The sequence below is a fragment of the Pedococcus sp. P2_D7 genome (assembly GCF_056404295.1).
Map to the genome: position 1 here is coordinate 1 of NZ_JBFUEH010000001.1, position 55,990 is coordinate 55,990.

Genomic DNA, 55,990 nt, shown 5'->3' on the forward strand with positions numbered 1-55,990 from the left:
ACCGCCACCACCAGCAGGACCCCAGCACGACCACCCCAGCACCACCACCCAGCAGGACCCGAGCACGACCACCCAGCACGACAGCACCCACCCGAGGGAGAGCCGTGACCACCACCACGCCCGAGAAGGTCGCCGGCGCAGCACCGCCGACGACCGGCTGGCGGCACCGGCTCCGGCGAGCCGACACCCGCCTGTCGCCCTACGCGATGGTCTCGCCGTTCTTCATCCTGTTCGGGGTCTTCGGCCTGTTCCCGCTGGTCTACACGGCCTGGGTCTCGACCCACGACTGGAGCCTGCTCGCGGGTGACCAGGGCTGGCTCGGCCTCGGCAACTACAGCGAGCTGATGCAGGACAAGGACTTCTGGAACGCGATGCTCAACACCTTCGGGATGTTCGTCGTCGCCACCGTCCCGCAGCTGGTCCTCGCGATGGTGCTGGCCCAGATGCTCAACTCGCGGCTGCGGGGAGCGACCTGGTGGCGGATGGGGATCCTGCTCCCGAACGTCACGTCGGTCGCCGCGGTCGGGATCATCTTCACGATGATGTTCAGCCGGGACTTCGGGCTGTTCAACTGGATCCTCGGCCACGTCGGCGTCGACCCGATCGCGTGGCAGGACCACCGCTGGTCGTCCTGGCTCGCGATCTCGACCATGGTCGACTGGCGCTGGACCGGCTACAACGCGCTGATCCTGTTGGCCGCGCTGCAGTCGGTGCCGACCGAGATCTACGAGGCGGCGCGCATCGACGGGGCCAACGGCTGGCGCACCTTCTGGTCGATCACGGTGCCGATGCTGCGCCCCACGCTCATCTTCGTGTCGGTCGTCGCCACGATCGGCGGCACCCAGCTGTTCACCGAGCCCCTGCTGTTCAACCCAGGTGCGAACTCCATCGGCGGCGGCACGACGGGCCAGTTCCAGACGGCCGCGATGTACCTCATCCAGCAGGCCTTCACCGGTCAGCGGTTCGGCTACGCGGCCACCATCGCGTGGGTGCTGTTCCTGTTCATCGCGGTCTTCTCGGCCATCAACGTCCTGCTGCTGCGACGCATCCGGTCGGCGGAGTGAGGCGACGATGACCCAGATCCAGCTCCCTGCCGCCGTGCCCCAGGTCGCCGTCCCGGTCGTCGAGGCACCCAGCTCCCGCCGTCGTCGGTCACTGGCCAGGCTGGCCGCCCAGAGCACCGGCGCCACTCCCGCGAGCAAGCTCGTCTACCTCTGCCTGGCGGTCTCCGTCCTGCTCTCCGCCGGGCCGCTCTACTACATGGTCGTGATGGCCTCGCGGCCCAACAGCGACATCACCTCGGTGCCGCCACCGCTCACCCCGGGCGACCAGCTGGGGAGCAACATCTCCCGCGTCTTCGCCAACCAGGACGTCATGTTCGGGCAGGCGATGGTGAACTCGGTGCTGGTCGCCGGTGTCGCGACCCTCTCGGTCGTTGTGCTCTCCGCGCTGGCCGGGTTCGCATTCGCGAAGCTCCGCTTCCGAGGGCGAAGTGCGTTGCTGCTCCTCGTGATCGGCACCATGATGGTCCCAGTCCAGCTGGGTCTCGTGCCGCTCTACATGCTGATGGGCAAGCTGGGCCTGGCGGGCACCCTACCGTCGGCGCTGCTGCCGTTCCTCGTGAGCGGGTTCGGGGTGTTCATGATGCGGCAGTACGCCGCGCAGGCGATCCCCAACGAGCTCATCGAGGCAGCCAGGGTCGACGGGGCGTCAACCTTCCGGATCTTCTTCTCGGTGGTCTTCCCGATCCTGCGGCCGGCCGCAGCGGTGCTCGGGCTGCTCACGTTCATGGAGCGCTGGAACGACTTCCTGTGGCCCTACCTGACGCTCGACGCCGAGCACCCGACGGTGCAGGTCGCGCTGTCCAGGCTCTCAGGCGGCTACTACACCGACCAGGCGCTGGTCATGGCAGGGACCCTGCTCGGCACCCTGCCGCTCGTCATCGTGTTCATCGTGTTCGGCCGCCAGATCATCGGCGGCATCATGCAGGGCGGAGTCAAGGGATGACCATGCCGATCCGGAACCACCTGTCTCGCAGCGACTTCCACGTGTCGCGCAGCGACTTCCCCGACGACTTCGCCTGGGGCGTGGCCACCTCGAGCTACCAGATCGAGGGCGCCACGGCCGAGGACGGCCGGGGGCCCTCGATCTGGGACACCTTCTCGGCCACGCCGGGTCGGGTGGTCGACGGCGACAACGGCGACGTGGCGGTCGAGCACTACCACCGCTACCCACAGGACGCCGACCTGATGGCGAGCCTGGGCGTCGACGCCTACCGCTTCTCGATCGCCTGGCCACGCGTGCAGCCGACCGGCTCGGGCCCGGTCAACCGGGCCGGAGTCGACTTCTACGGCCGCCTCGTCGACAGCCTGCTCGAGCGCGGCATCACGCCTTGGGCGACGCTCTACCACTGGGACCTGCCGCAACCCCTCGAAGACCTGGGCGGCTGGCCGGCCCGAGACACGGCATACCGGTTCGCGGAGTATGCCGCGCACGTCGCCGACGCCCTCGGCGACCGGGTCAAGCACTTCATCACGCTCAACGAGCCGTGGTGCTCGGCCTTCCTCGGCTACGGCAGCGGGAGGCACGCGCCCGGTCGGGCGGACGGTGCCGATGCGCTGGCCGCGTCGCACCACCTCATGCTCGGGCACGGGCTGGCGGTGCAGGCGATCCGCGAACGGGTCACTGACGCGCAGGTCGGGATCACCCTCAACCTGTACCCGGTCGCCGGTGCCCACGACGGGCACGGCGTGGACGACGCGGTGCGCCGCATCGACGGCCTGTCGAACCGGTGGTTCCTCGACCCGGTGCTGCGCGGCGCCTACCCCAAGGACGTCGTCGAGGACGTGGCGCACGTCAGCGACCTCGCGTTCGTCGCCGACGGCGACCTCGAGACGATCAGTGCCCCGCTCGACTTCCTGGGCGTGAACTACTACACCCGCCACGTGGTGGCGCCCGGAGCGTTCCCCGGGTCGGGGGTCGTCGACTTCACCGACCGCGGCCTGCCGACCACCGCGATGGGCTGGGAGGTGGACGCCGACGGCCTGTACGACATCCTGACTCGCGTGAGCAGGGACTACGGCGACCTCCCGCTGGTGATGACCGAGAACGGCGCAGCCTTCGACGACGAGGTGGGCCCGGACGGCACCATCCACGACCCGCGCCGGATCGACTTCCTCGCGACCCACCTGGAGGCGGCGTCGCGAGCCGTGGCCGCCGGGGTCCCGCTCACCGGCTACTTCGCGTGGTCACTGATGGACAACTTCGAGTGGGCCGAGGGCTATGCCAAGCGGTTCGGCATCGTGCACGTCGACTTCGAGACCCAGCAGCGGACGGTCAAGGACAGCGGACGCTGGTATGCCGCGTTCCTCGCCGGTGACCGCACGCAATACTGACCCCATGAGGCACAGCTCGTGAGCAGCGGCACCGGCGGCCAGCCGACCCTCGAGGAGGTGGCGGCCCGCGCAGGCGTGGGACGCGGCACGGTGTCGCGCGTGGTCAACGGGTCGCCGCAGGTCTCCGAGCGCACCCGCGTCAGGGTGCTGCGGGCCGTCGACGAGCTCGGCTACGTGCCCAACATGGCGGCCCGTGCCCTCGTGACCCGCCGGACCGGGGCCATCGCCCTGGTGATCAGCGAGCCCGAGGAGCGGATCTTCGGGGAGCCGTTCTTCGCCGGGGTCGTGCGCGGCATCACCACCGTGGTGGGGGAGGCGTCTCGACAGCTCGTGCTCGCCCTCGTGCAGACCCGCGAACAGGTCGACCGCCTCGACACCTACCTCACGCCCCAGCACGTCGACGGGGTGCTGATGCTCTCGGCCCACGACGCCGACACGCTCCCGAGCCGGATCCAGGGCCGCGGGCTGCCCGTCGTCTTCTGTGGCCGCCCCGGACAGGCCGGGGAGATGAGCTACGTCGACGTCGACAACACCGGAGGCGCGCGTGGCGCGGTGACGCACCTGGTGTCGAGCGGTCGCGGCGTGGTCGCGCTCATCGCCGGACCCCAGGACATGATCGCCGGTCGCGACCGTCTCGACGGCTACCGCCAGGCGCTGACCGCCGCGGGTCGGGAGGTCGACGAGACGTTGGTCGAGGTCGGCGACTTCAGCGAGGCCAGTGGGGCCTCAGCGATGACCGCGCTGCTGGAGCGGCGTCCCGACATCGACGCGGTGTTCGCGGCGAGCGACCTGATGGCGCTGGGCGCCCTGCGGGTGTTGCGCGAGGCAGGTCGCAGCGTGCCGGGGGACGTGGCGCTGGTCGGGTTCGACGACGGACCGCTGGCAGCGGTCGCGAACCCACCCCTGACGACGGTGCACCAGCCGATGGAGCAGCTCGGCCGCGAGATGGCGACGATGCTGCTCGCGCAGATCAGCGCCGGGGGAGTGTCCGCCCCCGAGCAGCTGGTCCTCGAGACGTCACTGGTCGAGCGCGCCTCCGGCTGAGGCGCCGGCTCAGCGGCCGCGCATCGCCTTGCGGTCGACGCGGGCCTTGTTCGGGTCCATGCCGGCCGGGATCGGCGGGCGCAGGCCACCCAGCGACTTGAGGCGCTTGTTGACGGCCGACACCTCCTCCTTGGTGAGGACCGGCTTCATGCGGGTGATCTTGCTGCCCAGCTTGCGGATCGGCACCTGGTCGGCGCCGTCGCCGACGACCACCGAGATCACGGGCACGCCGGGGGCGACCCGCTCGACCTTCTTGCGCTCCTGGGTGAGCAGCTTGGTGCGGCGGGCGTCAGGGCCCTCGCCGATGAGCACGATGCCGGGACGTCCCAGCGCGCGGTAGACGAAGGCAGCCCCGGCGACGTCCTCGGGGCGGGTGCCGCGGGCGCCGTCGACGGCCACCGGCTGCTGGTCGTAGAACCAGCCGCGACGCAAGGCACCGAGAGCCGCACCGGCTGCTCCCGGCTGGCCCTCGAGCGAGCGGTAGGCCGCCCGCTCCGCCATCCGGGACAACACGAGTGTGGCGGCGAGCAGGCCCATCGGCACCGAGAGGACCAGGGCGTAGACCCAGTGGCCCAGCAGGGCACCGATGCCCACGCCGACGGCGATCACGGCGAGGAACGCCAGCAGCATCCACCACGGGATCGTGGGGTCGGCCTTGCGCGAGGCTGTGAAGACCTGACGGATCTGGGCGAACCGGCCCGGCTTCTTGGGCGTGTCTGACTGCTGCGTTTCCTTGCGGGCCATGAGGGTCAGGATACGGGTGTCAGGCGGGGGCGCCCAACACGCCCGGCTGGCGTGCGGCGAGGAGGGACGACGCCTCCTGGCGGGCGGGGTCACCGGCGGCCTCGGCGAGGTGCTGGAGGTGCTCCGGGATGTCGCGACCCCACTTGCGCATGGCGGTCGCCCACAGGCGTCCGGCGCGGTAGGACGACCGCACCAGGGGTCCGGCCATGACGCCCTTGAAGCCCATCTCCTGGGCGACGTCGCTCCAGTGCACGAACTCCTCGGGCTTGACCCACCGGTCGATCGGGTGATGCAGCTTGGAGGGCCGGAGGTACTGCGTGATGGTGAGGATGTCGCAGCCGGCGTCGTGCAGGTCGCGGATCGCCTGCTCCACCTCGTGGTCCTCCTCGCCCATGCCCAGGATGAGGTTGGACTTGGTGACGAGCTCGGCCTCGCGCGCCATCGACAGGACCTTGAGCGACTTGTCGTAGGTGAAGGCCGGCCGGATCTGCTTGAAGATGCGGGGCACGGTCTCGAGGTTGTGCGCGAAGACCTCGGGCCGCGCGTCGAAGACCTGGCCCACGAGCTCGGGCTTGGCGCCGAAGTCGGGCGGCAGGATCTCGACGCCGGTGTGGGGGTTCGTGGCATGGATCTGGCGGATCGTCTCGGCGTAGAGCCAGGCGGCACCGTCGGGCTGGTCGTCGCGGGCGACACCGGTCACGGTGGAGTAGCGCAGGCCCATCTGGGCGACCGACTCGGCGACCCGGCGCGGCTCGTCACGGTCGAGGGCCTCGGGGCGACCGGTGGCGATGTCGCAGAAGTCGCAGCGGCGGGTGCAGACGTCACCGCCGATGAGGAAGGTGGCCTCACGGTCCTCCCAGCACTCGAAGATGTTGGGGCAGCCGGCCTCCTGGCACACCGTGTGCAGCCCCTCGGTCTTCACCATCGAGTGGAGCTTGGTGTACTCCGGACCCATCTTCGCGGTCGTCCGGATCCACTCGGGCTTGCGCTCGATCGGCGTCTCGGCGTTGCGCGCCTCGACGCGCAGCAGTCGACGGCCCTCGGGTGCGATGGTCACGAAGACTCCCTTGCCTTCCGTTCGGTGCGCCGCCGGCAGCCGGTATGCCGCGGGGCGCGAGTGCGCCCGGAGGTCACCGGGCGTCCATCAAGACTACGCCTGCCGGCGCGACGGTATTCCGCGCCCTCAGGCCGAGACCTTGCGACTGTGGAACAGGACCCGGGTGAGCAGGTCGACAGTGGGGCCCACGAAGAGCGACACGATGAGGGTCCCGGGGCCGACGGCGGCGCCGAGGGCCCAGCCGCCCAGCGCGCTCACGGCCTGCAGCACCGTGTAGCTCCACTTGAACGGCAGCGGGGGGTCGAACGAGATCGCGGCGCCCTCGGCCGGGCCGGCCCCGGTGTGCGAGGCGAGGTAGCCGGCCACCCCCAACGCCAGCAGGACGAACGCGACGGCGAGCTCGAGGAACCTCGGCCCCAGGGAGTCGGGAGTGGGCAGCAGCGGCGAGACGGCGCTCACCGTGCCACCCACGACGACCGTCTGCACGATGGTGCCGACTCCCGGCCGGGTGCCTCGGCTCCAGGCCAGCGCGATGAGCAGGATCCCGACCCCGAGGTTGACGACCACGAAGGGCAGCCCCGAGGTCGAGGTGAGACCCGAGATGAGCGTGGAGTAGCCATCGGAGCCCAGGGCGGCATCGAGGAGGACGGCCACGCCGACACCGAGGACCACACAGGACACCACGAGCTGGACGAGGCGTCGGGTGAGGGACGCGCGCGGGGCCGGGTCCGCGGCCTCGGCCGGGGACCGGGAAGCGGCCCGGCTCCCGACGGCTCCGGCGTCCGCGGGCTGGTCAGGCACCGGAGGCGAGGACGTCGCCCAGGTGCTTCTCGGCATACGGGAGCACGTCCTGGACGGTGACCACCCGGCCGGCCTCGCGGGTGATCGAGCTGACCCCGGCGTCGTCGATCCCGCACGCGATGATGTTGTCGGCCCACGACAGGTCGGCGTCGCAGTTGAGCGCGAACCCGTGCATGGTGACCTGACGGCTGACCCGCACTCCAATGGCGCCGAGCTTGCGGTCGGGACCACGGTCGTCCGCGAGCACCCACACCCCGCTGCGGCCGTCGACCCGGGTCACCTCCACGTCGAACTCGCGACAGGTGCGGATCATCACCTCCTCGAGGCGACGCACGTGGGCCACCACGTCGATCGGCACGCCGTGCAGGCGGACGATCGGGTAGCCCACGAGCTGCCCGGGCCCGTGCCACGTGATGAGGCCGCCCCGGTCCACGTCGATGACGGGTGTGCCGTCGAAGGGACGCTGGTGGGGCTCGGTACGCTTGCCGGCGGTGTAGACCGCGGCGTGCTCGAGCAGCAGGACGGTGTCTTCCGCGCCCTCGACCACGGCCGCGTGCACCTCACGCTGGTGCGCCCAGGCCGCCTCGTAGTCGACGAGCTCGGGGGCGAATCCCACGTGTTCGAAGCGCATGGGAGCCAGCGTACGCCGAGCGCTCAGGGGGTTCGGAGGCGGCGCGGTTCGATCCGCTCCTCGACGGCCTGGTCGCCCTCGCGCGAGACGATGAACGCCCCCTTGCCGTCCTGCTCGCTGACCGCCTCGACGAGCTCGGTCCCGCGGTAGACGAGACCCACCCCGTCGTCGGTGCAGTGAGTGGTCGGGAGCGCGCCGTCCGCCACCAGCTGGTGCACCAAGGGGCGTCGTCGCGCCTCGGAGTCGTAGTGCACGCCGTTGCCGTAGGGCAGGAAGCCCAAGCCGTTGGTCACCGCGCGCAGCTCGGGGCCGAACGAGTCGGTCGTGCCGCCGGCATACCAACAGATCGACCCGGCCGAGACGCCGGCGAGCACCACGCCGGCCTCCCAGACCCGGCGGAAGACGCCCTCGAGCTCGTGCACCTTCCAGACCGCGAGCAGGTTGGCGACCGAGCCGCCGTTCACCCACACGACGTCCTGCTCGAGGAGATGACCCTCGATGTCGGCGAGGTTGGGCATGGGGAAGAGGTAGAGGTTGGTGAAGTCGAAGCCGGCCACCCGGGCCGCCTCGCCCATGTCGTCGCCGAGCCAGCGCTGGTCACCGCTGGCCGTGGGCAGGTGGGTCACCCGCGGGCGCCCCGTCGCCCTAGAGAGCTCCACGGCGTGGTGCACGAGCGAGTTGAACTCGAACGACGTGCGCTGGGCGCGGCGGTAGCCGCCGGAGGTGGCCAGGATCGTGGGCTGGTCTGCAGGCATGACCCGACTCTAGGAGGGACCCTGTGGACAACGCGCAGGGCGGTCCGTCGCTGCTGGGCAGACTGGCGCGGTGAACCTGGACTCCCTCGCCCCGGACGCGGACGCGGACGTGCCGACCGCGCCCACGGTGCCCACGGTGCCCGGCTACGCGCTGGGGGAGCTGATCGGGCGAGGTGGCCTGGGCACGGTCTGGGCGGGCACTCGGCTCACCGACGGGCGCCGGGTCGCCGTCAAGCTCGTCCCGGTGGCGCAGCCGGAGGAGGCGCACTCTCTCGCCCGCGAGCTCGCTGTGCTGGGCCGCGTAGAGGTCGAGGGGCTGGTGGGGTTCCACGAGGCCGTGGGGCTGGACGCGGAGCCCCCTGCGGTGGCGCTCGTGCTCGACCACCTCGGCGGAGGCTCCCTCGAATGTGCCGTGCGTGCGCGCGGCCACCTGAGCGTCGGGGAGTCGGTCACGGTGCTGGCCCCGGTGGCGCGGACCCTGGCCGGGCTCCACGCGCTCGGGGTGGTGCACGGCGACGTGACTCCGGCCAACGTCGTCCTCGAGCTGTCCGGGCGACCCTTCCTCACCGACCTCGGGGTCGCGCGACTGGCGGGTGAGGTGCCCGGACATCAGTCTGGATATCTATGGGGCACAGAGGGTTTCGTTGCTCCTGAGGTGTTCGAGGAAGGTGTCCGCACCACGGCCACAGACGTGTATGCCGTGGGCGCGCTGGCCTGGTGGTGCGTCACCGGCAGCGCCCCGGCCCCCGGGGCGCTGCGCCCTCCTCTGGCCGAGGTCGCGCCCGGCTTGCCGACGGCGTGGTCAGAGGTGACCACGCAGGCGTTGCTCGGTGACCCGGCCCTGCGGCCGACTGCTGCTGAGCTGGCGCTGGCCTACTACGACTCCGCGCCCTGCGAGCCGCTGCGGCTGGTCGTCGGGAAGGACGAGACCTCGTTGCTCACGCAGCGGCTACGGCGCCCGACGGTGACCCCCGCCGAGCCCGTGGCGCGGAGGCGACGAGAGGTGGCGTCGCGGCTCCTTCGGGGGCGGGTGAGGGCCCTGGCCACGCTCGCCGCGCTCGTGGTGGTGCTGGGCTTGGGGGGGCTCGTCGCCGCCGGTGTCCTGGGCCGGCCAGCCTGGCTCGGCCCCGACCGCTCGGACCCGCCCGCCACGGGGACGGGTGCACCGACGAGCCAGGCCACGGTCACCTCGGCGGCGACCCCGACGAGCAAACCGGCGCGGACGACTGCGACGAGAGCCGCTGCGACGCGACCCGCTGCGACGGCCGCCACCGCGCCGGCTCCGGCGGCCACGGGTCCGGCGGCCATGGGTCCGGCGGCCATGGATCCGGTGGCCGATCGCACGGCACCGGCACACGACCCGCTCGCGTTGATGGTGGCCCTGGCTGCGCTGCGTGCGGACGCGATGAACAGCCGGTCGACCACCATCGTGGCGCAGCTCGACGCGCCGGGGTCCGGGGCGCTGGCGCAGGACACCGCGCTCCTCGCCGACCTCCGTGCCTCCGGCACGTCATGGCAGGGGGTGCGCTTCGAGGTGACGAGCGCCCGCACGATCACCCACGAGGCGACCGTCGCGACGCTCGACGCGGTCGTGGGCACGGCGGCATACCAGGTCGTGGAGGCGACCGGGGAGGTGCGGACCCGGGCGGCGGTGCCGGGCACCCCGATGCGGTTGGTGCTGGTCTGGTCCGGCCGGCGCTGGCAGGTGGAGGAGGTGTCGGAGGCCGACGGCTAGGACGGCTGCGCGAGCACCCAGCGCAGCGCGGACTCGACGGTCTGGTCCTGGTGGACGAACCCCGACTCGAGCAACCGCGTCGGGAGGGCGCGCTTGCTGGTCAGCACCTCGTCAGAGAACCCACCCAGCACCAGCTTGATGCCGAAGGCCGGAGCAGGCAGGAGCGCTGGGCGGTGGACCTGCCGGCCCAGCTCGCGGGCGATGTCGACCTGGTGGTCGGGGTGCGGGCCCACGAGGTTGACCGGTCCCGCGAGCTCGGGGTGGTCGACGAGGTGGGCGAGCCCGGCGACGGTGTCGCGCAACGAGATCCAGGGCCACCACTGGCGACCGCTGCCGAGTGGGCCGTTGATCCCGAGCTTGGCCAGGGGGAGCATGCGCGCCATCGCACCACCGTCGGGGGCGAACACGAGGCCGGTGCGCGGGTGTGCGACGGACAGCCCCGCCTCGCGAGCCGGGGCTGCCGCGGCCTCCCAGGCCCGCACCACCTCGCTCAGGAACCCGGTGCCCGGAGCCGACTCCTCCGTGAGCACCTCGTCGCCCCGGTCGCCGTAGACGCCGACGGCGGCGCCGCTGACCAGCCGCACCGACTGGCCCCCGGCGGCGAGCGTCGCCAGGGCGGTCGCCACGGTCGCGGTGCCGTCGACGCGGGAGGCGAGGATCTCCTGCTGGTAGGAGGGCGTCCAGCGCTGGTCGCCGACCCCCGCTCCGGCCAGGTGGACCACGGCGGTGACCCCTTCGAGGTCAGCCGGGTCGAGCCGGCGAGCCGCCGGGTCCCACTGCACCTCGTCCGGGGCGGTGGGGGTCCGCCGGACCAGCCGGACGACCTCGTCACCGCGGTCGCGCAGGAACGCCGACAGCGCGCCGCCGATCAGTCCGGAGGCACCGGTGATGGCAACGCGCTGTGGCACGAGCTGTTCCTGCCTGGCCCGGCTCCTCAGAGACCGAGGTCGGAGTCGAAGTTGCCGTCCTCGAGACGGGTCTTCATCGTCGTGAGGAAGCGGGCCGCATCGGCTCCGTCGACGACTCGGTGGTCGTACGACAGGGCCAGGTAGACCATCGAGCGGACCGCGATGGTCTCGCCCCCGTCGCCGTCGGAGACCACGACGGGGCGCTTGACGACCGCGCCGGTGCCGAGGATCGCGACGTTGGGCTGGTTGATGATCGGGGTGTCGAAGAGAGCGCCGCGGCTGCCGGTGTTGGTCAGCGTGAACGTGCCACCGCCGAGCTCGTCGGGCCCGATCTTGTTGGTGCGGGTGCGCTCGGCGAGGTCGGCGATCTTGCGGGCCAGCCCGGCGATGTTGAGGTCGCCGGCGTCCTTGATGACGGGCACCAGCAGGCCGCGCTCGGTGTCGACCGCGACGCCGAGGTTCTCGGTGCCGTGGTAGGTCACCTCGGTGCCCTCGACGCTGGAGTTGACCGACGGGTGGACCTTGAGGGCCTCGACGGCGGCCAGCGCGAAGAACGGCAGGAAGCTGAGCTTGGTGCCCTCACGCTGCTCGAACTCGGACTTGGCCTTGGCGCGCAGGCGGGCGATCTTGGTGACGTCGACCTCGACCACCGTGGTGAGCTGGGCGGAGACCTGGAGCGACTCGACCATCCGCTTGGCGATGGTCTGACGCAGCCGCGACATCTTCTCGGTCGTCCCACGCTTCGGCGAGACGGGCGAGGGGCCGCCGCCGGCGGAGGACGACGCCGCTGCCGCGGGAGCGGCCGGAGCCGCGGCGGCGGGTGAGGCTGCCGGGGCGGCCGCGGCCTCCTGCGCTGCCTTGGCGGCGTCGAGGACGTCCTGCTTGCGGATTCGTCCACCGACACCGGTGCCCTTGAGCGACCCGAGGTCGACCTTGTTGTCGGCGGCCAGCTTGCGCACGAGCGGCGTGACGTAGGCCGAGGCGTCGGTCTCGTCCGAGGACGCGGCGGGGGCGGGGGCCGGGGCCTCCGCCGGAGCGGGTGCCGCCTGGGGGGCCGGCGCTTCCTGCTGGGCCGGCGCTTCCTGCTGGGCGGGTGCCTCCTGGGCGGGGGCCTCCTCGGCAGGTGCTTCCTGCGGGGGTGCCTGCTGGGCGGGGGCTTCCTGGGCGGGGGCTTCCTGGGCGGGGGCTTCCTGGGCGGGAGCCTCCTCGGCAGGGGCCGAGCCCCCACCGGAGCCACCGATCACGGCCAGGTCGCCACCGACGGGGACGGTGTCGTCCTCCTGCACGAGGATCTTGGTCAGCGTGCCGGCGACGGGCGACGGGATCTCGGTGTCGACCTTGTCGGTCGAGACCTCGAGGAGCGGCTCGTCGACGTCGACGTGGTCACCCTCGGCCTTGAGCCAGCGGGTGACGGTGCCCTCGGTGACGGACTCACCCAGGGCCGGCATCTTCACGGTCTCGCCGCCGGACGCGCCGGAGTCGGCACCCGAGTCGGAACCGGCGGGCGCGGACTGGCCCTGGTCGTCCGAGGCCTGGGCCTGCTCGGGCTCGGACGTCGCGGCCTGCGGCTCCTGGTCGGTCGACGGGGCCTCCGCGGCAGGGGCCTCCTGCTGCTGGTCCTGCTGGCCCTGGCCGTCGTCCTGCTGGGCCTGCTCGTCCTGGCCGCTGTCCTGCTCAGCGGGCTGGTCGCCGCCGCCGGAGCCCTCGGCGCCGTCGCCGATGACGGCGAGGTCGGCGCCCACGGGGACGGTGTCGTCCTCCTGGGCGAGGATCTCCTGCAGCACACCGGCCACGGGGGAGGGGATCTCGGTGTCGACCTTGTCGGTCGAGACCTCGAGGAGCGGCTCGTCAACCGCCACGGTGTCGCCGACGTTCTTCAGCCAGCGCGTCACGGTGCCTTCGGTGACGGACTCACCCAGGGCTGGCATGGTCACGCGTTCAGACATGTGCCTGTCTCTCCTTGTACTCGTGTTCGCTGGCGGTGCTGCTGCGGTGCGGGTGCTGCTGCGGTGCGGATGGTGCGGCAGTGCGGTGGTGCGGCGCGCTCGGGTCAGTGGTGCGCGTGGAGCGGCTTGCCGGCCAGGGCCAGGTGGGCCTCGCCGAGGGACTCGTTCTGGGTCGGGTGGGCGTGGATCAGGCTCGCCACGTCGGACGGCAGCGCCTCCCAGTTGTAGATGAGCTGGGCCTCACCGATCTGCTCACCCATCCGGGCGCCGATCATGTGGACCCCGACGACCGGGCCGTCCTTCTCGCGGACCAGCTTGACGAAGCCCTGGGTCTGCAGGATCTGCGACTTGCCGTTGCCGCCGAGGTTGTACTCGTAGGTCTCGACCTCGCCGTACTTCTCGCCGGCCTGCGCCTCGGTGAGGCCCACGGAGGCGATCTCGGGGTCGCAGTAGGTGACCCGCGGGATGCCCGTCTCGTCGATCACGGCCGGGGTCAGGCCGGCGATCTCCTCGGCCACGAAGATGCCCTGCGCGAAGCCCCGGTGCGCCAGCTGGAGGCCCGGCACGATGTCTCCCACGGCATACACACCCTCGACGCCGGTGCGCAGGCGCTCGTCGGTGGTCACGAAGCCCCGGTCGAGGGTGACACCGACCTCGGCGTAGCCGAGACCCTCGGTGACCGGACCGCGGCCGACGGCGACGAGCAGGAGGTCGGCCTCGATGGTGCTGCCGTCCTCGAGGTTCACCGTGACGGTGTCGCCCGACTGGGTCGCGCCGGTGAACTTCACCCCGGTCTTGAACGCGATCTTGCGCTTGCGGAACGAGCGCTCGAGGGTCTTGGAGATGGCCTCGTCCTCGGCCGCGACCAGCCGCGGCAGGGCCTCGACGATGGTCACCTCCGAGCCGAACGACTTGAAGACGGAGGCGAACTCGACGCCGATGACGCCGCCGCCGAGGACCACGACGCGCGGTGGGACGAAGTCGAGCTCCAGGGCCTGTTCGGACGTCATCACCCGGCCGCCGATCTCGAGGCCGGGCAGCGACTTGGGGTAGGAGCCCGTGGCGAGGACGACGTTGCGGCCGCGGACCAGCCGACCGCCGACCTCGACGGTGGAGCGGTCGACCAGGCGTCCGGCCCCCTCGACCAGCTCGACCTTGTGTGCCTTGGCCAGACCCTGCAGTCCCTTGTAGAGGCGGGCGATCACGCCGTCCTTGTAGGCGTTGACGCCAGACATGTCGACGGACTCGAAGGTGGTCTTCACGCCGAACTGCGCGCCCTCGCGGGCGGTGTCGGCGACCTCGGCGGCGTGCAGCAGCGCCTTGGTCGGGATGCACCCGACGTGCAGGCAGGTGCCCCCGAGCTTGTCCTTCTCCACCAGGGCCACGGTGAGTCCGAGCTCCGCAGCACGGAACGCACATGCGTAGCCGCCACTTCCTCCTCCGAGGATCACCACGTCATACGTGGTCTCTTCGGTGGTCTCGGCGTCAGCCGACATGCTCGCTCCCTTGCGTCGTGTGCATCGGACATGCGCGTCACCCAGAGGTCGCGGTCAGGTCATGGCCGGTCCGGGATCGACACAGAGCATCTTGTCACTGTTTGCACAGCGAGGCGCAAGCAGGTCGGCCGTTGGTCCGCACGGAGGAAGCCGGCGCGCGAGCCGCCGCCACCCCGGTGGCCGCGATGGTGCCGGATCACGGCTTCGGTCCCCGTATCGTTGGCCCATGGCGTGGTGGAAGCGGGGCGGCAAGCGCTCCCTCAAGGGTCCCTCCGACGGACCGAACATGGCGGTGGACCAGCAGGCGGTGCGCAAGCACCTGACGGAGTTCGCGAGGAGCCGTCGCGGGGTCGAGGCCTATGTCGAGCCGCCCACCAACGTCACGGCGACCACCGTCATCCTGATCGCCCACGACGGCGAGTGGACCCGTCGCGCGGCCGGCTCGCGCGACTACGCGTTCGACCTCGCGCGCAGCCTCGAGGTGCCCGTCTACGACGTGCTCCAGACCGGTTACCCCAACCGGATGCGCGAGTGGAACTCGCGCCAGCGCAAGAAGCCCTGACGGTATGCCGCGTGCCGACCCGCCGCTTGATGCGGTGGTGCCCGGCGGTGCGGGGTGCGAGGGTGGAGACACAGACCTGCGGGCCGAACGGCTCGTCCACAGCGAGGAGCAGGAGGCACCATGGCCAAGTCCGGTGACGCACCGAAGTCTGGGAAACCGACGCCGGGGGGACAGGGACCCAGCGAGGAGATGAAGCGCAAGTTCCGCGAAGCCCTCGAGCGCAAGCAGTCGCATGCTGGTCGCGACGTGTCGGACGACTCGGAGCACGGCAAGGTCGACCACGCCCAGGGCGCTGCGACGAACGCGACGCAGCAGATGTTCCGTCGCAAGAGCGGTGGCTGAGCGGTTCAGCAGACCCACGAGATATATCTGACAGAGGGGCCCGTCCGATCCGGACGGGCCCCTCTGTCAGGTCTGGGTCACGCACTTCTGGCCACTGAGGGCGCACGAACCCGGCGATCCGGCCTCGTGGTGCCGCACCTGTGGCCAGAGGTGCGGGAGGGTCAGCCCGCGTAGTCCTCGACGAGGGCCAGCAGGGTGCCCACGCCGTAGCCGGTGGCGCCCTTCGGGGTGTAACCCCAGGCCGCCCCGTCGTTGAACGACGGACCGGCGATGTCGACGTGGGCCCACGGGGTGCCCTCGGTGACGAACTCCTTCAGGAACAGGCCGGCGGTCAGCATCCCGCCCCAGCGCTCGCCCTTGTGGGCGAGGTCGGCGACCCCCGAGTCGAGCTGGCCGCGCAGGTCGGTGGGCAGCGGCATCGGCCACGCGGCCTCACCGGCGACGTCCGCGGCCGCGCGAACCCGGTCACGGAACCCGTCCTCGTTGGCCATGATGCCGGCGACGCGAGCACCCAGGGCGACCATCTGCGCGCCCGTGAGGGTGGCGATGTCGACGATCGCGTCGGGCTTGCCCTCACCGGCGAGGCAGATGCCGTCGCCGAGGACCATCCGCCCCTCGGCATCGGTGTCGAGGATCTCGACGGTCGTGCCGTTGCGCATCGTCACGACGTCGCTCGGGCGCTGCGCCGTGCCGCTCGGCATGTTCTCGGCGAGGCAGAGGTAGCCGGTGACCTTGACCGGCAGCCCGAGCTCGGCGGCGGCGAACACGGTCGCGGCGACGGCAGCGGCGCCGGCCATGTCGGACTTCATCGTGAGCATGCCGGTGGCCGGCTTGATGTTGAGGCCGCCGGAGTCGAAGGTGATGCCCTTGCCGACGAGGGCCACCGAACCCTTGGCCTTCGGCGGGTTCCACGTGAGGGTGACCATGCGCGGCGGGTTCACCGAACCCTGGCCGACGCCGACGATGCCGCCGAAGCCGCCCTTCTCGAGGGCCACCTCGTCGAGCACCTTGATGGTGACCTTCGCGCTCGCCGCGGCGTTGCGCGCCTTGACCGAGTCGGCGAACGACTGGGGGAAGAGCTTGTTCGGGGGAGTGTTGACCAGGTCGCGGGCGTAGGCCTTCGCGTCGGCGAGGACGGCGGCGCGGGTGGCGGCGGCCTTGACCGGCTTGAGCCGCGCGTCGGAGGTGACCACCGTGACGGTGCTGACGCCCTTGCCGGCCTTCGCGCTGGGACCGCGCACACCGGCATACCGGTAGGCGCCGAGGGCGGCACCCTCGGCCACGGCGGCCACGGACTCGGTGCCGTGGGTGGGGAGGGCGAGCGCGACGCGGGCGGCGTTCTTGAGCGAGCGGACCGCGGCGCCGGCAGCGCGGCGGAGCACCTCGGGCTCGAAGGAGGTGGTGCGTGTCGTGCCCTTGCCGAGGCCGGTCAGGACCACGCGTGCGGCGGCCACGCCGGGCACGCCGGCGATGGTCAGGACCTCCTCGGCGGAGCCGGTCGCCTGCAGTGCGGCGAGCTGGGCGGCGACGTGGGTCGCGGCCCCCCGCGGCAGTCCGTGGCCGGCGGCCAGGGCGGCCTTGCCATCGGTCTCGACCGTGGCGAGGACGAGGGCGTCCGTCTTGAGGTCGTGGGCGGGGCGGTCGGACACGTTGACGGTGGTCACGTAGTCATCCTTCGGGGTGGGGGCGGTGGCACCTGCACAGCGCAGGATAGCCGTGCTGGTGGAGGCGGCGGCCCGGGGCGGTAGCGTTCGACGCATGAGCGACGCACCCCTCAAGACCTCGCCCCTGCACGACCGGCACGTGGCCCTCGGCGCCAAGATGGCCGACTTCGGCGGGTGGGAGATGCCCATCGAGTACCCCGGTGGCGGCGTGGTCCGTGAGCACACGGCGGTGCGCTCGTCCGTCGGCATCTTCGACGTGTCCCACCTCGGCAAGGCGCGGGTCTCCGGTCCCGGCGCGCGCGAGTTCGTCAACTCCTGCCTGGCCAACGACCTCGGCCGCATCCACGAGGGCAAGGCGCAGTACACCTTGTGCTGCACCGAGTCAGGTGGCGTGGTCGACGACCTGATCGCCTACCTGCGCAGCGACGAGGACGTCTTCCTCATCCCCAACGCGGCCAACACCGCCCAGGTCGTCGAGCTGCTCGCCGCCGCCGCACCCGAGGGCCTGACGGTCGAGAACCTGCACGAGGGCTACGGCGTCATCGCCGTCCAGGGCACGAAGAGCGACGAGGTCCTCGAGGCGCTGGGCCTGCCCACCGGGCACGAGTACATGTCCTTCGTCGAGACCGACTGGAACGGCCACCCGGTCATCGTCTGCCGCACCGGCTACACCGGGGAGCGCGGCTACGAATTGGTGCCGGCCTGGGAGGTGTCGGCCCAGCTGTGGGACGCCCTCCTCGAGGCCGCCGCGCCGTTCGACGGGCTGCCCTGCGGTCTGGGCGCGCGCGACACCCTGCGCACCGAGATGGGCTACGCCCTGCACGGCAACGAGCTGTCCGTCGACATCACGCCGGTGCAGGCCCGGGTCGGCTGGGCGGTCGGCTGGAAGAAGGAGTCGTTCTGGGGCAAGGACGCGCTCGTCGCCGAGAAGGCCGCCGGCCCCGCCCGGGTCGCCTGGGGCCTGCTGGCCACGGGTCGGGGCATCCCCCGCGCCCACTGCGCGGTGAAGGTCGGCGACGAGGTCGTCGGCGAGGTCACCTCCGGCACGTTCAGCCCGACCCTCAAGAACGGCATCGCCCTCGCGCTCCTGGCGCCGTCGGTCGCCGCGGGTGACGAGGTCGTCATCGACGTGCGTGGACGAGAGGTCCCCGCGACGGTCGTGAAGCCGCCGTTCGTCGAGGTCGACGTCCGCGAGGCCTGAGGCCCCCGAAGGCGCCGCGACGCGAGCGCCGCACTACAGGAGGAGCGGGTATGCCGGGTGCCGACTTCCGCGGGCACACCTACCTCGCGCGGGTGGAGTGGAGCGGCTCGACCGGCGTGGGCTACCGCGCCTACCCGCGGGCGCACACCGCCTGGACGCCACCGGCGACCGAGGGTTTCGACCTCAGTGCCGACCCGCACTTTCGCGGTGACCCCGACCTGCCCAACCCCGAGCAGCTGCTGGTGCTGGCGGCCTCGTCGTGCCAGCTGTTGTCGTTCCTCGCCGTGGCCGCCAGAGGCGGCGTCGACGTCGTCTCCTACGAGGACGACGCGACGGGCGAGATGCCCGACCACCTGGTGCCACCACGGATCACCCGCATCGTGCTCAGTCCGCGGGTCCGGGTCACGCCCCATGCCGGTGGCCCGGACGCCGGACCGGTCGACGTCGCGACCGTCGAGCGGATGCTGCACGAGGCCCACGAGCAGTGCTACATCGCCAACTCGCTGACCACCGAGGTCGTGGTGCGGCCGAGCATCGAGCTCGCACCCGGCTGACCACCGGCTGTCGGTGGGCCCCCTTACCTTCGGAGCATGAAGTACGGCTTCGTGGTCCCGTTCGCAGATCCGCGCGAGTTCGCCGAGGTGGCGGTCCTGGGGGAGCAGCACGGCTGGGACGCCATCTTCACCTGGGAGAGCCTCTACGGCGAGCACGCCTGGGTCACCCTGGCTGCCGCGGCGGTGCAGACCTCCCGCATCCGACTCGGCACGTTGCTGACCCCGGCCTCGCGACACCGACCCTGGGACCTCGCCTCGATGGTGGGCTCGGTCGACCGGCTCAGCGGCGGACGGGTCGTCATGTCGGTCGGGCTCGGCGCCCTGCACTCGGGCTGGACCCGGTTCGAGCCCGACGAGGGCCGCGCCGTGCGAGCCCGCAAGCTCGACGAGTCGCTGACGGTCTACCGCGGGCTGCTCTCAGGTGAGCCGTTCACGTTCGAGGGCACCTACTACCCGGTCGGGCCCGAGCGCGGCGACGCCCCACCGACGCCGGCGCCCCCTCCCCAGCGCCCCCACCCGCCGGTGTGGGTCGTCGGAGCCTACCTGCCGGGCCAGGAGCGGCAGCGCTCGCTGGAGCGCGCCGCCCGGTGGCAGGGAGTCCTGCCGACGGTCGCGGTGCCCGAGGCGAAGCCAGGCAGCCCGCACCTCACCCTCGAGTCGGTCGCCGAGGCGCTGGGTGTCGTGCGTGGCCTGCGCGAGGGGCTGGGTCCGTGGGACGGCTACGACGTCGTCATCGAGGGCGACAGCACCGGCGAGTTCGTGAAGTCGGCGGGCACCCCGGCACAGTGGGAGGGCATCGGCGCGACCTGGTGGGTGGAGAGCTGGTGGAGCGTGGCGCCGGGTGCCGATGGGCTGGCCGAGATCCGGCGCAGGGTCGAGGCGGGCCCACCGGTCTAGGAGGGCGGTCACGCGGAGGTGTGCGCCTCGACGGCGGTCAGCACGTCCGCAACCCGCAGGAAGGGCAACGGGTGCATCACCTTGGCCACCTGCGGTGCGAACGCGGGGGAGTCGGCCAGCACCTGCGTCGCCGGCCCATCCGCGATGACCTCGCCCTCGGCGAGGAGCACGACCCGGGTGGCGACCTCGGCCGTGAGCTCGACGTCGTGGGTGGCGACCAGCACCGCGCAGCCCGCCGCGGCCCGCTCGGCGAGGATCGTCGTGAGGCGGTCCTTGGCGGTGTAGTCGAGACCACGGGTGGGCTCGTCGAGCAGGAGCAGCGCGGTCCCGCGGGCCAGGACCAGGCTCAGGGCCACGCACATCCGCTGCCCCTCGGACAGGTCTGCCGCCGTGTGTTGGCGAGGATCCTCGAGGTCGGGCAGGTCGAGGTCGGGCAGGTCGGGGTCGGGCAGGTCGAGGTCCGGCGCGAGCCGACCGAGCACGGCCCGGCTCGTGCCGGCGGCCAGGCCGTGGGTGGCGTCGTGCGCCGCCAGCTGCACGGACACGGGCGCGTCGGTCAGGAGGTCGCCCGGGTCCTGAGGGGCCAGGGCAGGGGGCTCGGTGACGACCACTCGACCCGACGTGGGTGACAACGATCCGTCGAGGGTGGCGAGGAGGGTGGACTTGCCTGAGCCGTTGCGACCCATCAGGGCGACGACCTCGCCCGGCTCGACGCCGAGGTCCACCGTGCGCAGCGCGATGACGGTGTCGCGCACGACGCTCAGCCGCCGCAGGTCGACGACCGGTGCGGGGACGGATCCGGTGCTGGTGGCGTGGGGCGAGCCGGTGTCGGGGGCCGGTGTCGTAGCCACGGGGTTGAGGGTCGTCCGGAGGGTGCGAGCCGACCGTCGGGCCTCGCGGACCGACAGTGCGACGCGGTCCCAGCCCAGGCGGAGCCCGAGCTCGACCACCGGCGGGTGGAGAGCGGAGACGGCCATGGCCGCCGCCGGGTCGAGCGGGCCGCGGACCCGTCCCGACTCCACCAGCAGCACCGCGTCGGCGTGGTGCACGACCCGTTCGAGCCGGTGCTCGGCCACCACCACGGTGGTGCCGACGTCGTGCACGAGGCGGTGCAGGATCGCCAGCACGTCCTCGGCGGCGACCGGGTCCAGTGCCGACGTGGGCTCGTCGAGCACCAGCACCCGCGGCCCCGCGACGACGGCCACTGCGATCGCCACCCGTTGCTGCTGGCCCCCCGACAGCTCGGTGACCGGCCGTGACCGCAGGTCGTTGATCCCGAGCAGGTCGAGGGTCTCCTCCACCTGGCGCTGACCGGCGTGGGAGTCGGCGTGGCGGGCGAGCACCGCGCCCGCGATGACGGACTCCACCGTGCCAGCGGCCAGGGCCCTGGCCGGGTCCTGGCGCACCACACCGATGAGTGGCCGCGGGTCGGCCGGGTCTGCCTTGTGCACGTCGACGCCGTCGACCAGCACCCGCCCCGTGAGGCGGGCGGAGGTGTTCGCGGGGTCCCGGGTCAGGCCGGCGTCGAGGCAGCGCAGGAGGGACGACTTGCCCGAACCGGTCGGGCCGACGACGAGCAGGAGCTCACCCTCGGGGACCCCGAAGGTGACGTCGCGCAGGACCGGCTGCGCGGCGTACGCGAGCGTCACGCCCTCGAACTCGATCACGGTGCGAACCCTAGAGTGGGGGGATGAGCGATGCGTGGACGTGGACCTACCTCGACGCCGACGGGGCGGAGCTGAGCGGCGAAGGGCTGGTGACGACGGCCTTCCCGTCGCAGTCCGACGCCGAGAACTGGTTCGGCGAGTCGTGGCACGAGCTGACCGACCTCGGGGTGGACGCCGTCACGCTGTTCCACGAGGGACGCCAGGTCTACGGACCGATGAGCCTGCGGGCCGCGGAGTAGCTGGCCGCGGAGTAGCGGGCCGCGGAGTAGCGGGCCGCGGAGTAGCGGGCCGGGCCGAGGCCGTCAGGAGGGGAAGTCGCCGCGCTTGATGAGCGCCCGCGGCATCCGCGAGCGGCGGAGCTGGAAGCCGCGCATCACCGCGTACATGGCGAGCCCGCGGCCCACCTTGTCCTCGCCGAACTTGGCGATGAGCTTGGCCTTGAGCCGGCGCCACATGAGGAAGCCGTCGACCGCGGCGGCCAGCAGGAGGCCGTAGACGCCGATCGACACGGCCGCGAACACGGCCGGGATGCGGATGAACGACAGCGCCAGGACGACGATCATCACCGGCAGCATGAACTCGCCGAAGTTCCAGCGGGCATCCACGTAGTCGCGGATGTAGCGGCGCACTGGACCCTTGTCCCGAGCGGGCAGGTGGGCGTCGTCGCCGGTGACCATGGCCGCGCGCTGCTTCAGCTGTGCCTCGCGACGCTTGTCGCGGTCGACGCTGCGAGCCGCCTTGCGGTCGGTCACGACCAACGGGCGCCGGTTCGCGGCCTCCTGGTCCTTGCGCTTGGGCGTGGGCCGGTTCTTGGCGCCCTCGCGGGGCGCAGTCGCGACCGTCTCGGCCTGCTGCTCGTTCAGGGTCTTGTTGCGTCCAAACACAGGCTCACTGTATGCCGTCGGAGCAGCTACCCCTGAATCCGTGCCAGCGGGGGCTCAGCGCAGCCAGGGCAAGGTCGCGCCGTCGGCCAGGTCGTCCCACCAGGTCGCCGTGGGCAGGATGTGGGCGAAGGCGCCACCGAGCGCTCCGGACCACGCCCGAGGAGCCGGCAGTCGCACCCGTTAGGCTCCCGACCGTGACTGACGACGTGCTGACCGACGACCAGATCTCCGCCCTTCGCGACACCGTGGCGGACCTCATGCCGGGCCTGCGCCAGGACCTCGAGGACCTCACCCGCATCCCGAGCGTGAGCCTCGATGCGTTCGACCAGGCCCACGTCGAGGCGAGCGCCGAGGCGACCGCCGCGCTCCTGCGCGCCGAGGGGCTCGACGTCGAGATCGTCCGCGAAGGGGGCCGCCCGGCCGTCATCGGGCACATCGACGGACCAGAGGGTGCGCCCACGGTGATGCTCTACGCCCACCACGACGTGCAGCCGCCCGGCGACGAGAAGGACTGGGACAGTGCGCCTTTCGAGCCGACCGAGCGTGACGGCCGGCTCTACGGCCGGGGCGCCGCAGACGACAAGGCCGGGATCATGGCGCACCTTGCAGCGCTTCGAGCCCACGCGGGTGCCCTTCCGGTCGGCGTGACCGTCTTCGTCGAGGGGGAGGAGGAGATCGGCTCCGACTCGCTGCCGACCCTGCTGGAGAAGCACGGCGAGAAGCTGCGCGCCGATGCGATCGTGCTGGCCGACTCGACCAACTGGGCCATCGGCGAGCCCGCGCTCACGACCACCCTGCGTGGCCTGATCCGCGTCGTCGTGACCGTGACGACCCTCGACCACGGAGTGCACTCGGGCATGTTCGGCGGTGCCGTCCCCGACGCCCTGACCCCCCTGGTCCGGATCCTGGCCAGCCTCCACGACGACGCCGGCGACGTCGCGGTCGCCGGCCTGAAGTCGGGCAAGGCGAGCGACCTCGAGTTCGACGAGGCCCGCCTGCGTGAGGAGTCCGGACTGCTCGACGGTGTCGAGGTCATCGGCACGGGCAGCCTCCTCGACCGGATCTGGGCCAAGCCGACCGTCACCGTCATCGGCATCGACGCGCCCTCCGTGGCCAAGTCGTCGAACACGCTCGTGCCGAGTGCGAGCGCCAAGGTCTCGATCCGGCTCGCCCCCGACGAGGTCCCCCTGGAGGCATATGCCGCGGTGCAGCGCCACATCGCCGCACACACCCCGTGGGGCGCCAGGGTCGAGGTGCACCTCGACGACCAGGGTGCCGGGTTCGACGCCCACGCCGACGGCCCGGTCTACGACCAGGCGCGGGCAGCCTTCACCGATGCGTGGGGCGTCGTGCCGGTCGACATCGGCGTGGGCGGGTCGATCCCGTTCGTCGCGTCGTTCGCGAAGAAGTTCCCCGACGCCGCGATCCTCGTGACCGGTGTCGAGGACCCTGACACCCGGGCCCATGGCGCCAACGAGTCGCTGCACCTCGGCGAGTTCGAGAAGGTCTGTGTGGCCGAGGCCGTCCTCCTGGCGCGGCTGGGGGCCATGCCCCGCTGACCCCGAAGTCCAGCCCACCACCGCAAGCCCGAGGAGAGTCCGGTGACCGAGTTCCCGCTTCTGCCACAGGATTTCACCTTCGGCGTGGCGTCCGCGGCCTACCAGGTCGAGGGCGCCGTCAACGAGGACGGCCGCGGTCGGTCGGTGTGGGACACCTTCTGCGACAAGCCGGGAGCGATCGCGGGTGACGCCAGCGGAGCCGTCGCCTGCGACCACTACCACCGCTACCGCGAGGACGTGGAGCTGCTCAAGGTCCTCGGCGTCGACAGCTACCGGTTCTCGATCTCGTGGCCACGGATCCTGCCCACGGGGGCGGGCGAGGTGAACGCCGCCGGCCTCGACTTCTACGACCGCCTGGTCGACGAGCTGCTCGACGCCGGCATCGAGCCCACCGCCACGCTCTTCCACTGGGACACCCCGCAGTCCCTGGAGGACCGCGGGGGATGGACCGGTCGCGAGATCACCGAGCACTTCGCGGCATACGCGGGGATCGTCGGCGAGCGGCTCGGTGACCGGGTGGCGCGCTGGATGCCGCTCAACGAGCCCAACGTCGTCACCATGCTCGGCTACGCGATCGGCAACCACGCACCCGGCCGCTCGCTGGGGTTCGAGGCGCTGCCCGTCGTCCACCACCTGCTCCTCGGGCACGGGCTCGCGACGCAGGCGCTGCGCGCGGCCGGCTGCCGCGAGATCGGCATCGCGAGCAACCACGCGCCGGTGTGGCCGGCCTCGCAGGAGCCACCGGACGTCGAGGCGTCCCAGTTCTACGACAACCTCTGGAACTGGATGTTCGCCGACCCGGTCCTGCTCGGCCGTTACCCGGTCGTGGGCACCGAGCACGGCTTCCCGACCTACCGCGACGGCGACCTCGCCACCATCGCCGAGCCGCTCGACTGGTTCGGCATCAACTACTACAACCCGGCGCGCATCGGTGCGCCCGGCCTGGCGCCCGACAGCTCCCAGCTCGACGGCGCCGAGCTCCCGTCGGGACTCCCGTTCGAGGCCCGTCGGATCGAGGGCTATGAACGCACCGACTTCGACTGGCCGATCGTCCCGGAGGGCCTGGCGCAGATCGTGCGCACCTTCCGCGACCGGTATGCCGAGAAGCTGCCGCCGCTCTACGTGACCGAGAGCGGCTGCTCGTTCCATGACGACGACCCCGTCGACGGCCGGGTACCCGATCCGCGACGGATCGCCTACCACGACGCCCACCTGCGGGCCCTGGCCGACGAGATCCGCGACGGCGCTGACGTGCGCGGCTACTTCGCGTGGTCGGCGACCGACAACTTCGAGTGGGCGGCCGGCTATGCCGAGCGGTTCGGGCTGGTGCACGTCGACTACCAGACCCAGGTCCGCACTCCCAAGGACTCCTACCACTGGTACCGCGACCTCATCGCGCACACCCGAGCGAATGGAACGCCGTCATGACCCCCGCCACCTCCACCCGCACCCACGACGTCGTGCTCTTCGGGGCCACCGGCTTCGTCGGCCGGCTCGTCGCCGCCTACCTCGCCGAGCACGCGCCGGCAGGCACCCGCGTCGCCTTGGCCGGACGCTCCGAGCGCCGGCTCGAGGAGGTGCGGTCGGAGCTGCCAGCCGCGGCCCGCGACTGGCCCCTGGTGGTCGCCGACTCCGCCGACCCCGCCTCGCTGCGTGCCATGGCGGAGTCGACGACGGCTGTCGCGTCGACCGTCGGCCCCTACCTGCGCTACGGCCTGCCCCTCGTCGAGGCCTGTGCCGAGGCCGGCACCCACTACGCCGACCTCACCGGTGAGGTGCTGTTCGTCCGCCGGGCGATCGACGCCGTCGACGCCCGCGCCAAGGAGACCGGGGCGCGCATCGTGACGGCCTGTGGGTACGACTCGATCCCGTCCGACCTCGGGGTGCACCTGCTGCACGAGCGCGCCGTCGCCGATGTAGCCGGCTCCCTGCTCGACACGACCCTGCACGCCAAGTCGAAGGGCGGCCTCAGCGGCGGCACGATCGACTCCTCACGGGCGCAGCTCGAGGCGGTGGCAGCCGACACGTCGCTGCGCACGGTGATCTTCGACGCCTACGCCCTCAGCCCCGACCGAGCCACCGAGCCCGACCTGGGCAAGGAGCGCGACGCGAGCTCGGTCTTCGTCGACGCCCAGACGGGCGACTGGGTCGGGCCGTTCATCATGGCCGGCTTCAACACCCGGATCGTGCGTCGTAGCAACGCACTGCGCGAACACGCCTACGGTCGCCGGTTCCGCTACCGCGAGGTGAGCGCCTACGGCAAGGGTGTGCGGGGCCGCCGTCGTGCCACCGTGTTCACGGGGCTGCTGGGCCTGGCCTACGCCGGCATGGCCAACCCCCGCACCCGGCCGATCGTCGACCGCCTGGCCCCCTCGCCCGGCGAGGGACCGAGCGAGCAGGCCCGCCGGTCGGGGTGGTTCTCGATGAAGATCCGGACCACCACCGAGACCGGCCGCCGCTACCTCGCCACGGTGGCCGCACAGGGCGACCCCGGGTATGCCGCCACGGCCGTCATGCTGGGTGAGTCGGCCCTGTGCCTCGCGCTGGACGGACCGTCGCTGCCTGCTGCCGCAGGCGTGCTCACCCCGTCGACCGCGATGGGTGACGCCCTGGTCGGCCGGCTGCGCGCGCGGGACTTCACGATGACCGTGGACGAGCTGCCCGACCGCCCCTGAACTCGGTCGGGTCAGCCCGCCCACGGCGGGTGCAGCGGTCTACAGCGAGACTCGCCACCCCCTCCGCTGCTCGGCCGGACCGAGCACGTCGGGATGCAGGCATCGCGACCGCGGATCGCCACACCATACGGTGCGATGACGTCGCCGGCGACCATCCTGGCTGCTCGCCTGCGTGACATCGTGGCCATGGGGTGACCCTCCTGCGTGGGGCGCGAATCCTTGCGGATCACCCAGTATGGGCAGGGTCGCCCGCGTTTGGACTCCCTCAGGAGGACTAGTCCGCCCCGGTCGACGGGGAGCAGCGTGGACCCCGGTCCGGGCGGCCACGGCGATGGCCTGATCTCTGTCGGCTGAGCTAGTCCCGGTGGGTCTCGCCCGGGAGGGCGAGCATCTGGTCGAGCGCGACGCGCGCGTGGTGGGCCACCTCGGGGTCGACCCGGATCGGGTTGACGACGCGGCCCGCCACAAGAGACTCGAGGGTCCACACGAGGTGGGGCAGGTCGATGCGGTTCATCGTCGAGCAGTAGCAGACGTTCTTCTCGAGGAACGAGACCTGCTGCTCGGGGAACTGCGCGGCGAGCCGGCGCACGAGGTTGAGCTCGGTGCCCACGACCCACTTGGTGCCGGCCGGCGCGGCCGCGATGGTCTGGATGATCTTCTCGGTCGAGCCGACCTCGTCGGCCGCCTCGACGACCTCGTGCTGGCACTCGGGGTGGACGATCACCTTGACGTCGGGGATCTCGCGCCGGGCCTGCTCGACCGCGGCGAGGCTGAACCGGCCGTGCACCGAACAGTGGCCGCGCCACAGGATCATCGTGGCGTCCTCGAGCTCCTGGCGGGTCAGGCCACCCATCGGCTTGTGCGGGTCGAAGACCACGCACCCGTCGAGGTCGCCACCGAGGTCGCGGACGTAGGTGTTGCGCCCGAGGTGCTGGTCGGGCAGGAAGAGCACCTTGCCACCCTCGCCCGCCTGGTCCAGCGCCCAGGTGAGGGCGGTGCGGGCGTTGGACGAGGTGCAGATCGTGCCGCCGTGACGGCCGGTGAAGGCCTTGATCGCCGCGGAGGAGTTCATGTAGGTGACCGGGATGGTCCGGTCCGCGACCCCGGCCTCGACCAGGTCGTCCCAGGCGTCCTCGACCTGGCGGATCGCGGCCATGTCGGCCATCGAGCACCCAGCGGCCAGGTCGGGCAGGATCACGGTCTGCTCGTCGCTGGTGAGGATGTCGGCCGACTCGGCCATGAAGTGGACCCCGCAGAACACGATGTACGGCGCATCCGGTCGCGCGGCTGCGTCCTTGGCCAGCTTGAAGGAGTCGCCCGTGACGTCGGCGAACTCGATGACCTCGTCGCGCTGGTAGTGGTGCCCGAGCACGAACACCTGGTCGCCGAGGGCGGCCTTGGCCGCGCGGGCCCGCTCGACGAGCCCCGGGTCCGAGGCGGCAGGCAGGTCGCCAGGGCACTCGACGCCCCGCTCCGTGTGCAGGTCGGTGCCCCGACCGAGGACCAGCAGCGGAAGGGGGGAGGGACGGGAGTCCGACTGCGTCACAGGGGTGCTCACGCCCCGATCGTATGCCGTGCGGTCACGTGCCCAGCGCCGGCTGCCGGGCTAGGGTCGCGCCCATGGACGACGACCACGCGCTGGCCGCCCTCGGGACGGCGACCTCGGCGATGCTCGCCACGGTGCGCACCACCGACCCCGCAGCAGCGGTGCCCGCCTGTCCCGGCTGGTCGGTGAGCGACCTCGTCGACCACCTCGGCCGGGTGCACCTCTGGGCCGCCCACAGCGCGCGGGAGGGCGCACCGCCCGACCCCTACCCGCGGCGCGACCGCGACCAGCCCCTCGCCGACTGGTATGCCGCGTGCGCCGACTCGATCGTGGCCACCCTGTCCGAGCTGCCCCCGGACCACCCCTCCTGGAGCTTCTCGGCCGACCCGGCCCACGGGACCGCGGGGTTCTGGCGCCGCCGTCAGTTCCACGAGACCACGGTCCACCACGTCGACGCGTTGCAGGCCGCTGCCCGCCTGCCGGTGTCCGGTCCGGTGGAGGCGGTTCCCGGCCTCACGCCACAGGACGCGGCCGACGGCGTGGCCGAGGTGTTCGAGGTGATGGCTCCTCGCAGCCTGGTCCGTCATGCGGACCGCGCGGCGCTGAACGTGATCCCAGCGCCCGAGCCGATCGCCTTGTGTTGCACCGACGTCGAGGCGTCCTGGACCGTTCGGCTGGTCGACGGAGCCGTCGTGCTGGTCGACGGGGTGGCGGAGGGAGCGGTCGCGCGGGTCAGTGGACCCGCGACCCAGCTCTACCTCGCACTGTGGCACCGAGCCGATCCTGCCGACCTCTCGGTGGACGGCGACGAAGGAGCCGCCCGCCGGCTGCTCGCTGCCGCCCTGGTGCCCTAGGTGGGCCGACTCAGAGCGGGTGGATCTTGCTGCTGGACATCGCCACGCTGACGGTGTTCTCACCGAAACGCACGTGGATCCGGTCGCCGGTGACCCGGACGACCGATCCCAGGCCGTGCCGGTCGTGGGTGACCCTGTCGTCGACGGCGAAGTCCGGGATCTCGGGGACCTCTGCGGCGCGGAAGGGGCTGTTGGGCAGGTGCGGCTTCTTGGCGGGCTGACGGGGGCGCATGTGTCTAGTGTGGACCTGTTTGCCGCCACCCGCCTCCACCGCGCCACGCATTTTCCGCCCATTCGTGCTCAACCGGGTCGAATTAAGCCCACCGCTGACACTCGCACGTGGACTGGAAGGATGGGACCGTGCACGTCGTCATCGCCCCGGACTGCTTCACCGGCACCCTCACCGCCCAGCAGGCCGCGCAGGCCATGGCCCAGGGGTGGGCCGCCAGCGCACCGCACGACCTGCTGACCCTGCGACCGCTGTCCGACGGGGGACCGGGTTTCCTCGACGTCCTCGCCGGGGCACTGCCCGACGCCCAGACCCTGGCGGTGACCGTCACCGACCCGCTCGGTCGTGAGGTGCCCGCAGCGCTCCTGGTGGTCGACGACGGTGGACGCCGCACGGCATACCTCGAGTCGGCGCAGGCGGCCGGCCTCCACCTGCTCGCGGCCGACGAGCGCAACCCCGCCCTCACCAGCACCTGGGGCGTGGGACGGCTGCTCGAGGCGGCCCTCGACGAGGGCGTGAGCCGCATCGTCGTCGGCCTGGGTGGGAGCGCCACCAACGACGCGGGGGCTGGTCTGCTGGCGGCCCTGGGCGCCGGTGCCGCCCACGACCTGGCGCGGGGTGGACTGGCGCTCGCGGAGATCTCCGATGCGGCCCTGCCGGGGCTGGTCGAGGCGCGCGACCGGTTCCGCGACGTCGAGCTCGTGCTCGCCACCGACGTCGAGTCGCCGCTCCTCGGACTCCAGGGGGCCAGTGCCGTGTTCAGCCCCCAGAAGGGAGCCTCGCCGGAGCTGGCGCAGGCGCTGGAGGGCGCCCTGGGACGGTTTGTCGAGGTCGTGCGCCGCACGGTGCCGGAGCAGACCGACCTGCTGACCGGGTCGGCGAGACGGCTGGACAAGACGCCTGGCGCCGGGGCCGCGGGAGGGCTGGGCTACGCGCTGCTGCTGCTCGGCGGCACCCGCGTGAGCGGCGTGGGCGAGGTCCTCGAGGCGGTGGGGCTGCGCGAGCTGCTGCGGGCAGCCGACCTCGTGGTCACGGGGGAGGGCTCGTTCGACTGGCAGAGCCTGCAGGGCAAGGTCGTGGCGGGGGTCGCAGGTCTGGCGCTGGAGACGGCCACCCCCAGCGTCGTGATCGCCGGGCAGGCCCTCGTCGGGCGACGGGAGGCCATGACCCTGGGGTTGTCGGGCAGCTATGCGGTGGCTGAGACGCCCGCGCAGGTCGAGGCCGCCATGACCGATCCCGTCGGCACCCTCGCGGCGCGAACCGCCCGGGTGGCGGCCACCTGGTCCCCTCGCGCCTGAGCACGTCGTACAGTGGAGTGGCGCGGGGAACATTTCGCGCGAACCGTGGGTTGGCACCAGTGGCCGACCTCCACCGACATGAAGGACGCATCACCATGAGTGTTCAGGACCAGACCGCTGCGGCGACCACCGTCGACGCCACCGAGGCGCCCGCCGAGGCCACGCACGGCGTGCTCCTCTCTGATGTCGCTGCTGCCAAGGTGAAGTCCCTGCTCGAGCAGGAAGGTCGCGACGACCTGCGCCTGCGCGTCGGAGTCCAGCCCGGCGGCTGCTCCGGCCTCATCTACCAGCTCTACTTCGACGAGCGCACCCTCGACGGTGACCTCGTCCGCGACTTCGACGGTGTCGAGGTCGTCGTCGACCGGATGAGCGCGCCCTACCTCGAGAACGCGAGCATCGACTTCGCCGACACGATCGAGAAGCAGGGCTTCACCATCGACAACCCGAACGCCGGCAGCTCCTGCGCCTGCGGCGACTCGTTCAGCTGATCGAACACAGCAGCTGACAACCCGGCAGCTGACAACCCGGCAGCTGCCAACCCGGCAGCTGCCAACCCAGTAGCTGAGCACCGCCGAAGGGCCCGTCACCAGTGGTGACGGGCCCTTCGCTGGTCTGTCCTCACCCGGTACACCCAGCTAGCGGTACTCGGGGTTCGGGTAGTCGAACCGGGCGCCGGCGTCCCACTCGGTGCGCTGGTTGCCCCCGACCGGGAAGCCACCTGCGGCCTTCAGCAGCGCCGCGAGGTGCATGAGGTTCCATGTCATGAACGTGGTGTTGCGCTGGGTGAACTCGTTCTCGGGCCCGCCGCTGCCCGGGTCGAGGTACGACGGACCGGGTCCCGCCTCGCCGATCCACCCGGCGTCCGCAGCCGGCGGGATCGAGTAACCGATGTGCTGGAGGCTGTAGAGGATGTTGGACGAGCAGTGCTTGATGCCGTCCTCGTTGCCGGTGATGATCGCGCCCCCGACCTTCCCGTAGTAGACGTACTGCCCAGCCGCGTTGGTCATCGACGAGCCGGCGTAGAGGCGCTCGATCACCTGCTTGGTGATGCTCGAGTTGTCGCCCAGCCAGATCGGCCCGGCGACCACGAGGATGTCGGAGTCGAGGATCCGGGCGAACAACGTCGGCCACTCGTCGCGGTCCCAGCCGTGCTCGGTCATGTCGACGTAGACGCCCGTGGCGATGTCGTGGTCGACGGCCCGGATCAGCTCGACGTCGACCCCGTGCTTGCGCATGATGGCGGCGCTGAGGTCGACCAGGGCCTGGGTGTTGCTGGGCTCGGGGGAGCGCTTGAGGGTGCAGTTGACGAAGGTGGCGCGCAGGCCGCTGAAGTCGAACGCGGCGATCTCGGGTTCGGTCATGGCTCGACTGTGCCCCCTGCATCCGGTCGCGGCAATGGCCAGAGGGAGCTGCGCGCGCTGAACCTCCACAACAGGTAGGTTTTCGTCCCGTGCAGATAGCCATCACGGGTTCCATCGCCACCGACCACCTGATGACCTTCAAGGGCAGGTTCCGCGACAGCCTCGTCGTCGAGCAGCTCGACAAGGTCTCGCTGTCGTTCCTCGCGGACGACCTCGAGGTCCGCCGGGGCGGGGTGGCCGCCAACATCGCGTTCGGCATGGCCAACCTCGGCCAGCGGCCGATCCTCGTCGGGGCGGTGGGTGAGGACTTCGCCGACTACCGCAGCTGGCTCGAGCGACACGGGGTCGACTGCCACTCGGTGCACGTGTCCGAGTCCAAGCACACGGCCCGCTTCGTCTGCACGACCGACGAGGACATGGCCCAGATCGCCACCTTCTACGCCGGCGCGATGAGCGAGGCACGGGGCATCGAGCTCGACCCCATCGCCCACCGCGTGGGCGGGCTCGACCTGGTCCTGGTCGGCGCCAACGACCCCGAGGCGATGCTGCGCCACACGCGCGAGTGCCGGTCCCGCGGCATACCGTTCGCTGCCGACCCGAGCCAGCAGCTCGCGTTCGCCGACGGCGAGACCATCCGCCAGCTCATCGACGGCGCCGACTTCCTGCTCACCAACGAGTACGAAGCGGCGTTGACCGAGCAGAAGACCGGCTGGGACGCCGACGAGATCGCCGACCGGGTGCACACCCGGGTCATCACCCGGGGCAAGGAGGGCGTCTCCATCGAGCGCAAGGGCGAGGAGACCATCGAGGTCTCGGTCGCCCGCGAGGTGCGCCGGGCCGACCCGACCGGTGTCGGTGACGCGTTCCGGGCCGGCTTCCTCACCGGGCTGGCGGCCGACCTCGGCCTGCGCCACTCCGCGGAGCTCGGCTCGATGCTCGCGACCTACGTCATCGAGACCGTGGGCACGCAGGAGTACACGCTGGGCAAGGCGAGCTTCCTCCAGCGGCTGGCCGATGCCTACGGCCAGGAGTCGGCGGACGCCATCGAACCCCACATCAGCTGCATCGCACCGTAGGCGAGCGGTGCACCGGTGGTGACCGCCGAGCCGGTCGAACCCCTCCCCACCAGCTGGGTCTTCGACCTGAGCGAGGTGGAGGACGGCGAGGACATGGTCGCCGTCGGGGGTGACCTGCGGGCGGGGACGCTGATCGAGGCCTACCGCAGCGGCGTGTTCCCGATGGGGCTCGGTGAGCTCGGCACGAGGCCGCTGGGCTGGTGGTCGCCGGACCCGCGTGGGGTCCTGCTGCCCGGGGGAGTGCACGCCAGCCGTTCGCTCCAGAAGTCGCTGCGGCATTTCGAGATGCGGGTCGACACGGCCTTTCGCGACGTGGTCGAGGCGTGTGCCGACCCCGGTCGCGACGGCCGCTGGATCACCGAGGAGATCATCGACGCCTACACCGAGCTGCACGCCCTCGGCTGGGCGCACAGCATCGAGACCTGGCAGGACGGCCAGCTCGTCGGGGGGCTCTACGGCATCAACGTCGGCGGGCTCTTCGCGGGGGAGTCGATGTTCCACCGGGTCACCGATGCGTCCAAGGCCGCCGTCGTGGCCACGGCCGGCTACGTCTTCGCCGACGGCGACCCTCGTCGCCTCATCGACGTGCAGTGGGCGACCGACCACCTGCGCAGCCTCGGCGTGGTCACGGTGTCGCGTCGCGACTACCTCGCGCGGCTCGGCGAGGCCGTCGGCCTCGAGCCACCGACCTTCTCCCCCTAGCCGACCCGGGGCTCACCCCACCGTGCGCACCCGGTATGCCGCGTGCTCGCCGTCCGTGGCGACCTCGCCGAGGTAGTCCTGGGCGCGCATCCGGCACCACGCCGGGATGTCGGCGCGGGCCGCCGGGTCGGTCGCCCACACCTCGACCACGGTGCCGGCCGGCGAGTCCTGGGCGGCCCGCGCGAGCCTGATGACCGGGATTGGGCAGCGCAGGCCGCGGGCGTCCACGACGACGAGCTCGGATGCCGGGGTGGGCTCCAGCTCGTCCGGCGATCGCGGGGGTCGCGGGGTGCCGGTCACAGGCGCCGGGCCCCGAGCTCGGTCCGCACCGACTCGACCACCTCGGCGATGACGGCGCAGAAGGCGTCGACCTGGGCGGCCCGGTCAGGTGCCACGGCAGCCAGGGGCAGGGTGATGCGCACGTTGCCGTGGGTCAGCGCGCCCATCGCCGCCAGGACATGGCTCGGCTCGAGGGTGCTGGCCGTGCACGCCGAGCCCGAGCCCACGGCGAAGCCCCTGCGGTCGAACTCGTGCACCAACGCCTCGCCGTCGGCGTAGAGCGCCGAGAAGGTGACGACGTGGGGGAGGCGGCCCACCGGGTCACCCACGACGTCGACGTCCGGGACCGCGGCAGCGGCGGTGCGGATGAGGTCGACGAGCGCGAACGCCTCCTCGCGCTCCCGCGCGGCCCCTGCCGCGGACTGCTGCCAGGCTTCGGCCGCCGCCAGCGCCAAGGGGACCCACGGCGTGTGCCGAGACGGCCCGCTGAGGGCGGCGTCCGGGTCGGCGGGGCCCGGGAGCAGCCACCGCGTGCGCTCCGGGACGAGCAGGATGCCGAGGCCCCCCGGTCCACCCCAGGACGCGGCGTCGCCGGCCAGGACGTCGTAGGTGTCCGGTGGCGAGGTCCGCCCGAGTGAGGCCTGGGCGTCGACCCCGAGCGGCACCCCGGCGGCGAGGCAGGCCTCGTGAGCCGCCTCGAGGGGCTGGATGGTGCCCACCTCGCCGTTGGCGTGCTGGAGGACGGCGGCCACCGTCCCCGGTGTGGCCACGGCCCGGTGCCACGCGCCGAGGTCCACGCGCCCGGCGCCGTCGACGGCGACCGCCTCGAAGGCCGCCGGGTCGGCTGCCGCGTCGGCTGCGTGGCGGCCGGGGACGAGGACCGCAGAGTGCTCGACGGCCGAGGCGACCAGGCGCGCTCCGCGACGCCGCGCGGCATACCGGAGGCCGTCGGTCATCCAGCGGACCGCGGTCGGGCCGTCGGGCGCGAAGGCGACTTCCGAAGGGCTGACCGAGAGCCCGGTCGCGAGCACCTCACGGGCCTGGTCGAGGAGCCGTCGCGCCGTCCGTCCTTCCCGGTGCAGGCGGCGCGGGTCGGCCCAGCCGGCGTCGACCGCCGCGAGCATCGTCTCCCTGGCTCGCGGGTGCATCGGCCCGGGCGCCGCGTCGAGGACGGCACGCTCGGGGAGACGGTCGGATTCGCCGCCGGGAGCGTCGTCCGGGGAGGGGTTCGCCACACCCTGACGTTAGCCGCACCCTGACCGGACGGGACGCACTGGCTGGAGTAGGGTTTGGCGCGATGGCCCATCACTGTCTCGAAGAAGGTGCACCGTTGCGTCAGCACGACGTCTCTGCGCCGCGCCCACAGCGGCGGCGGACTGCTCAGAGGAGAACGACCACGGCTCTCGGGCTGTCGCTCGTCGCCCTCGCCCTCTCCGGCTGCGCCGGGCGCGTCCAGGACGGCTTCCTGCCCCGCGCCGTGACCGAGGGCGGCGAACGCGTCACCTCGCTCTGGAACGGTGCCTGGATCGCCGCGCTCATCGTCGGGGTCATCGTCTGGGGCCTGATCGGCTGGTGCGTGGTGGCCTACCGCCGCAAGAAGGACGACACCGCCCTGCCGGTGCAGCTGCGCTACAACGTGCCGATGGAGATCCTCTACACGATCGTCCCGGTGTTCATGATCGCGGTGCTCTTCTACTACACCGCTCGTGACGAGGCCGCCCTGCTCGACACCTCCAAGCACCCCGACGTCGTCGTCAACGTGGTGGGCAAGAAGTGGAGCTGGGACTTCAACTACGTCAACGAGCAGACCTACGAGAGCGGCACCCAGGCCGAGCTCACGGGGGAGCCCGGCACCGAGCAGAACCTCCCGACCCTCTACTTGCCGGTCAACAAGCGCACCGAGTTCGTGCTGACCTCGCGCGACGTCATCCACTCGTTCTGGGTGCCGGCGTTCCTGCAGAAGCTCGACATGATCCCCGGGCGGGTCAACAAGTTCCAGGTCGTGCCCACCGAGACCGGTGACTTCAAGGGGAAGTGCGCCGAGCTCTGCGGCGCCTACCACTCGCAGATGCTGTTCAACGTCAAGGTCGTCGACCAGGCCGCCTACGACGCGCACATCGCCGAGCTCAAGGGGAAGGGCAACACCGGCCAGCTCGACAACAGCCTGAACCCCGAGAAGGTCATGAACGAGGACAAAGACCTCATCCCGAGTGCAGGGAGCAACTGATGGCAGCGGCAACCGAGTCGAGCGCGGGGACCTACTACCGGTCCACCGAGGCCACCGCGACCCGCCGGCTCACCAAGGGCCAGACCGTCGTGAAGTGGGCGTCGACCACTGACCACAAGGTGATCGGCAACCTCTACTTCATCACCTCGTTCATCTTCTTCATGTTCGGTGGCGTGCTCGCGCTCCTGATCCGGGCCGAGCTGTTCCAGCCGGGCCTGCAGATCGTGGACAACCCCGACCAGTTCAACCAGCTGTTCACCATGCACGGCACGATCATGCTGCTGCTGTTCGCGACCCCGCTGTTCGCCGGGTTCGCCAACGCGCTCATGCCGATCCAGATCGGCGCACCCGATGTCGCCTTCCCGCGGCTCAACATGTTCGCCTACTGGCTCTACCTGTTCGGTGGCTTGATCGCCTCCGCCGGCTTCCTCACCCCGTCGGGTGCGGCGTCCTTCGGCTGGTTCGCCTACTCGCCGCTGTCCGACGCGTCGAACAGCCCCGGACTCGGTGGCGACCTGTGGGTCTTCGGCCTCGCGCTCGCCGGCTTCGGCACCATCCTCGGCGCCGTCAACTTCATCACCACGATCATCTGCATGCGCGCGCCCGGCATGACGATGTTCCGGATGCCGATCTTCACCTGGACGATCCTCGTCACCAGCCTGCTCGTGCTGATGGCGTTCCCAGTGCTGGCCTCCGCGCTGCTGGCCCTCGGTGCCGACCGGAAGTTCGGGGCCCACGTCTTCGACCCCGACAACGGTGGTCCGATGCTGTGGCAGCACCTGTTCTGGTTCTTCGGCCACCCCGAGGTCTACATCATCGCGCTGCCGTTCTTCGGCATCATCTCCGAGATCCTCCCGGTGTTCTCGCGCAAGCCGATCTTCGGCTACAAGACCCTGGTCTTCGCGACCATCGGCATCGCGGCCCTCTCGGTCACCGTGTGGGCCCACCACATGTACGCCACGGGCCAGGTCCTCCTCCCGTTCTTCGCGGTCATGACGATGCTCATCGCCGTGCCCACGGGCGTGAAGTTCTTCAACTGGATCGGCACGATGTGGGGCGGCAAGCTGTCCTTCGAGACGCCGATGCTCTGGGCGATCGGCTTCCTCGTCACGTTCCTCTTCGGCGGCCTGACCGGCATCATCCTGTCCAGCCCGGCCCTCGACTTCCACCTGTCCGACAGCTACTTCGTGGTGGCGCACTTCCACTACGTGGTCTTCGGCACCGTGGTCTTCGCGATGTTCGCCGGCTTCTACTTCTGGTGGCCGAAGTTCACCGGTCGGATGCTCGACGAGACGCTGGGCAAGGTGCACTTCTGGATGCTGTTCATCGGCTTCCACACGACCTTCCTCATCCAGCACGTGCTGGGCGTCGACGGCATGCCCCGTCGCTACGCCGACTACCTGCCCGAGGACGGCTTCACCTGGGAGAACCAGGTGTCCACCTTCGGCGCCTTCCTGCTGGCCGCGTCGACGCTCCCGTTCCTCTACAACGTCTGGAAGACCTGGCGCACCGCGCCGCTGGTCGAGACCGACGACCCGTGGGGCTACGGCGCGTCGCTCGAGTGGGCCACCTCGTGCCCGCCGCCGCGCCACAACTTCGACACCATCCCGCGGATCCGCTCCGAGCGCCCGGCCTTCGACCTGCACCACCCCGAGGCGGCTCCGCTGTCCGGCGTGCACGCCGACCCCGACACGCTGACCCGCATCATGGCCGAGACCGGTTCCGGCGAGGAGCACGTCACGGGCGAGTTCGACCACGACAAGCACCCGCGGTTCCATGAGGAGCGTGACTGACCCGTGAAGATCGAGTACAAGCTCTTCATCATCCTGGCGGCCTTCTTCGCCCCCGTCGGCCTCGTCTACGGCATCTTCACGGAGTGGAAGGAGCCGGTCGGTCCGGCGGGCCTGTTCCTCTCCGCAGGGCTGGGCGCGATGGTCGCGTTCTACCTGTGGGCCACCGCGCGCCGGCTGCCCGAGCGCCCGGAGGACAACCCCGGTGGGGAGATCGCCGAGCACGAGGGCGAGTACGGCTTCTTCAGCCCGCACTCCTGGTGGCCCCTGCCGCTCGCCGGTGCGGCTGCGCTGTGCTTCCTCGGCCTGGCGGTCGGCTGGTGGCTGTTCATCATCGGTGCCACGTTCGGCGTGGTCGCCCTGGTGGGCTGGACCTTCGAGTACTTCAAGGGGCCGCACGCCGTCTGAGCTGCGCGTGGTCGATCGGCCGGGTGTGACCCTTGCGGGGTTGCCCCGGCCGTTCGCGTTGCTCGGTGCGAACCCGGCCAGTCGCCCGACCTCCCGGCCCACAGCGTGGCGGTGCTGGCGTTTGCGCCCTGGTGTGTCGTTTCGGGGGCATCGTCGTGGTGTCAGGGGCATCGCCGTCGAGCAGGTAGACTTACCTCCGGTCCGCGCAGGGGCGGGCCGCCGGGTTCTTCAGGGGCTCGGGCTCAGGGGGCCTGGCGCGAAATAGTGATCGCCCGGCCAGACACAGTTGCATAGCCAACCATTCGGGCCGGTCGGGCGTCTGTCGGGATGACGGCCGTCGTCGGACGGGTCCTGCGACTGTGGCCGAGGACGCGACACGCACACGCTGTTCAGAGGCACACGCTTTTGACCAGCACCGAACGCACAGGGCGCCACGACGGCGCAGAGCACAGGAGTACACGTGGTGGGTAGGACTCAAGGGGCACGACTGGCCGTGGCCGCGACCATGGTTGCGGGACTGGCCCTGGTGGCCGGCTGTTCGGGCGGCGTCGACAGCCCGGCGACCGACAACGTGGCCGGCTCCAGCTCCTCGTCCTCCTCCTCGTCCTCGGCGACCCCCACGCCCGCCGAGCTGACCATCACGCCGGCCGAGGGAGCCACGGGCGTGCTGCCGACCGATCCCGTGGTGGTCTCGGCCACCAGCGGCACCCTCGGCGAGGTCACCGTCGCCGACGCCAAGGGCCGCAAGGTCGCCGGCAAGCTGGGCGACGACGGCGCGTGGACCTCCAGCGGGCTGCTGGCTCCCAGCGCGGCATACACGGTCAGCGCGACCGCCACCGGCGAGGACGGCACGCCGTCCACGACCACCTCGACGTTCGCCACCCTGAAGCCCAAGGTCACCGCGACCTACGGCATCCTCAACTCCGGCGAGACCGTAGGCGTCGGTATGCCGGCCAGCATCCAGTTCGACTCCGCCGTCACCAGCGCGAAGCTTCGCGCCGAGGTAGAGAAGCGGGTCACGATCACCACCTCACCCACGCAGAACGGGTCGTGGGGCTGGCTCGACAACCGCCAGCTCATGTGGCGCCCCACCAACTACTGGAAGCCCGGCACCACGGTCACCATCAGCGCGCCCCTGACCGGCGTCCAGACCGGTGAGGGCAAGTGGGTCGGCAACGACGACAGCGCGAGCTTCACGGTGGGTTCGTCGATGATCTCCACGGTCGACATCAAGCGTCACCAGATGACGGTCCGTCGTGGCGGCCAGGTCATCAAGGTGATCCCTGTCAGCACCGGTCGCCCCGGCGCCACCACGGAGACCCGGTCCGGGACCAAGGTGATCATCCGCAAGGAGGGTCACGTCACGATGGACTCGACGACCATCGGCATCCCCAAGGGCAAGCCCGGCTACTACAAAGAGGAGACGGACTGGAACCTGCGGGTCACCTGGACCGGCGAGTACCTCCACTCCGCTCCGTGGTCGGTGGGTGCCCAGGGCAACGCCAACGTCAGCCACGGCTGCGTGAACATGTCACCGGCCAACGCCAAGTGGATGTTCGAGAACTCCAAGGTCGGCGACGTGGTGACCTTCATCGGCTCCAACCGTCCGTTCCTGCCGGCCGAGGGCATCGGTGTCTGGCAGTACTCGTTCGCGAAGTGGAAGGCGCAGAGCGCGCTGGCCTGAGCCGAGCCGACTGCCGTCCTAGGGGCGCGGTGCCGCTGGGTCGTCGCCCCGTGGGTCGTCACCCGGTGAGTCGTCACCCGGTGAGTCGTCACCCCGCGAGTCTCGAACGGTGCGTCGCCGCCGGGGTGTGTCATCGTGCAAGGGTGCACCGGACCAGCCTGCTCGTCGCCAGCTCGGTTCTCGCTGTGCTCGGCCTCGCCGGGTGCGCGGACTCGTCGGGCGGTGACGCGGTCGGCAGCACCGCCACGACCACCAGCAGCGCGACCGGCGACAGCCCGGCGACCACCACGACGACCACCACGACGACCACCACCACCACGGGGTCGGCGGCCGCGTCCGCGTCCGCGGTGGTCCCGGTCAGCAAGCTGATCGTCTTCGTCGTGGAGAACCACTCGCTCGCCCAGATGCGCGCGCAGATGCCGTACACCTACCGCCTCGCGAAGACCTACGGCTACGCGACCAGCTACTTCGGGGTGCGCCATCCGTCCCTCCCCAACTACATCGCCATCGCGGCGGGGAGCACCCGACTGGTCACCACGAACAAGTCGCCGGCCGACAACGTGCCGGTGCATGGCCCCTCGGTCTTCGGCCGGGCGATCTCCGCCGGACGCACCGCGGCGGTCTACGTGGACGCGATGCCGGGCAGCTGCGCCCTGCTACCGAGCGGGCGGTATGCGGTCAAGCACAACCCGTGGCCCTACTTCGCCGACGAGCGGGCACTGTGCCGCAGGTACGACCTGCCGGTCACCGCGTTGGGACCGGCGGTCGACGCGGGCCACCTGCCGAACGCTGCGATGGTCGTGCCCGACCTGTGCCACGACGCCCATGACTGCAGCCTCGCGACGGCAGACCGGTGGTTCCAGGGGTGGATGACCAGGATCGAGGCGGGCCCGGACTGGAAGGCTGGTCGGCTCGCCGTCGTGCTCACGGCCGACGAGGACGACAAGAGCGCCGGCAACCGCGTGCTCACGGTGGTGGCGCACCCCAGCCAGCGACACCGGGTGGTGACGGCCCGGCTCGACCACTACTCCTTGGCCCGGCTCTACGCGGAGGTCACCGGCACCGAGCCGCTCGGACGCGCGAAGACCGCCACGTCGATGGCCGCGGCGTTCCACCTGCCGCTGCCCTGACGGGACCACGCTGTTGGGGACCGGCTCAGACCGGCTCAGACTGGCTCAGATCGGCTCAGGCCCAGCCGAGGGCGTGGAGTCGCTCGTCGTCGATGCCGAAGTGGTGGGCGATCTCGTGCACCACGGTCACGGCGATCTCGTCGAGCAGGTCCTCGCGGTCCTTGCACATCCTGGTCAGTGGCCCGCGGAAGATCGTGATCCGGTCGGGGAGGGCGCCTGCCCACGCGTCACCGCGCTCGGTCAGGGGCGTCCCGTCGTAGACCCCCAGCAGGTCGGGGTCGTCGGCCGGTGGCTCGTCCTCGACGAAGAAGACGACGTTGTCGAGCAGCCGCATCAGCTCCGGCGGCACCGCGTCCAGGGCATCGCCGACCGCCTGCTCGAACTCCGCCGCGTCCATCTCGACCACGGGTCCAGCCTGCCATGGGCGGACCGGGCTCTGGGTCGCCTGGGCGGCCCTGTGACCTGCTGGGGTGCCCCCCCGTGGGCACCGGCGGGCCTCAGGGGCGCTTGGGGGGCTCCCTGCGGGCGCTCTCGAGGGCGGGCCGGGTCTCGTCGCTACCCGCCTCGATGGCGCCGATCGACTCGCGCCCGAGCCCGTCGTGGTGGGCGGCGGCGAGCTCGGCCGGCGTGACCGGGTTGATCGAGTCGCTGAAGTAGAACCGGGACAGCGCCGAGCGGGCCTGGTCCTTGCGCGCGGTGGGGGAGGCCACCCCGTGCTCGTCGGTCGCCTTCTCGAGGGTGAGCACGTGGTGGGGCTCGTGCTGCACGAGGTTCCAGCGGGTGAACTCGTCGAGCGGCTCGTGCTGCTCGAAGAACTTCCCGTCGGCGGTCCGGATGATGCGACCGGTCTCCCGGCCGTGGAGCACCAGGTCGCGGTCCTTGCGCTGCAGCGACAGGCAGATCCGCTTGGTCACCCAGAACACCAGCGGGGGAGCGATGAAGAACGCCGCCCGCAGGATGTGGGTGATGTCGTTGATCGACAGGTGCAGCTTGATCGCCATGAGGTCGTTGCCGGCGGCGAACATGAGCACGCCGTAGGCCGTCAGCGCTGCCATCCCCAGACCCGTGCGGGTGGGGTTGTTGCGTGGCCGGTCGAGCAGGTGGTGCTCGCGGTTGTCGCCGGTCACCCACCTCTCGAGGAACGGGTAGATGGCCATCAGCCCGTACATCACGGGGATGAGCAGGATGGCGCCGATCATGACGTTGAACGAGAAGGTGAACCCGAACGCGGTGAACTCCAGCCAGCCGGGCAGCAGGCGCAGCGCTCCGTCGGCGAAGCCCATGTACCAGTCCGGTTGGGACCCCGCGGTCACGGGCGACGGGTCGTAGGGTCCGTAGGCCCAGATCGGGTTGATCGTGACCAGGCCCGAGATGAGGGAGATGACACCGAAGACGATGAAGAAGAAGCCACCGGCCTTGGCCGCGTAGACCGGCATCACGGGGAAGCCGACCACGTTGTCGTTGGTGCGACCCGGTCCGGGGAACTGGGTGTGCTTGTGCACGAAGACCAGCCCGATGTGGGCCGTGAACAGGCCGACCAGGATCGCCGGGAGCAGCAGGACGTGGATCGAGAAGAGGCGGGGGATGATCGCCTCGCCCGGGAACGGACCGTCGAACAGCGCGAACGACAGGTAGGACCCGAGCACGGGCACCGAGCGCATGAAGCCCTCGGCGGCGCGCAGGCCGGTGCCGGACAGCAGGTCGTCCGGGAGCGAGTAGCCGGCGAAGCCCTCCACCAGCGCGAGCATCGACAGGATGCAGCCGATCACCCAGTTGATCTCGCGCGGCTTGCGGAACGCGCCGGTGAAGAAGACGCGGAGCATGTGGACCGACAGCGCCACGATGAACATCAGCGCGGCCCAGTGGTGGATCTGGCGGATCAGCAGGCCCCCGCGGATGTCGAACGAGATGTCGACGGTGGAGCGGAACGCCTCTGACATCGTGATGCCACGCAGCGGCAGGTAGGAGCCGTCGTAGACGACCTGACCGGCGCTCGGGACGAACCAGAAGGTGAGGAACGTGCCCGACAGCAGGCAGATGATCATCGAGTACATGGCGACTTCGCCGAGCATGAAGGACCAGTGCTCGGGGAAGACCTTCTTCATGAGGTAGCCGACGGGCTTGGCGGCACCGGTGCGGTCGTCGAGCCAGCCGGCGACTCCGCCGACGGCCTTCAGGGCGGGGGCGGTGGGTGCCTCGGGCGTGACGTCGTCCTTGCGCAGGCGATCGATGGGGTCGGCCGACCCGCTGCGTCCGTTGCTGCTCATGCGGAACCACGCTCCCAGAAACTCGGACCGACAGCCTCACGGAACGGGGCGTCGGCCACCAGGTAACCCTCGGAATCGACGGTGATCTTCAGCTGCGGCAAGGGGCGCTTGGCCGGGCCGAAGATGACCTTGCAGTCCTGCGTCACGTCGAACGTCGACTGGTGGCAGGGGCAGAGCAGGTGGTGCGTCTGCTGCTCGTACAGACCCACGGGGCACCCGACGTGGGTGCAGATCTTGGAGTAGGCGACGATGCCCTCGTGGCCCCAGTCGCGCTCCTTCTGGGGCTTGATGTCCTCGGGGTTGAGGCGCATCAGCAGCACGGCGGCCTTGGCCTTGTCCTCGAGGACGTGCTCGGAGTCCTTGATCGACTCGGGGAGCACGTGGAAGACCGAGCCGATGGTGACCTGGTCGGCACGGATCGGCGTGCGCTCGGGGTCGCGGACCAGCCGGTCGCCCTTCTTCCACATGGTGGTGGACAACTGGTCCTTCGGGAGCGGGCCCAGTCCGCCGACCAGCGGCAGCAGGATCGCGATCGGCGGCAGGGCGAGCGCGCCGGCCAGCGAGAACTTGATGAGGGGGCGGCGGCCGAGCTGGGCCTTCTCGCCACCGTCCATGAGGTTGGTGACGACCCGCTGACGGTCCTCGTCACTGGCTCGCTGGGTGTGGCGGTACTCGACCGACTCGCTGTCGGGCATGAGCGTCTTGGCCCAGTGCACGGCACCGACGCCACAGCCGAGCAGGGCCAGCGCCATGGTGACCCCGAGGGCCACGTTGTAGATGCTGGCGTTGCCGATGCCGGGGATGAAGCCGGACTGCTCGGGGTCGATGGCGAAGTAGGCCACGACGAAGAGGATGGTGCCCAGGCTGGAGAGCCCGAAGAGCGCCGCGACCTGCTTCTCGGCGCGCTTGGCGCCCTTCTCGTCGAGGTCGGCCATGCGCGCGACGTGCGGGTGCAGGCCCGGGTCCTCGAAGCGCGCCGGCAGGCCGCCGGTGCCCTCGACGTGGCCCTGGTCCAGGCGGACCGCGGTCGACCCGTAGCCGTCGCCGGTGCCGACGACCTCGCCGTGCGGCGTGTCGTGTTCGCTCATCGTGTCGTGGGTCCTGTCGAGTCGCGGTGGTCAGTTCCAGTGTCGCCGCACGGGGCGGATGTGGCCAGCCATGGTGACGCAGTCATCACGCGGCCTTCCGACCGAGCCAGACGGCGAAGCCGACCATGATGCCGAGCCCGAAGATCCAGACGAACAGTCCCTCGGAGACGGGGCCGAGGTTGCCCAGGGCCATGCCACCGACGTTCTCCTGCTGGTCGACCTCGTGGAGGTAGGCGACGATGTCGTTCTTGGCCTCGGGCGAGATGTTGTCGTCGCTGAAGACGGGCATCGACTGCGGGCCGGTCACCATGGCCTCGTAGATGTGCTTGCCCTCGATGTTGCGCAGGGCGGGGGCGTACTTGCCCCGGGTGAGCGCGCCACCCGAGCCGGCGAAGTTGTGGCACATGGCGCAGTTGACCCGGAACAGCTCGGCGCCGAGGGCGACGTCGCCGCCCTCACCACTGGTGTACTCCGCGTCGGGCACGGCGGGACCGGGGGCCAGCGACGCGATGTACGCGGCGACGGCCGAGATCTGGTCCTGGGTGAACCGGACCTCCTCGGCGCGGGGCGCCTGGACGTTCGGGGCAGCCATCGGCATACGTCCGGTGCCCATCTGGAAGTCCACGGCGGCGGCGCCGACGCCCGGCAGGGCGGGGCCGGCCTTCGTGCCCTGGGCCTGCAGGCCGTGACACGTCGCGCAGTTGGCCAGGAAGAGCTTCTTGCCCTGCTCGACCGAGCTGGCCGCGGCGGTGGCGGCGTCGGCCTGCTTGGGAGCGAAGGTGGAGTACGCGACCCCAGTGAGGATCAGACCCAGGAGCAGGAGCAGGGCGATCGCGGCCGGGTGTCGGCGGCGGGCGGCCAAGGCGTTCACGGTGCGGTCCTGTCGACGGAGGTGGGCAGGGCTGGCTGGGGGTGCAGGTGGAGCATCGTGCGGGTCACTTCAACAGGTAGATCGTCGCGAACAGCGCGATCCACACGACGTCGACGAAGTGCCAGTAGTAGGAGGTCACGACAGCACCGGCGGCCTGCGCGTGGCTGTAGTGCCGGGTCGTGAAGGTGCGGCCGATGATGAGCAGGAAGGCGAGGAGGCCGCCGGTCACGTGCATGGCGTGGAAGCCGGTCGTGAGGTAGAAGACCGAGCCGTACGCGGTGGACGAGAGCGTGATGCCCTCGTGGACGAGCTCGGAGTACTCGAGCACCTGCCCGGACACGAAGATCGCGCCGAAGATGTAGGTCAGCACGTACCACTCGCGCATGCCCCAGCTCTTGACCGCCAGGAGGCTCGCGTCGCCGCGGTGCGGCTTGCCGTGCTCCGCGGCGTGGACACCGAGCTGGCACCACACCGACGACACCACGAGGATGATCGTGTTGATGGTGGCGAAGGGCACGTTGAGCACGTCCGTCGACGTGTCCCACAGGTTCGGCTCGACCGAGCGGATCGTGAAGTACATCGCGAACAGGCCAGCGAAGAACATCAGCTCGCTGGAGAGCCAGACGATGGTGCCGACCGACACCATGTTGGGTCGGGACACCGGCCCGTGGCCGGGGATGCTGCCGGCCGAGCGAGCGGGTTCAGAGGTCACGGGAGATGCGGTCGCCACGTGCGCCAGATTAGCCACATTCCCCGTCCGGCACACCGTCGACCCCCCGATGGGTGCGTCACCGCGCCGAAACGCCGCACCGGTAGCATCTGCGTCATGACCGCTTCGCACGCGACCGCCGCCGACGTCCCGACCTCGTCGGGGTCACCAGCGGGGTCTTCGACCCGTCAGATCTCGGTGCTGCTGTACAGCGACGACAGGACCACCCGGGACGCTGTCCGCGTCACCGTGGGCCGTCGTCCGGCCCGTGATGTCGAGGTCTCGTCGTGGCGTGAGTGCGCGACCGCGGCGGCGGTGATCGAGGCCGTCGAGAACGCCTCGTTCGACCTCCTCATCCTCGACGGCGAAGCGGCCCCGACCGGTGGGCTCGGCCTCTGCCGCCAGCTCAAGAGCGAGATCTTCGGCTGCCCGCCGATCCTGGTCCTGACCGGTCGCCCGCAGGACGGCTGGCTGGCCACCTGGTCGCTCGCCGACCTGGCCGTCCCCCACCCGCTCGACCCGATCGCGCTGGCCTCGGCCGTGGCAGAGCTGGGTCGTGGCGGACGTCCCAGCGCCTCCTGAGCCGGTGACCGCACGCGAGCCGGCCGGTCACACCTGGCCGGACCTGCTCACCTTGCTCATCGCCGGTGAGCACCTCAGCACCGACCAGGCCGCCTGGGCGATGAACGAGATCATGGGCGGCGAGGCCTCGCCGGTCCAGGTCGCCGGCTTCCTCGTCGCGCTCCGGTCCAAGGGCGAGACGGTGGAGGAGCTGCGTGGGCTGGCCGACGTCATGCTCGCCCACGCCAACCAGATCGAGGTGCCGGGGCCGAGCCTCGACATCGTCGGCACTGGTGCCGACCGCTCCAACACGGTCAACATCTCCACGATGGCGTCGGTCGTCATCGCGGCCAGCGGGGTCCAGGTGGTCAAGCACGGCAACCGGGCCGCGTCGTCCGCCTCGGGCTCGGCCGACGTCCTCGAGGCGCTGGGCGTCAACCTCACCCTCACGCCGGCCCAGGTGGCGCAGGTGGCCGCCGAGGCCGGCATCACCTTCTGCTTCGCGCAGGCCTTCCACCCGGCCATGCGGCACGCCGCCGCCGCCCGCAGTGGGCTCGGCGTCGGCACCGCCTTCAACGTCCTCGGTCCGCTGACCAACCCGGCCCGTCCCACCTACGCCGCCGTGGGGGTGGCCGACCCGCGGATGGCGCCCCTCATCGCCGGGGTCTTCGCGGGGCGAGGCTCCGAAGCCGCCGTCTTCCGCGGCGACGACGGGCTCGACGAGCTGACCCTCAGCACGACCTCGACCGTGTGGTGGGTGCGCGACGGCGCCGTCACCCAGCGCGTCTTCGAGCCGCTCCACGTCGGCCTCGAGCGGCAGCCCGTCGAGGCCCTGCGGGGCGCCGATGCGGCCCACAACGCGCAGGTCGCCCGCGACCTCTTCGCGGGCCAGCGTGGTGCGGTGCGTGACGCAGTGGTGCTCAACGCCGGCATGGCGCTCGCGCTCGCTGGTCGCGACCTCGCCGGCGGCGCGGAGCCGGCGGGGCACGACGCCACCGACGAGGCGTTCGCGGCCGGCGTGCGCCTCGGCATGGACCGTGCCGAGGAGGCGCTCGACTCCGGTGCGGCCGCCGCCCGGCTCGAGCAGTGGGCCGCCGCGACGCAGCGCCTCACGTCCGCCTGACCACCAGCGCCCGCTCAGCGGCGGTCCTCCGCGGCCACCCGCAGGATGGCGGCGACGGAACGGTCGACGTCCTGCTCGGTCGTCGACCAGTTCGAGACCGAGACCCGCATCAGCCGGCGGCCGTGCCAGGTCGTCGCACCGAGCCAGCAGGTCCCCTCCCGCTGGACTCCCTCGACGATCCGGTCGGTGCGCTGGTCGCTGCCGAAGCCGACCAGCACCTGGTTGAGGACGACGTCGTTGACGACCTCGGCGCCACCGGCTTCGAGGCCAGCGGCGAAGCGCTGGGCCAGCGTGCAGCTGCGCTCGACCAGGTCGGCGACGCCGTCGCGTCCCAGCTCGCGTAGGGCCGCCCACACGGCGAAACCCCTTGCCCTCCTTGAGGACTCGGGCACCAGGTCGCCCAGGGCCGGCGTCGGGCCGCCCTGTCCGGTGAGGTATGCCGCGGTGTAGGACAGCGATCCCGCGTGCACCTGGGGGTGGGCGCAGATGGCGAAGCCGCAGTCGTAGGGCACGTTGAGCCACTTGTGTCCGTCGCACGACCAGGAGTCCGCGAGGTCGACTCCGTCGACGAGGTGCGCCCGCGCAGGGCTGGCCCCGGCCCAGAGGCCGAAGGCACCGTCGACGTGGACCCAGGCCCCGTGGCGCCGGGCCACCGCCACCGCCGCCCGCAGGTCGTCGCACGCGCCGGTGTTGACGTTGCCGGACTGGAGGCAGACGATCGTCGGCCCCGGGTCCGAGCGGGCCAGCACGGCCGTCAGGTCGGCCACGTCGATGGCGCCGTTGGCGTCCGTCACCACCTCCTCGACGACGGCGGTCCCGAACCCGATCAGCCGCAGCGCCCGGTCGATGGTCGCGTGGCGCTCGACGCTCGCCACCACCCGCACCCGGGGTGCCCCGAGGAGGCCGTCCTTCTCGACGTCCCAACCCGCCGCGGCGAGGACGTGGTGACGCGCCGTCGCGAGGCTGACGGTGTTGGCCCCCTGGGCACCCGTGACGAACCCGACGGTGGCCCCGGCCGGCAGCCCGAGCAGGTCCTTGAGCCAGCCACCCGCGAGCTCCTCGGCCACCGCGCCGGCGGGGGAGAGGGTCGCGTTGAACGCACACTGGTCCCACCCGACCGCGACCATGTCGGCCGCACTCGCAGCCGGCAGTGCTCCACCGATGACGAAGCCGAAGAAGCGCGGCCCGGGGGTGCCGACCAGCCCCGGCCCGAAGGTCTCGACCAGCTCGTCGAGGACCTGCCCGGCCGGGGTCGGCTGCTCACGCAGGGCCCCGTCCGCGGACGCCCGCAGCTCCTGCGCCGAGGCACGGGCCGCGACGGGTGCATCAGCCACCGCGGCGCGGTGGTCGGCTGCCACGCGGGCAGCCCGGTCGAACAAGGTGGTGAGGTCGTCCATGACGCGAAGGTACGCCCGCCTCCCGGCCCACCGCCCCCCACTTCTGGCCGACCACGGCCGAGACGGGTCAGGACACGGGTCAGGACATGGATGCCAGCCAGCTGACGGCCTGCCGGGCGTCGGCCCGACGCTGCTCGTACCGCGCGCCGACGGCGAGGAGCAGGACCCCGAGCGCCCCGAGGGTCAGGTAGCGGGGCAGCAGCACGGCATAGGGGAGCAGCTGGGTGAGGGCGACGGTGGCGGCGCAGGCCGCGCCCAGCACCACCAGCGCCTGCCAGCGGCGCAGCGCCCCGAGCACCAGGACGGCGACGGCAGCGGCGACCGTGACGAGCGGGCGGACCAGGCCGTCGTCGACCGGGGTGAAGAGGGTGGACGGCAGGAGGGCGACGGCCAGACCCGGCCCGGCCGTGAGCCACGAGTGGTCACCGAGCTCGCGGTGCGACCAGAGACCGGCAGCGAGCAGGAACGCGGCCAGCGGCAGCGTCCAGGCCTCCAGGGTGGTCACGTCCGCGTCCCCGAGCTCCACCCACACCGCTGCCGTCAGCGCGGCCACCGCGATGGTGACGACGGCGCGGCGGTGCGGCAGGGCGGCATACGCGACAGCCACGAGCCCGTATGCCGCGGCGGCCAGCGAGGCGGCGTGCGGCCAGGAGCGATCAACGGCGACGACGACAGCGGTGACCGCGACGAGGACCGCCAAGGCGCCGAGGACGAGCTCCTCGGTGCGGTGACGACGCCACTGCGCCAGCGCGGCGAGGCCGAGCGCGGCGGCGGCCAGCAGCACCCACTGGGAGCGCGGGCCGACCAGGCCACCGCCCAACCACAGCGCCCAGACCGACGCGACGGTCGTCGTGCCGCTGGCGATGGCGCGCAGGTGCGGGCGCAGGACGGCGGTGGCACCTCCGGTCAGGGCGATGACCACGAGGACGGCGATCACGACCTCGTCGGCGAGAGCGGTGCCGACCGCCGCGGCCAGGGCGCCGAACACGGCGAGGTGGCCGACGACGGCGAGGGGCGCCTCCTCGGGTTCGGCCTGCCGCAGCAAACCGACGGCGACGAAGGCGGCCCCCGCGGCCGCGGCCGCGAGCACCGCGGCGGTGTCGGAGAACATCGAGCCGGTGAGGGCGGCGGCCGCCACCGTGGCGACCGCCCCGACGGCGCTGGCGGCCGCGCGCCAGGTCGGCCGGTGCACTGCCGCCGTCGCGGCCACGAGGGCGGTCGCGGTCAGGGCGATGGTCGTCGCCGGCCGGGACCCTTCGACGGCGCAGACGAACACGAGGACACCGAGCGTCGCACCGGCCTGCGCCTCGACCCAGGCGACGCCGAGCGAGGTGGTGCGGGGGCGGGCGACCACGAGCGCGGTGGCGGCCACGGCTGCGACGACGGCGAGCACCGCCGACCAGAACGCCCCGAGCTGCAGCGCCAGTCCGAGCACAGCCGTGGGCCCGGCCACCGAGGCGACGACGGCGACCACCCCGAGGGCACGCCAGTCGCCGGCCAACGCCCGCGCGGTCCAGTCGGCGCGCACGGCGGCTCGGGTGCCCAGGCGCGCGGCGCGGACCGCGACGACGCGTCGCACGACGAGGGCGCCCGCGACGGCCAGGGTCGCCAGGATCGCCACGCTGACCACGCCGTCTGCGGTGAGCCCGTGGACCACCGGGCCGTCGACGCCCGGACCGGTCGGAGCAGACAGTGCGTCGAGCCCGGCGCCGAGCGCCCCGACGGCAGCGCTGACCGCCGAGAGGGCGGTCCACCCTGCCGCTGGACCGGTGGCGGCGCGGCGGGTCAGCCCGAACGACGGGGGAACGACCAGGTGCAGGGCGCCGAACAGCACGGCGCCGGCGAGGGCGAGGGCGGCGACCCCGGCGGCGTGGTCGGCGAAGGCCACGACGCCGGCCCACCCGAGCGAGGCGGCGGTCAGCGAGAGGAGGGCGAAGCCTGCGATCCTGCGGTCGGTGCGGTGCAGGGCGGCGAGGACGATGGCGGCGAGCAGCCCGGTGACCGCGGCATAGGTGCGCCCGTCGACCGACTCGAGGTCGGCCAGCCCGAACCGCCGCGCAGCCGCCACGTCCAGCAGGAGGAGGCCGCCGGCCACGAGGGCCAGGGCTTCCGCACTGCTGGGCAGGCGTCGGCGGGACAGCACCAGCGAGGCCACCGTGGCCGCGGCGGTGAAGCCACCCATGACGAGCAGCTGACCGACGATGCCGATGAGGAACCACGCGATCGCCAAGGCGATCGACCCGGCCACCAGGACCAGCAGCACCCCGATCGCCAGAAGGGTCTGCTGGGTGGTCCAGGTGCGGCGCGCGGGCGCGGCGGGCGGGGGTGCTGCGTGGTCCGTCTCACCGGGCTGGCCCGGCTGCGCCATCGAGCTCGCGCCGCGCAGGCGCGCGTCCAGTGCGGTCGCGACGGTGGTCGGGGAGCCGGCAGCGGCGACGGATGAGGAGGCGTCCCCTGCCCGCAGCGCGGCGATCAGCTCGATGCGCTCGCGTTGGAGCGCGGCCAGGCCCTGGTCGACCTGCCACAGGCGCAGGGCGTTCGGGCCGGTGAGGGGGAGGTGGCACCCTGGGCACGACCTGGGCGACTCGGGCAGGAAGCGAGCGCAGGCGGGGCAGGGGATGGGCGGCATCGGTCCTCCGGAGGGTGCAGGAGCTCAGCGCTCGGTGGCCCGAGTCTGCAGGTCAGGAGGGTTGCGCGGATGCGTGTTGCTACTCAGATCGGCCGTGCGGCCGAGGCAGTGGTGAGTCGAGGCAGTGGTGAGTCGAGGCCGGGGGTGACTGGGGTCGAAGGGTCAGTCACCGTCGAGGCCGAGGCTGAAGGCGGCCTCGAGGTCGTGCGTGGAGTAGGTGCGGAACGCGATGTGGGTGTTGGTGCCCGTGACACCGTCGACCTTGTTGAGGCGGTCGGCGATGACGTCGTTGAGCTGCTCGTGCTCGCGGACCCGGATCATCGCGATGAGGTCGGCATCGCCGGCGACCGAGTAGACCTCGGAGACGCCCTCGAGCTCGGCGATGGCCTGGGCCACCTCGGGGATGCGGTCGACCTTGGCGTTGATGAGCACGATGGCGGAGATCACGAGCCCACTCTATCGGCGCCGCTGGCGTAGCGGGTGGGTCCCCGGAGGCTAGGACGCCGCGACGAATCCGGCCACCGCGTGGCGGGCCACCACCTGCGGCTCCAGCTCGGCCCGCGCACCGCCGGCGCCACCGACCGGGCAGGTCCACTCGCCGTCGAGGTCGACGATCCGCACGCCGGGGGCCTCCAGCCAGCGCAGGATCTTCTCGGTCTCCTCGGGGATCGCCGCCGGGGACGGCCACGGCGCGGGGAGGACCACCTCGGCGCTGGTGCGGACGGCCTCGACATAGGGCATCGGGTCGGCACCGCGAGGTGACACCGTGCTGGCGGCGAGCCGGCCGTGCCGGACCACGATGACCTCCCACCCCCCGGCCGTGGCCGAACGGGCGGCGACGATCTCGCGACTGGCGGCGAGCGGCGCGATGCGCTGGGCCCTGGCCATGCCGCGCACCAGCGCGAGCATCCGGTCGCGCAGGGTGCCGGCGTCCTCGAACCGCTCCTGGTCGGCCAGCGACCCCATCCGGGTGCGCAGAGCGGTCACCACGTCGCGCGAGTCGCCCGCGAGGGCGTGCACGGCGTCCTGGACGACCGCGGCATACTCCTCGACGCTCTGGGCGCCGGTGCACGGTGCGCCACAGCGGCCCATGTCGGCGAGCGCGCACGACCCCACCCGCCGGGTGGGGGACAGCCGCTGGACGCACTGGCGCAGCGGGATCACCTCGTGGACGGCCGCCACGGCGGCCTCGGCCGAGCCGCGGCTGCCGAACGGACCGATGTAGCGGGCTCCGTCGCCCCGGACCTCGCGCACGATCGACAGCCGGGGGAAGGCCTCGACCGTCAGCTTGACCCAGGTGGCCCGCTCGGGGGTCTTGGAGCGCCGGTTGTAGCGCGGCTTGTGCTCGGCGATGAGGCGCAGCTCGCGCACCTCGGCCTCGAGGGTGGTGGCACACACGATCGGGGTGACGGACTCGGCCAGCCGCACCATCTCGGCCATCCGGGTGCGCTGCTCGGACGCCGTGAAGTAGCTGCGGACCCGCGTGCGGATGTTGATCGACGTGCCCACGTAGAGGACCCGGCCGTCGCCGTCCTTGAAGAGGTAGACCCCCGGCTGGTCGGGCAGGCCGTCGGCGAGCCAGCGCTTGCGGCGCTGGGCGGGGCTGACCCGCGAGGTGTAGCTGGAGAGCTCCTCGAGCGTGTGGACGCCCAGGCTGCCCACCCGCCCGATGAGGGCGTGCAGCACGTCGACGGTCGCCTGTGCGTCGTGCAGGGCGCGGTGGTCGGGCGTCGTGGTGGCCCCGAACAAGGCGGCCAGGGTGGAGAGCTTGTGGTTGCGGGCCTCGTCGCGGTTGACCAGCTGACGGGCCAGGTGGACCGTGTCGAGCACCGCGTGGCGCGGCCACTCGATGCCCTGCTGGCGGGCGGCCATCTTGAGGAAGCCGATGTCGAAGCCGGCGTTGTGGGCGACCAGCACCGCTCCCCGCGCGAACTCGAGGAACGCCGGGAGGGCGGCCTCGATCCGGGGGGCGTCCGCGACCATGGCGGTGGTGATGCCGGTGAGCGACTGGATGAACGGCGGGATCGGCAGGTGGGGGTTCACCAGGGTCTGGAACTCGCCGAGCACCTCGCCGGCCCGGACCTTGACGGCGCCGATCTCGGTGATGGCCGAGTCGGCCGGGCTGCCGCCGGTGGTCTCGAGGTCGACGACGACGAACGTGACATCGGCCAGTGCCGTGCCCAGGTCGTCGAAGGTGCCTTGCACCATCTGGTCGCCGGCCGTCTGCATGGTCCCGACGGTAGGCCGCGGGTGTGACAGCCCCCGGCAGGCGCGCCCTGCCACCGGCTGTGGCGCGGGATCGGGGTGTGCCGTGTCGCGGGCGTTGTCAGTGCCCTCACCTAGCGTCGTCGACAGGTCACACGACAGAAGGACTCCCCGACTGAGAGAGCGAGGTGATCGCGATGATCATCGACTGCCAGAGCTGTCCCGTGCGCGACCTGCACTGCGCCGACTGCATGGTGACGGCCATGCTCGTGCCCCAGGGCGCCGAGCTGCCCCTCGACGCCGTCGAGCGGTCCGCCGTGGCCCGGTTCGCCGAGGCCGGGCTGGTCAGCGCGCACGAGGCCTCCTCGGCCAGCGCGCGCCGCGAGCCGTGGGCCGCCCACGTCCGCGCTGTCGGCTGAGCCGTCCCTACGATGGCCGGATGACCCGGGCCACCCCTCGACGACGCGGCCCCCTGCGGGCTGGTGTCGCGGTCGCGGCAACGGCCGTCCTGGTCGTCGGGCTGCTGGCGGGGTGCTCCGACGAGGACGCTGGGACCGCGCGATCGTCGTCGGGCCCGTCGACGTCCCCGTCGGCCACCACCCAGTCGAACGCTCCCGACCCCTCCACCGCGCGCGAGGACGCCCTCACCGCCTTGCTGTCCGCCCGCGCCGCGGCGGTGCGGGCCCACGACCGAGCCGCCTTCGCGGCGACCCTGGACGACCCGAAGTCGGGGTTCGGGCTGCGCCAGCTGGCCCAGTACGACGCCCTGGCCAAGCTCCCATTGGGCGCCTTCTCCTACGGCACCCCCGAGCCCGCCCCGGAGCTCGGTGCCGACCGCGTCGCCCAGCTCGGCCCCGAGGCGTGGGTCTCCCGCGTCGCCGGGCACTACAGCCTGGCCGGCTATGACACGGCGTCCCGCGAGTTCGAGTCGTACTTCACCGTCGTGCGTCGCGACACCGGGTGGCGGCTGGTCGACGACACCGACGGAGGCACCCAGGTGCAGGCCTGGGACCTGCCCGCGTTCACGGTCCTGCGCAGCCCGACGACGCTGGTCATGGGAAGCGGTCCGGCGAGCCGCCTGCGTCCCTACCTCGCCCTGGGCAACCTCGCCGTCACGCGGGTCGACGCGGTCTGGACCGCCCCGTGGAACAGCCGCCTGGTGCTCGTCGTGCCCCGCACCGCGGCCGAGATGGCCGAGCAGGTCGGCCAGGACAAGGACTCCGTCGCGCAGGTCGCTGCCGTCACGGACGGGCCGTTCGACGCCGGTGGCCGCGCGGGGGCCGACCGGGTCGTGGTCAACCCCGGTGCGTTCGCCACTCTGGAGAGGCGGGGGCAGCAGGTCGTCGTGACGCACGAGGCGACCCACGTCGCCATCCGCGCCACGACCGACCGACCGGTCCCGCTGTGGCTGTCCGAGGGAATGGCCGACTACGTCGGCTACCGCGACGTCGGGGCGACCCGCAGACAGGTCGCCGCGGCGCTCCTGGCGAAGGTCCGCGCCGGCCATGGCCCGAAGGCGCTGCCGGCCGCCGGCGACTTCGACCCGTCACGCACGACGATCGCGCCGAGCTACAACGCGGCCTGGCTGGCCGTGAACCGCATCGTCGACCGCTACGGTCGCAAGGCCCTGGTGCGCTACTACCTCGCGGTCGCCACGAAGCCCCCCGGATCGTCCTCGGCGACGCCCGACCCCGACGAGGCGGCGACCGCGGCGTTCCGCAGCGTGCTGGGCACCAGCCAGGCCGCGTTCACCAAGGAGTGGCTTGCCTACCTGCGGAGCCTGGCCCGATGACGGACCCCGAGGTGGTGCGCCGCCGCGCCGCCCGCGTGGTGGTCGTCGACGCCGACGGCCAGGTCCTGATGATCGAGGGCTTCGACCCGCACCACCCCGACGACCCCTACTGGTACACGGTCGGTGGTGGTGTCGAGCCGGGGGAGACCGACCGTGCGGCGGCGGTCCGCGAGGTATGGGAGGAGACCGGCCGCACCATCACCGTCGACGACCTCGTCGGGCCGGTCCACCACGACGAGGACGCCTT

General features: G+C 71.8%; 55 protein-coding genes (1 of these 55 cut by a window edge). 29 read left to right on the forward strand and 26 right to left on the reverse strand.

The genetic code is table 11. From position 1 onward, the window contains the following. Positions 1-104 precede the first annotated feature (104 nt). Genes AC1DWJ_RS00005 through AC1DWJ_RS00020 form a run of 4 tightly spaced genes read left to right on the forward strand, consistent with a single transcriptional unit; the run spans position 105 to position 4,439 of the window. Entirely contained in the window at positions 105-1,064 is a 960-nt protein-coding gene (locus AC1DWJ_RS00005; protein WP_477619725.1) for a carbohydrate ABC transporter permease, read from the forward strand. Positions 1,065-1,071: 7 nt separating this feature from the next. After that, the gene (locus tag AC1DWJ_RS00010) at positions 1,072-2,007 is read left to right on the forward strand and encodes a carbohydrate ABC transporter permease (protein ID WP_477619726.1); all 936 of its coding nucleotides are present in this window, start codon (positions 1,072-1,074) and stop codon (positions 2,005-2,007) included. Positions 2,008-2,009: 2 nt separating this feature from the next. After that, positions 2,010-3,395, forward strand: coding sequence for a GH1 family beta-glucosidase (locus AC1DWJ_RS00015; protein WP_477619727.1), 1,386 nt, complete (start codon positions 2,010-2,012; stop codon positions 3,393-3,395). Positions 3,396-3,413: 18 nt separating this feature from the next. Then, on the forward strand, positions 3,414-4,439 hold the full coding sequence (locus tag AC1DWJ_RS00020) for a LacI family DNA-binding transcriptional regulator (RefSeq protein ID WP_477619728.1): 1,026 nt from the start codon (positions 3,414-3,416) through the stop codon (positions 4,437-4,439). A 9-nt stretch (positions 4,440-4,448) separates the two neighbouring features. Here the strand turns inward: AC1DWJ_RS00020 and AC1DWJ_RS00025 are convergent, their stop codons facing one another. The 5 genes from AC1DWJ_RS00025 to AC1DWJ_RS00045 all read right to left on the reverse strand — a co-directional run bounded on the left by AC1DWJ_RS00025 (position 4,449) and on the right by AC1DWJ_RS00045 (position 8,427). Further along, positions 4,449-5,183, reverse strand: coding sequence for a DUF4191 domain-containing protein (locus tag AC1DWJ_RS00025; RefSeq protein WP_457252981.1), 735 nt, complete (start codon positions 5,181-5,183; stop codon positions 4,449-4,451). A gap of 19 nt (positions 5,184-5,202) precedes the next feature. Next, on the reverse strand, positions 5,203-6,240 hold the full coding sequence (lipA, locus tag AC1DWJ_RS00030; RefSeq protein ID WP_477619729.1) for a lipoyl synthase: 1,038 nt from the start codon (positions 6,238-6,240) through the stop codon (positions 5,203-5,205). A gap of 126 nt (positions 6,241-6,366) precedes the next feature. After that, positions 6,367-7,041, reverse strand: a complete 675-nt coding sequence (locus tag AC1DWJ_RS00035; RefSeq protein WP_477619730.1) for a DUF6198 family protein — start codon at positions 7,039-7,041, stop codon at positions 6,367-6,369. Continuing rightward, positions 7,034-7,699 (reverse strand): lipoyl(octanoyl) transferase LipB, encoded by a 666-nt coding sequence (gene lipB, locus AC1DWJ_RS00040; protein ID WP_457254150.1) that lies wholly within the window; start codon positions 7,697-7,699, stop codon positions 7,034-7,036. The genes AC1DWJ_RS00035 and lipB overlap by 8 nt, the downstream gene beginning before the upstream one ends. After that, the gene (locus AC1DWJ_RS00045; protein WP_477619731.1) at positions 7,696-8,427 is read right to left on the reverse strand and encodes a Type 1 glutamine amidotransferase-like domain-containing protein; all 732 of its coding nucleotides are present in this window, start codon (positions 8,425-8,427) and stop codon (positions 7,696-7,698) included. The genes lipB and AC1DWJ_RS00045 overlap by 4 nt, the downstream gene beginning before the upstream one ends. A gap of 70 nt (positions 8,428-8,497) precedes the next feature. Between AC1DWJ_RS00045 and AC1DWJ_RS00050 the strand changes: the two genes are divergently transcribed. Further along, positions 8,498-10,162 carry a serine/threonine-protein kinase gene (locus tag AC1DWJ_RS00050; RefSeq protein WP_477619732.1) on the forward strand — a complete coding sequence of 555 codons (1,665 nt, stop codon included), beginning with the start codon at positions 8,498-8,500 and terminating at the stop codon, positions 10,160-10,162. On the opposite strand, the gene AC1DWJ_RS00055 is transcribed toward AC1DWJ_RS00050, so the two are convergent. The 3 genes from AC1DWJ_RS00055 to lpdA all read right to left on the reverse strand — a co-directional run bounded on the left by AC1DWJ_RS00055 (position 10,159) and on the right by lpdA (position 14,512). Next, the gene (locus tag AC1DWJ_RS00055; protein WP_457252976.1) at positions 10,159-11,070 is read right to left on the reverse strand and encodes a TIGR01777 family oxidoreductase; all 912 of its coding nucleotides are present in this window, start codon (positions 11,068-11,070) and stop codon (positions 10,159-10,161) included. The two genes, AC1DWJ_RS00050 and AC1DWJ_RS00055, sit on opposite strands and share 4 nt — an antisense overlap. A gap of 26 nt (positions 11,071-11,096) precedes the next feature. After that, positions 11,097-13,016, reverse strand: coding sequence for a 2-oxoglutarate dehydrogenase, E2 component, dihydrolipoamide succinyltransferase (gene sucB / locus AC1DWJ_RS00060; RefSeq protein ID WP_477619733.1), 1,920 nt, complete (start codon positions 13,014-13,016; stop codon positions 11,097-11,099). 104 nt (positions 13,017-13,120) lie between these two features. Continuing rightward, positions 13,121-14,512, reverse strand: a complete 1,392-nt coding sequence (gene lpdA / locus AC1DWJ_RS00065; RefSeq protein ID WP_457252974.1) for a dihydrolipoyl dehydrogenase — start codon at positions 14,510-14,512, stop codon at positions 13,121-13,123. A gap of 226 nt (positions 14,513-14,738) precedes the next feature. Between lpdA and AC1DWJ_RS00070 the strand changes: the two genes are divergently transcribed. Together AC1DWJ_RS00070 and AC1DWJ_RS00075 are read left to right on the forward strand one after the other, a co-directional pair. Further along, a complete protein-coding gene (locus AC1DWJ_RS00070; RefSeq protein WP_477619734.1) occupies positions 14,739-15,074 on the forward strand; it encodes a hypothetical protein in 336 nt (111 codons plus the stop codon). Between the two features lie 120 nt (positions 15,075-15,194). Next, positions 15,195-15,416, forward strand: coding sequence for a DUF5302 domain-containing protein (locus tag AC1DWJ_RS00075; RefSeq protein ID WP_457252971.1), 222 nt, complete (start codon positions 15,195-15,197; stop codon positions 15,414-15,416). A gap of 161 nt (positions 15,417-15,577) precedes the next feature. Here the strand turns inward: AC1DWJ_RS00075 and AC1DWJ_RS00080 are convergent, their stop codons facing one another. Then, on the reverse strand, positions 15,578-17,080 hold the full coding sequence (locus tag AC1DWJ_RS00080; protein ID WP_457252970.1) for a leucyl aminopeptidase: 1,503 nt from the start codon (positions 17,078-17,080) through the stop codon (positions 15,578-15,580). Between the two features lie 94 nt (positions 17,081-17,174). Here AC1DWJ_RS00080 and gcvT point away from each other — a divergent pair, with 94 nt between their 5' ends. The 3 genes from gcvT to AC1DWJ_RS00095 are packed head-to-tail and all read left to right on the forward strand — an operon-like array spanning position 17,175 to position 19,732. After that, entirely contained in the window at positions 17,175-18,281 is a 1,107-nt protein-coding gene (gene gcvT, locus AC1DWJ_RS00085; RefSeq protein WP_477619735.1) for a glycine cleavage system aminomethyltransferase GcvT, read from the forward strand. A gap of 50 nt (positions 18,282-18,331) precedes the next feature. Continuing rightward, positions 18,332-18,835 (forward strand): OsmC family protein, encoded by a 504-nt coding sequence (locus AC1DWJ_RS00090; RefSeq protein ID WP_477619736.1) that lies wholly within the window; start codon positions 18,332-18,334, stop codon positions 18,833-18,835. Between the two features lie 36 nt (positions 18,836-18,871). Then, positions 18,872-19,732 (forward strand): LLM class flavin-dependent oxidoreductase, encoded by an 861-nt coding sequence (locus AC1DWJ_RS00095; protein WP_477619737.1) that lies wholly within the window; start codon positions 18,872-18,874, stop codon positions 19,730-19,732. 8 nt (positions 19,733-19,740) lie between these two features. Here the strand turns inward: AC1DWJ_RS00095 and AC1DWJ_RS00100 are convergent, their stop codons facing one another. Then, on the reverse strand, positions 19,741-21,399 hold the full coding sequence (locus AC1DWJ_RS00100; RefSeq protein ID WP_457252965.1) for an ATP-binding cassette domain-containing protein: 1,659 nt from the start codon (positions 21,397-21,399) through the stop codon (positions 19,741-19,743). A 23-nt stretch (positions 21,400-21,422) separates the two neighbouring features. Between AC1DWJ_RS00100 and AC1DWJ_RS00105 the strand changes: the two genes are divergently transcribed. Continuing rightward, entirely contained in the window at positions 21,423-21,638 is a 216-nt protein-coding gene (locus AC1DWJ_RS00105; RefSeq protein ID WP_457252964.1) for a hypothetical protein, read from the forward strand. Between the two features lie 63 nt (positions 21,639-21,701). On the opposite strand, the gene AC1DWJ_RS00110 is transcribed toward AC1DWJ_RS00105, so the two are convergent. Then, positions 21,702-22,283, reverse strand: coding sequence for a DUF3043 domain-containing protein (locus tag AC1DWJ_RS00110; protein ID WP_457252963.1), 582 nt, complete (start codon positions 22,281-22,283; stop codon positions 21,702-21,704). A gap of 54 nt (positions 22,284-22,337) precedes the next feature. Beyond that, positions 22,338-22,460, reverse strand: a complete 123-nt coding sequence (locus tag AC1DWJ_RS00115; protein WP_477619738.1) for a hypothetical protein — start codon at positions 22,458-22,460, stop codon at positions 22,338-22,340. Positions 22,461-22,477: 17 nt separating this feature from the next. On the opposite strand from AC1DWJ_RS00115, the gene AC1DWJ_RS00120 reads away from it, so the two are divergent. From AC1DWJ_RS00120 to AC1DWJ_RS00130, 3 genes are read left to right on the forward strand one after another with little or no spacing between them, the layout of a single operon-like run. Then, the gene (locus tag AC1DWJ_RS00120) at positions 22,478-23,842 is read left to right on the forward strand and encodes a M20/M25/M40 family metallo-hydrolase (protein ID WP_477619739.1); all 1,365 of its coding nucleotides are present in this window, start codon (positions 22,478-22,480) and stop codon (positions 23,840-23,842) included. Positions 23,843-23,884: 42 nt separating this feature from the next. Beyond that, positions 23,885-25,270 carry a GH1 family beta-glucosidase gene (locus AC1DWJ_RS00125; protein WP_477619740.1) on the forward strand — a complete coding sequence of 462 codons (1,386 nt, stop codon included), beginning with the start codon at positions 23,885-23,887 and terminating at the stop codon, positions 25,268-25,270. Beyond that, positions 25,267-26,517, forward strand: coding sequence for a saccharopine dehydrogenase family protein (locus AC1DWJ_RS00130; protein ID WP_477619741.1), 1,251 nt, complete (start codon positions 25,267-25,269; stop codon positions 26,515-26,517). Before AC1DWJ_RS00125 ends, AC1DWJ_RS00130 begins: the two co-directional genes overlap by 4 nt. A gap of 355 nt (positions 26,518-26,872) precedes the next feature. On the opposite strand, the gene nadA is transcribed toward AC1DWJ_RS00130, so the two are convergent. Continuing rightward, entirely contained in the window at positions 26,873-28,075 is a 1,203-nt protein-coding gene (gene nadA, locus AC1DWJ_RS00135) for a quinolinate synthase NadA (RefSeq protein ID WP_457252958.1), read from the reverse strand. A gap of 62 nt (positions 28,076-28,137) precedes the next feature. Between nadA and AC1DWJ_RS00140 the strand changes: the two genes are divergently transcribed. Next, complete coding sequence (locus AC1DWJ_RS00140; RefSeq protein ID WP_457252957.1) at positions 28,138-28,917, forward strand: maleylpyruvate isomerase N-terminal domain-containing protein; 780 nt, start codon at positions 28,138-28,140, stop codon at positions 28,915-28,917. A 10-nt stretch (positions 28,918-28,927) separates the two neighbouring features. Here AC1DWJ_RS00140 and AC1DWJ_RS00145 read toward each other — a convergent pair whose 3' ends face one another. Continuing rightward, a complete protein-coding gene (locus tag AC1DWJ_RS00145; protein ID WP_457252956.1) occupies positions 28,928-29,149 on the reverse strand; it encodes a hypothetical protein in 222 nt (73 codons plus the stop codon). 128 nt (positions 29,150-29,277) lie between these two features. Between AC1DWJ_RS00145 and AC1DWJ_RS00150 the strand changes: the two genes are divergently transcribed. Next, on the forward strand, positions 29,278-30,444 hold the full coding sequence (locus tag AC1DWJ_RS00150; RefSeq protein WP_477619742.1) for a glycerate kinase family protein: 1,167 nt from the start codon (positions 29,278-29,280) through the stop codon (positions 30,442-30,444). A gap of 95 nt (positions 30,445-30,539) precedes the next feature. Then, positions 30,540-30,932 carry a HesB/IscA family protein gene (locus tag AC1DWJ_RS00155; protein WP_457252954.1) on the forward strand — a complete coding sequence of 131 codons (393 nt, stop codon included), beginning with the start codon at positions 30,540-30,542 and terminating at the stop codon, positions 30,930-30,932. Between the two features lie 147 nt (positions 30,933-31,079). Here AC1DWJ_RS00155 and AC1DWJ_RS00160 read toward each other — a convergent pair whose 3' ends face one another. Then, positions 31,080-31,805, reverse strand: a complete 726-nt coding sequence (locus tag AC1DWJ_RS00160; protein ID WP_457252953.1) for a flavodoxin family protein — start codon at positions 31,803-31,805, stop codon at positions 31,080-31,082. 89 nt (positions 31,806-31,894) lie between these two features. On the opposite strand from AC1DWJ_RS00160, the gene AC1DWJ_RS00165 reads away from it, so the two are divergent. Further along, on the forward strand, positions 31,895-32,881 hold the full coding sequence (locus AC1DWJ_RS00165) for a carbohydrate kinase family protein (protein WP_477619743.1): 987 nt from the start codon (positions 31,895-31,897) through the stop codon (positions 32,879-32,881). Positions 32,882-32,896: 15 nt separating this feature from the next. Beyond that, positions 32,897-33,583, forward strand: a complete 687-nt coding sequence (aat, locus tag AC1DWJ_RS00170; RefSeq protein ID WP_477619744.1) for a leucyl/phenylalanyl-tRNA--protein transferase — start codon at positions 32,897-32,899, stop codon at positions 33,581-33,583. Between the two features lie 12 nt (positions 33,584-33,595). Here the strand turns inward: aat and AC1DWJ_RS00175 are convergent, their stop codons facing one another. Together AC1DWJ_RS00175 and AC1DWJ_RS00180 are read right to left on the reverse strand one after the other, a co-directional pair. Next, positions 33,596-33,883 carry a sulfurtransferase TusA family protein gene (locus AC1DWJ_RS00175; RefSeq protein ID WP_477619745.1) on the reverse strand — a complete coding sequence of 96 codons (288 nt, stop codon included), beginning with the start codon at positions 33,881-33,883 and terminating at the stop codon, positions 33,596-33,598. Further along, positions 33,880-35,097, reverse strand: a complete 1,218-nt coding sequence (locus AC1DWJ_RS00180) for an aminotransferase class V-fold PLP-dependent enzyme (RefSeq protein ID WP_477619746.1) — start codon at positions 35,095-35,097, stop codon at positions 33,880-33,882. The genes AC1DWJ_RS00175 and AC1DWJ_RS00180 overlap by 4 nt, the downstream gene beginning before the upstream one ends. 95 nt (positions 35,098-35,192) lie before the next feature. Between AC1DWJ_RS00180 and ctaC the strand changes: the two genes are divergently transcribed. The 5 genes from ctaC to AC1DWJ_RS00205 all read left to right on the forward strand — a co-directional run bounded on the left by ctaC (position 35,193) and on the right by AC1DWJ_RS00205 (position 41,101). Continuing rightward, positions 35,193-36,089: an aa3-type cytochrome oxidase subunit II gene (ctaC, locus tag AC1DWJ_RS00185; RefSeq protein ID WP_457252948.1), complete on the forward strand. Its 897-nt coding sequence runs from the start codon at positions 35,193-35,195 to the stop codon at positions 36,087-36,089. After that, a complete protein-coding gene (ctaD, locus tag AC1DWJ_RS00190) occupies positions 36,089-37,882 on the forward strand; it encodes an aa3-type cytochrome oxidase subunit I (RefSeq protein ID WP_457252947.1) in 1,794 nt (597 codons plus the stop codon). The genes ctaC and ctaD overlap by 1 nt, the downstream gene beginning before the upstream one ends. Before the next feature lie 3 nt (positions 37,883-37,885). Continuing rightward, the gene (locus AC1DWJ_RS00195; protein ID WP_457252946.1) at positions 37,886-38,287 is read left to right on the forward strand and encodes a cytochrome c oxidase subunit 4; all 402 of its coding nucleotides are present in this window, start codon (positions 37,886-37,888) and stop codon (positions 38,285-38,287) included. A 460-nt stretch (positions 38,288-38,747) separates the two neighbouring features. Further along, the gene (locus tag AC1DWJ_RS00200) at positions 38,748-39,971 is read left to right on the forward strand and encodes a L,D-transpeptidase (RefSeq protein ID WP_457252945.1); all 1,224 of its coding nucleotides are present in this window, start codon (positions 38,748-38,750) and stop codon (positions 39,969-39,971) included. A gap of 143 nt (positions 39,972-40,114) precedes the next feature. Further along, positions 40,115-41,101 carry an alkaline phosphatase family protein gene (locus AC1DWJ_RS00205; RefSeq protein WP_457252943.1) on the forward strand — a complete coding sequence of 329 codons (987 nt, stop codon included), beginning with the start codon at positions 40,115-40,117 and terminating at the stop codon, positions 41,099-41,101. 55 nt (positions 41,102-41,156) lie between these two features. Here the strand turns inward: AC1DWJ_RS00205 and AC1DWJ_RS00210 are convergent, their stop codons facing one another. From AC1DWJ_RS00210 to ctaE, 5 genes are all read right to left on the reverse strand, one after another. Continuing rightward, entirely contained in the window at positions 41,157-41,498 is a 342-nt protein-coding gene (locus tag AC1DWJ_RS00210; RefSeq protein WP_477619973.1) for a metallopeptidase family protein, read from the reverse strand. 100 nt (positions 41,499-41,598) lie between these two features. Then, on the reverse strand, positions 41,599-43,368 hold the full coding sequence (gene qcrB / locus AC1DWJ_RS00215; RefSeq protein WP_477619747.1) for a cytochrome bc1 complex cytochrome b subunit: 1,770 nt from the start codon (positions 43,366-43,368) through the stop codon (positions 41,599-41,601). Beyond that, positions 43,365-44,456, reverse strand: a complete 1,092-nt coding sequence (gene qcrA, locus AC1DWJ_RS00220) for a cytochrome bc1 complex Rieske iron-sulfur subunit (RefSeq protein WP_457252940.1) — start codon at positions 44,454-44,456, stop codon at positions 43,365-43,367. The genes qcrB and qcrA overlap by 4 nt, the downstream gene beginning before the upstream one ends. 85 nt (positions 44,457-44,541) lie before the next feature. Next, on the reverse strand, positions 44,542-45,327 hold the full coding sequence (gene qcrC, locus AC1DWJ_RS00225) for a cytochrome bc1 complex diheme cytochrome c subunit (protein WP_457252939.1): 786 nt from the start codon (positions 45,325-45,327) through the stop codon (positions 44,542-44,544). A gap of 64 nt (positions 45,328-45,391) precedes the next feature. Further along, positions 45,392-46,039 carry an aa3-type cytochrome oxidase subunit III gene (gene ctaE / locus AC1DWJ_RS00230; RefSeq protein WP_457252937.1) on the reverse strand — a complete coding sequence of 216 codons (648 nt, stop codon included), beginning with the start codon at positions 46,037-46,039 and terminating at the stop codon, positions 45,392-45,394. 114 nt (positions 46,040-46,153) lie between these two features. Between ctaE and AC1DWJ_RS00235 the strand changes: the two genes are divergently transcribed. Both AC1DWJ_RS00235 and trpD read left to right on the forward strand, forming a co-directional pair. Next, a complete protein-coding gene (locus tag AC1DWJ_RS00235) occupies positions 46,154-46,618 on the forward strand; it encodes a response regulator (protein ID WP_457252936.1) in 465 nt (154 codons plus the stop codon). A gap of 4 nt (positions 46,619-46,622) precedes the next feature. Continuing rightward, complete coding sequence (gene trpD / locus AC1DWJ_RS00240) at positions 46,623-47,720, forward strand: anthranilate phosphoribosyltransferase (RefSeq protein WP_477619748.1); 1,098 nt, start codon at positions 46,623-46,625, stop codon at positions 47,718-47,720. Between the two features lie 14 nt (positions 47,721-47,734). On the opposite strand, the gene AC1DWJ_RS00245 is transcribed toward trpD, so the two are convergent. The 4 genes from AC1DWJ_RS00245 to AC1DWJ_RS00260 form a co-directional block, all read right to left on the reverse strand. Continuing rightward, positions 47,735-49,117, reverse strand: coding sequence for a pyridoxal phosphate-dependent decarboxylase family protein (locus tag AC1DWJ_RS00245; protein ID WP_457252934.1), 1,383 nt, complete (start codon positions 49,115-49,117; stop codon positions 47,735-47,737). A gap of 79 nt (positions 49,118-49,196) precedes the next feature. After that, complete coding sequence (locus AC1DWJ_RS00250; protein WP_477619749.1) at positions 49,197-51,746, reverse strand: SCO7613 C-terminal domain-containing membrane protein; 2,550 nt, start codon at positions 51,744-51,746, stop codon at positions 49,197-49,199. 162 nt (positions 51,747-51,908) lie between these two features. Further along, positions 51,909-52,193, reverse strand: coding sequence for an Lrp/AsnC family transcriptional regulator (locus AC1DWJ_RS00255; RefSeq protein ID WP_057377683.1), 285 nt, complete (start codon positions 52,191-52,193; stop codon positions 51,909-51,911). 48 nt (positions 52,194-52,241) lie between these two features. Beyond that, positions 52,242-53,975, reverse strand: a complete 1,734-nt coding sequence (locus AC1DWJ_RS00260) for a DEDD exonuclease domain-containing protein (RefSeq protein ID WP_457252932.1) — start codon at positions 53,973-53,975, stop codon at positions 52,242-52,244. A gap of 173 nt (positions 53,976-54,148) precedes the next feature. On the opposite strand from AC1DWJ_RS00260, the gene AC1DWJ_RS00265 reads away from it, so the two are divergent. The 3 genes in view from AC1DWJ_RS00265 to AC1DWJ_RS00275 are tightly spaced (at most 20 nt apart) and all read left to right on the forward strand, a layout consistent with a single transcriptional unit that may run on beyond the window. After that, a complete protein-coding gene (locus tag AC1DWJ_RS00265) occupies positions 54,149-54,370 on the forward strand; it encodes a hypothetical protein (protein ID WP_457252931.1) in 222 nt (73 codons plus the stop codon). Between the two features lie 20 nt (positions 54,371-54,390). After that, a complete protein-coding gene (locus AC1DWJ_RS00270) occupies positions 54,391-55,743 on the forward strand; it encodes a hypothetical protein (RefSeq protein ID WP_457252929.1) in 1,353 nt (450 codons plus the stop codon). Next, positions 55,740-55,990, forward strand: partial view of an NUDIX hydrolase gene (locus AC1DWJ_RS00275; protein ID WP_457252928.1) — the start only. Its footprint extends 268 nt past the window's final position; 251 of the gene's 519 nt are visible here — the first part of the coding sequence; its start codon is at positions 55,740-55,742; the stop codon falls past the right edge of the window. The genes AC1DWJ_RS00270 and AC1DWJ_RS00275 overlap by 4 nt, the downstream gene beginning before the upstream one ends.

Bases quoted from the DNA above. Each gene is read 5' to 3' on its own strand.
- AC1DWJ_RS00210 (WP_477619973.1), bottom strand. From the start codon at position 41,498: ATGGACGCGGCGGAGTTCGAGCAGGCGGTCGGCGATGCCCTGGACGCG.
- AC1DWJ_RS00130 (WP_477619741.1), top strand. From the start codon at position 25,267: ATGACCCCCGCCACCTCCACCCGCACCCACGACGTCGTGCTCTTCGGG.
- AC1DWJ_RS00145 (WP_457252956.1), bottom strand. From the start codon at position 29,149: ATGCGCCCCCGTCAGCCCGCCAAGAAGCCGCACCTGCCCAACAGCCCC.
- AC1DWJ_RS00250 (WP_477619749.1), bottom strand. From the start codon at position 51,746: ATGCCGCCCATCCCCTGCCCCGCCTGCGCTCGCTTCCTGCCCGAGTCG.
- AC1DWJ_RS00105 (WP_457252964.1), top strand. From the start codon at position 21,423: ATGAGCGATGCGTGGACGTGGACCTACCTCGACGCCGACGGGGCGGAG.
- AC1DWJ_RS00095 (WP_477619737.1), top strand. From the start codon at position 18,872: ATGAAGTACGGCTTCGTGGTCCCGTTCGCAGATCCGCGCGAGTTCGCC.
- AC1DWJ_RS00025 (WP_457252981.1), bottom strand. From the start codon at position 5,183: ATGGCCCGCAAGGAAACGCAGCAGTCAGACACGCCCAAGAAGCCGGGC.
- sucB (WP_477619733.1), bottom strand. From the start codon at position 13,016: ATGTCTGAACGCGTGACCATGCCAGCCCTGGGTGAGTCCGTCACCGAA.
- AC1DWJ_RS00140 (WP_457252957.1), top strand. From the start codon at position 28,138: ATGGACGACGACCACGCGCTGGCCGCCCTCGGGACGGCGACCTCGGCG.
- ctaD (WP_457252947.1), top strand. From the start codon at position 36,089: ATGGCAGCGGCAACCGAGTCGAGCGCGGGGACCTACTACCGGTCCACC.
- AC1DWJ_RS00090 (WP_477619736.1), top strand. From the start codon at position 18,332: ATGCCGGGTGCCGACTTCCGCGGGCACACCTACCTCGCGCGGGTGGAG.
- qcrB (WP_477619747.1), bottom strand. From the start codon at position 43,368: ATGAGCAGCAACGGACGCAGCGGGTCGGCCGACCCCATCGATCGCCTG.
- AC1DWJ_RS00010 (WP_477619726.1), top strand. From the start codon at position 1,072: ATGACCCAGATCCAGCTCCCTGCCGCCGTGCCCCAGGTCGCCGTCCCG.
- AC1DWJ_RS00155 (WP_457252954.1), top strand. From the start codon at position 30,540: ATGAGTGTTCAGGACCAGACCGCTGCGGCGACCACCGTCGACGCCACC.
- AC1DWJ_RS00070 (WP_477619734.1), top strand. From the start codon at position 14,739: ATGGCGTGGTGGAAGCGGGGCGGCAAGCGCTCCCTCAAGGGTCCCTCC.
- AC1DWJ_RS00265 (WP_457252931.1), top strand. From the start codon at position 54,149: ATGATCATCGACTGCCAGAGCTGTCCCGTGCGCGACCTGCACTGCGCC.
- AC1DWJ_RS00045 (WP_477619731.1), bottom strand. From the start codon at position 8,427: ATGCCTGCAGACCAGCCCACGATCCTGGCCACCTCCGGCGGCTACCGC.
- AC1DWJ_RS00160 (WP_457252953.1), bottom strand. From the start codon at position 31,805: ATGACCGAACCCGAGATCGCCGCGTTCGACTTCAGCGGCCTGCGCGCC.
- lpdA (WP_457252974.1), bottom strand. From the start codon at position 14,512: ATGTCGGCTGACGCCGAGACCACCGAAGAGACCACGTATGACGTGGTG.
- AC1DWJ_RS00075 (WP_457252971.1), top strand. From the start codon at position 15,195: ATGGCCAAGTCCGGTGACGCACCGAAGTCTGGGAAACCGACGCCGGGG.
- AC1DWJ_RS00260 (WP_457252932.1), bottom strand. From the start codon at position 53,975: ATGCAGACGGCCGGCGACCAGATGGTGCAAGGCACCTTCGACGACCTG.
- AC1DWJ_RS00245 (WP_457252934.1), bottom strand. From the start codon at position 49,117: ATGGACGACCTCACCACCTTGTTCGACCGGGCTGCCCGCGTGGCAGCC.
- AC1DWJ_RS00235 (WP_457252936.1), top strand. From the start codon at position 46,154: ATGACCGCTTCGCACGCGACCGCCGCCGACGTCCCGACCTCGTCGGGG.
- AC1DWJ_RS00015 (WP_477619727.1), top strand. From the start codon at position 2,010: ATGCCGATCCGGAACCACCTGTCTCGCAGCGACTTCCACGTGTCGCGC.
- gcvT (WP_477619735.1), top strand. From the start codon at position 17,175: ATGAGCGACGCACCCCTCAAGACCTCGCCCCTGCACGACCGGCACGTG.
- qcrA (WP_457252940.1), bottom strand. From the start codon at position 44,456: ATGAGCGAACACGACACGCCGCACGGCGAGGTCGTCGGCACCGGCGAC.
- AC1DWJ_RS00270 (WP_457252929.1), top strand. From the start codon at position 54,391: ATGACCCGGGCCACCCCTCGACGACGCGGCCCCCTGCGGGCTGGTGTC.